The organism is Streptomyces sp. NPDC127098 (genome assembly GCF_042722465.1).
Classification (GTDB): Bacteria; Actinomycetota; Actinomycetes; order Streptomycetales; family Streptomycetaceae; genus Streptomyces; species Streptomyces millisiae.
Map to the genome: position 1 here is coordinate 170901 of NZ_JBHXFJ010000001.1, position 57671 is coordinate 228571.

At 72.0% G+C, this 57671-nt stretch carries 44 protein-coding genes and 1 pseudogene (1 of these 45 only partly in view); 22 read left to right on the top strand and 23 right to left on the bottom strand.

Going from position 1 to position 57671, the window contains the following annotated elements; genetic code table 11:
• Window positions 1-28 precede the first annotated feature (28 nt).
• On the top strand, window positions 29-1774 hold the full coding sequence (locus ACFWI8_RS00760; RefSeq protein ID WP_387084042.1) for an ABC transporter ATP-binding protein: 1746 nt from the start codon (window positions 29-31) through the stop codon (window positions 1772-1774).
• Window positions 1764-3269, top strand: a pseudogene (locus tag ACFWI8_RS00765) (ATP-binding cassette domain-containing protein); the annotation flags it as partial. The gene ACFWI8_RS00760 and the pseudogene ACFWI8_RS00765, both read left to right, overlap by 11 nt.
• A gap of 219 nt (window positions 3270-3488) precedes the next feature.
• Here the strand turns inward: ACFWI8_RS00765 and ACFWI8_RS00770 are convergent.
• The gene (locus tag ACFWI8_RS00770; protein ID WP_387084044.1) at window positions 3489-4124 is read right to left on the bottom strand and encodes a LuxR C-terminal-related transcriptional regulator; all 636 of its coding nucleotides are present in this window, start codon (window positions 4122-4124) and stop codon (window positions 3489-3491) included.
• A 385-nt stretch (window positions 4125-4509) separates the two neighbouring features.
• On the bottom strand, window positions 4510-6036 hold the full coding sequence (locus ACFWI8_RS00775; protein ID WP_387084046.1) for a N,N-dimethylformamidase beta subunit family domain-containing protein: 1527 nt from the start codon (window positions 6034-6036) through the stop codon (window positions 4510-4512).
• 171 nt (window positions 6037-6207) lie between these two features.
• On the opposite strand from ACFWI8_RS00775, the gene ACFWI8_RS00780 reads away from it, so the two are divergent.
• Complete coding sequence (locus tag ACFWI8_RS00780; RefSeq protein WP_387084048.1) at window positions 6208-7305, top strand: ferric reductase-like transmembrane domain-containing protein; 1098 nt, start codon at window positions 6208-6210, stop codon at window positions 7303-7305.
• A gap of 15 nt (window positions 7306-7320) precedes the next feature.
• On the opposite strand, the gene ACFWI8_RS00785 is transcribed toward ACFWI8_RS00780, so the two are convergent.
• The 3 genes from ACFWI8_RS00785 to ACFWI8_RS00795 form a co-directional block, all read right to left on the bottom strand.
• Complete coding sequence (locus ACFWI8_RS00785) at window positions 7321-8238, bottom strand: TolB family protein (protein WP_387084050.1); 918 nt, start codon at window positions 8236-8238, stop codon at window positions 7321-7323.
• Window positions 8239-8320: 82 nt separating this feature from the next.
• Window positions 8321-9289, bottom strand: coding sequence for an alpha/beta hydrolase (locus ACFWI8_RS00790; RefSeq protein WP_387084052.1), 969 nt, complete (start codon window positions 9287-9289; stop codon window positions 8321-8323).
• Window positions 9290-9347: 58 nt separating this feature from the next.
• Window positions 9348-9665 (bottom strand): putative quinol monooxygenase, encoded by a 318-nt coding sequence (locus ACFWI8_RS00795; protein WP_387084054.1) that lies wholly within the window; start codon window positions 9663-9665, stop codon window positions 9348-9350.
• Between the two features lie 148 nt (window positions 9666-9813).
• On the opposite strand from ACFWI8_RS00795, the gene ACFWI8_RS00800 reads away from it, so the two are divergent.
• From ACFWI8_RS00800 to ACFWI8_RS00815, 4 genes are all read left to right on the top strand, one after another.
• On the top strand, window positions 9814-10719 hold the full coding sequence (locus tag ACFWI8_RS00800; RefSeq protein WP_387084057.1) for an AraC family transcriptional regulator N-terminal domain-containing protein: 906 nt from the start codon (window positions 9814-9816) through the stop codon (window positions 10717-10719).
• Between the two features lie 158 nt (window positions 10720-10877).
• Complete coding sequence (locus ACFWI8_RS00805; RefSeq protein ID WP_387084059.1) at window positions 10878-11627, top strand: SDR family oxidoreductase; 750 nt, start codon at window positions 10878-10880, stop codon at window positions 11625-11627.
• 63 nt (window positions 11628-11690) lie between these two features.
• Complete coding sequence (locus ACFWI8_RS00810) at window positions 11691-12449, top strand: HAD family hydrolase (protein WP_387084061.1); 759 nt, start codon at window positions 11691-11693, stop codon at window positions 12447-12449.
• A 173-nt stretch (window positions 12450-12622) separates the two neighbouring features.
• Entirely contained in the window at window positions 12623-12979 is a 357-nt protein-coding gene (locus tag ACFWI8_RS00815; RefSeq protein WP_387084063.1) for a hypothetical protein, read from the top strand.
• Window positions 12980-13003: 24 nt separating this feature from the next.
• On the opposite strand, the gene ACFWI8_RS00820 is transcribed toward ACFWI8_RS00815, so the two are convergent.
• The 5 genes from ACFWI8_RS00820 to ACFWI8_RS00840 form a co-directional block, all read right to left on the bottom strand.
• Window positions 13004-13861, bottom strand: coding sequence for a polysaccharide deacetylase family protein (locus ACFWI8_RS00820; protein ID WP_387084065.1), 858 nt, complete (start codon window positions 13859-13861; stop codon window positions 13004-13006).
• A 99-nt stretch (window positions 13862-13960) separates the two neighbouring features.
• Window positions 13961-15121: a glycoside hydrolase family 68 protein gene (locus tag ACFWI8_RS00825; protein ID WP_387084067.1), complete on the bottom strand. Its 1161-nt coding sequence runs from the start codon at window positions 15119-15121 to the stop codon at window positions 13961-13963.
• A gap of 42 nt (window positions 15122-15163) precedes the next feature.
• Window positions 15164-15988 carry a carbohydrate ABC transporter permease gene (locus ACFWI8_RS00830; RefSeq protein ID WP_387084070.1) on the bottom strand — a complete coding sequence of 275 codons (825 nt, stop codon included), beginning with the start codon at window positions 15986-15988 and terminating at the stop codon, window positions 15164-15166.
• Window positions 15985-16926, bottom strand: coding sequence for a carbohydrate ABC transporter permease (locus tag ACFWI8_RS00835; protein ID WP_387084072.1), 942 nt, complete (start codon window positions 16924-16926; stop codon window positions 15985-15987). Before ACFWI8_RS00835 ends, ACFWI8_RS00830 begins: the two co-directional genes overlap by 4 nt.
• A 5-nt stretch (window positions 16927-16931) precedes the next feature.
• Window positions 16932-18287 (bottom strand): ABC transporter substrate-binding protein, encoded by a 1356-nt coding sequence (locus tag ACFWI8_RS00840; RefSeq protein WP_387084074.1) that lies wholly within the window; start codon window positions 18285-18287, stop codon window positions 16932-16934.
• A 147-nt stretch (window positions 18288-18434) separates the two neighbouring features.
• Here ACFWI8_RS00840 and ACFWI8_RS00845 point away from each other — a divergent pair, with 147 nt between their 5' ends.
• From ACFWI8_RS00845 to ACFWI8_RS00880, 8 genes are all read left to right on the top strand, one after another.
• A complete protein-coding gene (locus ACFWI8_RS00845) occupies window positions 18435-19493 on the top strand; it encodes a LacI family DNA-binding transcriptional regulator (RefSeq protein WP_387084076.1) in 1059 nt (352 codons plus the stop codon).
• A 152-nt stretch (window positions 19494-19645) separates the two neighbouring features.
• Complete coding sequence (locus ACFWI8_RS00850) at window positions 19646-20974, top strand: hypothetical protein (RefSeq protein ID WP_387084078.1); 1329 nt, start codon at window positions 19646-19648, stop codon at window positions 20972-20974.
• A gap of 528 nt (window positions 20975-21502) precedes the next feature.
• Window positions 21503-22399, top strand: coding sequence for an alpha/beta hydrolase family esterase (locus tag ACFWI8_RS00855; RefSeq protein ID WP_387084080.1), 897 nt, complete (start codon window positions 21503-21505; stop codon window positions 22397-22399).
• Between the two features lie 188 nt (window positions 22400-22587).
• Entirely contained in the window at window positions 22588-24204 is a 1617-nt protein-coding gene (locus tag ACFWI8_RS00860) for a glycoside hydrolase family 27 protein (protein ID WP_387084297.1), read from the top strand.
• A gap of 77 nt (window positions 24205-24281) precedes the next feature.
• On the top strand, window positions 24282-25676 hold the full coding sequence (locus ACFWI8_RS00865; RefSeq protein WP_387084082.1) for an AbfB domain-containing protein: 1395 nt from the start codon (window positions 24282-24284) through the stop codon (window positions 25674-25676).
• A 35-nt stretch (window positions 25677-25711) separates the two neighbouring features.
• The gene (locus ACFWI8_RS00870) at window positions 25712-29038 is read left to right on the top strand and encodes a glycoside hydrolase family 2 TIM barrel-domain containing protein (RefSeq protein ID WP_387084084.1); all 3327 of its coding nucleotides are present in this window, start codon (window positions 25712-25714) and stop codon (window positions 29036-29038) included.
• Between the two features lie 147 nt (window positions 29039-29185).
• Window positions 29186-30499: a glycoside hydrolase family 43 protein gene (locus ACFWI8_RS00875; protein ID WP_387084299.1), complete on the top strand. Its 1314-nt coding sequence runs from the start codon at window positions 29186-29188 to the stop codon at window positions 30497-30499.
• A 99-nt stretch (window positions 30500-30598) separates the two neighbouring features.
• Complete coding sequence (locus tag ACFWI8_RS00880) at window positions 30599-33412, top strand: glycoside hydrolase N-terminal domain-containing protein (RefSeq protein WP_387084086.1); 2814 nt, start codon at window positions 30599-30601, stop codon at window positions 33410-33412.
• A 72-nt stretch (window positions 33413-33484) separates the two neighbouring features.
• Here ACFWI8_RS00880 and ACFWI8_RS00885 read toward each other — a convergent pair whose 3' ends face one another.
• From ACFWI8_RS00885 to ACFWI8_RS00895, 3 genes are read right to left on the bottom strand one after another with little or no spacing between them, the layout of a single operon-like run.
• Window positions 33485-34273: an IclR family transcriptional regulator gene (locus ACFWI8_RS00885; protein WP_387084088.1), complete on the bottom strand. Its 789-nt coding sequence runs from the start codon at window positions 34271-34273 to the stop codon at window positions 33485-33487.
• Window positions 34274-34280: 7 nt separating this feature from the next.
• On the bottom strand, window positions 34281-35243 hold the full coding sequence (locus ACFWI8_RS00890; protein WP_387084090.1) for a hydroxymethylglutaryl-CoA lyase: 963 nt from the start codon (window positions 35241-35243) through the stop codon (window positions 34281-34283).
• On the bottom strand, window positions 35244-36452 hold the full coding sequence (locus tag ACFWI8_RS00895; RefSeq protein ID WP_387084092.1) for a CaiB/BaiF CoA transferase family protein: 1209 nt from the start codon (window positions 36450-36452) through the stop codon (window positions 35244-35246).
• A gap of 244 nt (window positions 36453-36696) precedes the next feature.
• Here ACFWI8_RS00895 and ACFWI8_RS00900 point away from each other — a divergent pair, with 244 nt between their 5' ends.
• Window positions 36697-38169 (top strand): GntP family permease, encoded by a 1473-nt coding sequence (locus tag ACFWI8_RS00900; RefSeq protein WP_387084094.1) that lies wholly within the window; start codon window positions 36697-36699, stop codon window positions 38167-38169.
• A 42-nt stretch (window positions 38170-38211) separates the two neighbouring features.
• On the opposite strand, the gene ACFWI8_RS00905 is transcribed toward ACFWI8_RS00900, so the two are convergent.
• Window positions 38212-38934, bottom strand: coding sequence for a FadR/GntR family transcriptional regulator (locus tag ACFWI8_RS00905; RefSeq protein ID WP_387084096.1), 723 nt, complete (start codon window positions 38932-38934; stop codon window positions 38212-38214).
• A gap of 169 nt (window positions 38935-39103) precedes the next feature.
• On the opposite strand from ACFWI8_RS00905, the gene ACFWI8_RS00910 reads away from it, so the two are divergent.
• Window positions 39104-40342, top strand: coding sequence for an arabinogalactan endo-beta-1,4-galactanase (locus ACFWI8_RS00910; protein ID WP_387084098.1), 1239 nt, complete (start codon window positions 39104-39106; stop codon window positions 40340-40342).
• Window positions 40343-40419: 77 nt separating this feature from the next.
• Here the strand turns inward: ACFWI8_RS00910 and ACFWI8_RS00915 are convergent, their stop codons facing one another.
• Window positions 40420-41331 (bottom strand): SMP-30/gluconolactonase/LRE family protein, encoded by a 912-nt coding sequence (locus tag ACFWI8_RS00915; RefSeq protein ID WP_387084100.1) that lies wholly within the window; start codon window positions 41329-41331, stop codon window positions 40420-40422.
• A gap of 111 nt (window positions 41332-41442) precedes the next feature.
• Window positions 41443-42219 (bottom strand): SDR family NAD(P)-dependent oxidoreductase, encoded by a 777-nt coding sequence (locus tag ACFWI8_RS00920; RefSeq protein WP_387084102.1) that lies wholly within the window; start codon window positions 42217-42219, stop codon window positions 41443-41445.
• 247 nt (window positions 42220-42466) lie between these two features.
• Between ACFWI8_RS00920 and ACFWI8_RS00925 the strand changes: the two genes are divergently transcribed.
• The 5 genes from ACFWI8_RS00925 to ACFWI8_RS00945 are packed head-to-tail and all read left to right on the top strand — an operon-like array spanning window position 42467 to window position 49302.
• Window positions 42467-44839 carry a beta-galactosidase gene (locus ACFWI8_RS00925; RefSeq protein WP_387084104.1) on the top strand — a complete coding sequence of 791 codons (2373 nt, stop codon included), beginning with the start codon at window positions 42467-42469 and terminating at the stop codon, window positions 44837-44839.
• The gene (locus ACFWI8_RS00930; RefSeq protein WP_387084106.1) at window positions 44836-46149 is read left to right on the top strand and encodes an ABC transporter substrate-binding protein; all 1314 of its coding nucleotides are present in this window, start codon (window positions 44836-44838) and stop codon (window positions 46147-46149) included. The genes ACFWI8_RS00925 and ACFWI8_RS00930 overlap by 4 nt, the downstream gene beginning before the upstream one ends.
• Complete coding sequence (locus ACFWI8_RS00935; RefSeq protein ID WP_387084108.1) at window positions 46149-47090, top strand: carbohydrate ABC transporter permease; 942 nt, start codon at window positions 46149-46151, stop codon at window positions 47088-47090. Before ACFWI8_RS00930 ends, ACFWI8_RS00935 begins: the two co-directional genes overlap by 1 nt.
• Window positions 47087-47977, top strand: a complete 891-nt coding sequence (locus ACFWI8_RS00940) for a carbohydrate ABC transporter permease (protein ID WP_387084110.1) — start codon at window positions 47087-47089, stop codon at window positions 47975-47977. Before ACFWI8_RS00935 ends, ACFWI8_RS00940 begins: the two co-directional genes overlap by 4 nt.
• A gap of 29 nt (window positions 47978-48006) precedes the next feature.
• The gene (locus tag ACFWI8_RS00945; RefSeq protein ID WP_387084112.1) at window positions 48007-49302 is read left to right on the top strand and encodes a cellulase-like family protein; all 1296 of its coding nucleotides are present in this window, start codon (window positions 48007-48009) and stop codon (window positions 49300-49302) included.
• Here ACFWI8_RS00945 and ACFWI8_RS00950 read toward each other — a convergent pair.
• From ACFWI8_RS00950 to ACFWI8_RS00980, 7 genes are all read right to left on the bottom strand, one after another.
• Window positions 49285-49710 carry a hypothetical protein gene (locus ACFWI8_RS00950; protein ID WP_387084114.1) on the bottom strand — a complete coding sequence of 142 codons (426 nt, stop codon included), beginning with the start codon at window positions 49708-49710 and terminating at the stop codon, window positions 49285-49287. The genes ACFWI8_RS00945 and ACFWI8_RS00950 overlap by 18 nt on opposite strands.
• A 68-nt stretch (window positions 49711-49778) precedes the next feature.
• Window positions 49779-51656 (bottom strand): DUF2264 domain-containing protein, encoded by a 1878-nt coding sequence (locus tag ACFWI8_RS00955; protein ID WP_387084116.1) that lies wholly within the window; start codon window positions 51654-51656, stop codon window positions 49779-49781.
• 106 nt (window positions 51657-51762) lie between these two features.
• Complete coding sequence (locus ACFWI8_RS00960) at window positions 51763-52545, bottom strand: sugar-binding domain-containing protein (protein ID WP_387084118.1); 783 nt, start codon at window positions 52543-52545, stop codon at window positions 51763-51765.
• A 24-nt stretch (window positions 52546-52569) separates the two neighbouring features.
• A complete protein-coding gene (locus ACFWI8_RS00965; RefSeq protein ID WP_387084120.1) occupies window positions 52570-53475 on the bottom strand; it encodes a carbohydrate ABC transporter permease in 906 nt (301 codons plus the stop codon).
• 32 nt (window positions 53476-53507) lie between these two features.
• Window positions 53508-54428, bottom strand: a complete 921-nt coding sequence (locus ACFWI8_RS00970) for a carbohydrate ABC transporter permease (protein WP_387084122.1) — start codon at window positions 54426-54428, stop codon at window positions 53508-53510.
• A complete protein-coding gene (locus ACFWI8_RS00975; protein WP_387084125.1) occupies window positions 54425-55657 on the bottom strand; it encodes an ABC transporter substrate-binding protein in 1233 nt (410 codons plus the stop codon). The genes ACFWI8_RS00970 and ACFWI8_RS00975 overlap by 4 nt, the downstream gene beginning before the upstream one ends.
• 219 nt (window positions 55658-55876) lie before the next feature.
• Window positions 55877-57671, bottom strand: partial view of a hypothetical protein gene (locus ACFWI8_RS00980; RefSeq protein WP_387084128.1) — the 3' portion only. It continues 392 nt past the right edge of the window; the window shows 1795 of its 2187 coding nt (coding positions 393-2187); its start codon lies off the right edge, out of view; its stop codon occupies window positions 55877-55879.

Sequence of the window (57671 nt, forward strand, 5' to 3'; positions counted from 1 at the left end):
ACCTCACCAAACGCTTCGTGCTCTTTCTGTGAGCGCCCCTTGGGCCGGGCGGCGCCCCCCCGCGCCCTGGGCGCGGGGCCGCCCCCCTCGACCGCTCGACCCGCTCGGCACCGCCGGGCACGGCGCGACCCGCGTCGCCGTGCTGCTCCCGCTGACCCTGGCCGGCTCGGCCGTCGCGCTGACGCTGCCCGCGGCCCTGGGCCACACCCTCGACCTGCTCCTCGACGACGCGCCGACGGCCGGCCGGTGGAGCGCGCTGTGCGCGCTGCTGCTGGTCGCCCAGGCCGCCCTGAACGCCGCCGGCAGCCTGCTCACCGCCACCACGGACGCCCGCGCCGCGGCGTGGCTGCGCGGCCGGCTGGTGCGGCAGGTGCTGGATCTCGGGCCGGGTGCCGCGGCCCGCTTCCCGGCCGGTGACCTGGTCGCCCGGGTCACCGTCAACGCCTCACACGCGGGCGCCACCCCGGCCGCCCTGGCCGCCGCCGGCGCCGCGCTGGTCACGCCGGTGGGCGGTGTGGTGGCGCTGGCGCTGCTCGACTGGCGGCTCGCCGTGGCGTTCACGGCCGGCGCCCCGCTCCTGGTGCTGCTGCTGCGCGTGTTCGCCCGCTCGTCCGCCGACTCGGTCGCCCGCTACCAGCGGGTCCAGGGGCAGTTGGCCGGCCGGCTGCTCGAGGCGCTGGGCGGCGCCAGGACCATCGCCGTCGCGGGCACCGGACGGCGGGAGCGCGAGCGGGTGTTGGCGCCGCTTCCCGAACTGGGCGCCGAGGGGCACCGGATGTGGCGGATCAACGCCAGGGCCGGTGCCCGCGCGGCGGCGCTGGTCCCGCTGCTCCAGCTGACGGTCGTCGCCGTCGCGGGACTGCTGCTCGCGGCGGGCGCCCTGTCCGTCGGCGGGCTGCTCGCGGCCACCCGCTACGTGGTGCTCGCCACCGGGATCGGCGGCTTCGTCGCCCATGTGCACCGGCTGGTGCGGGCCAGGGGCGCGGCCGAGCGGCTGGCCGAGGTGTTCGCCGTACCGCCGCCGCGGCACGGGGCGCGATCGTTGCCGGACGCCGGCCCGGGGGAGCTGGCGTTCGCCGGGGTGACCGCGCGGCGCGGCGGCCGGGCGGTGCTGCGCGATCTGGACCTGGTGGTGCCCGGGGGCAGCACGGTGGCGGTGGTGGGCCGCTCGGGCTCGGGCAAGTCGCTGCTGGCCGCGCTCGCCGGCCGGCTGGCCGAGCCGGACGCGGGCCGGGTACTGCTGGACGGGGTGCCCGTCGACGAACTGTCCCGGCGCGAGCTGCGCGACGCGGTCGGGTACGCCTTCGAGCGGCCGGTGCTGCTGGGCGGCTCCATCGCCGACGCCATCGGGCTCGGACCGGTGCCGGTCGAGCGGGAGCGGGTGGTCGCCGCGGCGCGGGCGGCCGACGCCGACGGCTTCGTCCGGAGGTTGCCGGACGGCTACGACACCCGGTGCGCGACGGCCCCGCTCTCCGGCGGGGAGCGGCAACGCCTCGGGCTGGCCCGGGCGTTCACCCACCGCGGGCGGCTGCTGGTGCTGGACGACGCCACCTCGGGGCTCGACACCGTCACCGAGCGGCGCGTCACCGCGGCGCTGCACCGGGCGGCGAGCGCCCGCACCCGGCTGGTGATCGCGCACCGCCCCGCGTCCGCCGCCCGGGCCGACCTGGTGGCCTGGCTCGACGACGGTCGGGTCAGGGCGCTCGGCACCCATCGGGAGCTGTGCGCGCGGGCCGACTACCGGGCGCTGTGGAGGGAGTCCGATGGCCGCTGAGGTCACCGCCGGGCGGCAGGTGGCCGCCGGGCTGCGCGCGTTGCGGCGCCGGCCCCGGGTGGTGGCCCGGCTGGCCGGCTGGTCGGCGGTGCAGGCGGGGCAGTCGTTCCTGCTCGGCTACGGCGTGGCCAGGGCCGTCGACGACGGCTTCCTGGCCGGCCGCACCGGCGCCGGGCTCGGCTGGCTGGCCCTGGCCGGGGTCGGGGTGCTGGCCGGCGCGGTGAGCACGGGCCGGGTGTACCGGGCGGTCGCCGAGCTGGTGGAGCCGCTGCGCGACACGCTGGTGCGCGCGGTGGTGGACCGCGCCCTCGACCGGGCCGTGCGCGGCGCGGAGCGGGACGACGCGGCGGCGGTCTCCCGGCTGACGACGCAGACGGAGATCGCCCGGGACAGCCTGGCGGGTCTCGTGCTGGTGGCGCAGACGTTCGTGTTCACCACCGCCGGCGCGCTGTTCGGCCTGCTGCTGCTGGCGCCGGTACTGCTGCTCGTGGTGCTGCCGCCGCTGCTGCTCGCGCTCGGTGTCTTCGCGGCCGGGCTGCGGCCGCTGGCCGGGCGGCAGCGTGCGGTGCTGGCGGCGGACGAGGCGCTGGCCGGCGAACTCGGCGGGATCTGCGAGGGCTTGCGGGACATCACCGCCTGCGGGGCGGAGGACGGGGTGGCGGCCGGGGCGGCGGCCCGGGTCGACGGCGAGCTGCGGGCCGCGCTGTCGCTGGCCCGCTGGGGGACCACGCGGGTGGTGGCGCTCGCGCTCGGCGGGCAGCTGCCGCTGGGACTGCTGGTGTGTCTGGCGCCCTGGCTGCTCGACCGCGGGGTGACGGCGGGTGAGCTGGTGGGCGCGGTGACCTTCGTGCTCCAGGGGCTGCTGCCCGCCCTGACCAGCCTGGTGCAGGGCGTCGGCGGCGCGGGCGCCCGGCTGGCCGTGGTCACCGGGCGGCTGCTCGCCGAGCCGCCCGCCGCCGCACCCACTGTCCCACCCGACGGACCGTCGGCCGGGCCGCCGGCGGGTGGGCCGGCGCTGGTGCTGCGCGGCGTCTCCTTCGCCTACGGCGGGCGGGCGGAGCCGGTGCTCGACCGGCTCGATCTGACGCTCCCGACCGGCGGGCACCTGGCCGTGGTGGGACCGAGCGGCACCGGCAAGTCGACGCTGGCGCTGCTGGTCTCCGGGCTGCTGCGGCCCGGCGCCGGCGAGATCGTGCTGTGTGGCGAGCCGCTGGCCGGCCGGGCCGCGGCGGAGCTGGCCGGGCTGCGGGTGCTGATCCCGCAGGAGGCGTACGTGTTCTCCGGCACCGTCGCCGAGAACCTGGGGTACCTGCGCCCCGGACCACCGGACGACGACGAGTTGCTCGTCGCCGCCGCGGCGGTCGGCGCGGACGCCCTGGTGAAGCGGCTCGGCGGCCCGGGCGGCCGGGTGACGCCCGCGGCCCTGTCCGCGGGCGAGCGGCAGTCGCTCGCGCTGGCCCGGGCCTACCTGTCCCTGGCGCCCGTGGCGGTGCTCGACGAGGCGACGTGCCATCTGGACCCGGCCGCCGAGGCGCGCGCCGAGCGGGCCTTCGCGGCCCGGACCGGTGGCACGCTGATCGTCGTCGCGCACCGGATCAGCTCCGCCCGCCGGGCGGGCCGGGTGCTCCTGCTGGACGGCGGCGGCCACGCCCTCGGCTCGCACGAGGAACTGCTCGAACGCTCCGCCGCTTACCGCGATCTGGCGGCCGACTGGTCAGACCCAGCCGGCGCTGCGGGATATGCGGATCGCGTCGACCCGGTTGCGGGCGCCGGTCTTCCGGATGATGGCGGCCAGGTAATTGCGCACCGTGCCCTCGGCGAGCCAGAGCCGCTCCGCGATCTCCGGCACCGGGGCGCCGTCGGCCGCGAGTGAGAGAACATTCAGCTCGCGTGGCGTGAGCGGCATATGCGTGGCGCTGAAGAAATCGAAGGCGAGGGCGTCATCCACATAACGGCTGCCGCGCACGACGCTTCTGATGGCGTCCAGCAGACATGCCGGCCGGGCGCCCTTGCTGACGAATCCCAGCGCGCCGGCGGTGAAGGCCCGGTGCAGCAGCCCCGGCCGACCCGTCGGCGCGAGCACCACCAGGCCCGGCGCCCGCCCCCCACCGCCCTCGCCCCGGTGGCCCACTCCCCCGCCGGCCACCACCGGGTCCTCCGCGGTCAGCGCGGCGAAACCCGCGCAGTCGGTGTCCACCAGCCACGCGTCCGCGGAGGGCGCCGACGCGCCCGGCGGCACGACCTCCCGCCAGGACGCGGCCGCCACCTCGATGTCCCGTTCGACGGCCAGCAGCGAAGCCAGCGCACAGCGCAGCAGATTGTCGTCGTGCACGAGCAGTAATCGGATCACGTCTGGTGCCTCCCCGGCAGTCGTTTCCCACCTCTGTCGAGTGCCCCCAACTCACACATCCTCACCCGTCACCGTCGCATTGCACACACGAATCCGCGCTCCGGGGAAGCACAAGGGCGCGCGGGGGGCGCACACCTTTATGAGCGCGCCCCCTGGGATCAACTCCGCGGAAAGTCGGGCGACTTCGCGGCCGGTTCCCCGCGTATTCGGCGAAGCGCCGCGGCCCTTTTATTCACCGGCCCCCCCTCGCCGGACATTTCGATTTCGGAGGGGCGCGCGGAATGCGTGGACATCACGCGCGTCCTCGGCTCGCGAGCCGTCTTCACCTCGTACGGCCCGGAGCTCATCGAGGCGGCGCGGGGTCTCACCTGACGGCGCGCCCCGGTCAGTCCTCGTCGTACACCCGGTCCACGTTGTTCTCCGGCTCGGGGCGGTGCCGCGCCGCCGGGCCCTCGGCGAAGGCGCGCAGCACGTTCTCCGTGGCGCGGGTGACGAACCGGCCGGTGCGGGCGTCCATGCCGTGGTTGCGGCCGTTCGCGTCGGTGCCGGCCATCAGCCCCTCGACCCAGCGCATGGTGCCGACCGAGAAGACGCCGGCGCCGCTGTCCACCGTGTAGTAGGCCGAGTCCTGGTGGCTGGCCTTCCCCTTGCACTCCAGGGGTGAGTGGGCGACGATCCGGATCCGCTCCGGGGTCGGCGCGTCCGGCGTCACCCGGTCGTACTCGACGCCCACCAGATGGTCGAAGGACTCGCCCTTCTCGACACCGGTGCCGTCGAAGACCCAGTGCCGGTGGTCGTGGACGACGTAGGGCGCGTCGGTCGGATAGCCCTCGTAGAGGACGCCGGTCAGGGACGACTCCGGATCGGCGCCGGGGTCGGCGCGGAAGTCGGTGGTGACCCGCTTCGGGTCGTCGGGGTAGCTGGGGTCCTGCGGGTACGAGTCCTTGTAGCAGGCGACGGCGCGGCCCGGCTCGTGCTCCGGCTCCAGGCGGCCGGTCTCCAGCCTGACCCGCCGGAAGCAGGTGTTGGCGCCCAGGATCGCGACATTGGTGCCGGCGTCGCGGGCCTCGGCGACGCGCTCGCGCTGGCGCGGCGTCCAGTACTCGTCGTGGCCCAGCACGAGCACGGCGGTGGCGTCCCTGAGCACGTCGGGGTCGCGGTCGACGTCGATGCCCGTGGTGTACGCCAGCGGTATGCCGAGGCGCTCGGCCAGCACGACGGCGGCGCGCTCGTACACCAGGAACTTCTCGGCGCCGTCCCGGTCGTAGGGCCGGTCGAAGGAGACCACCTTGGAGCGGCCCTGGTGGCTGCCGTCCTGCCCCTGGTAGAGGCTGTAGCCGCCCCACACGTTGTACGCCTGCCAGGTCGCGGGGGCGTGCATCAGCACGGTGCGGCCGGCGCCGCTCGCCGAGCGGACGATCAGCGGCACGTACCGCTGGTGGTCGTCGTCGGAGTCCAGCCGCAGCAGGTAGGCGCCCTCCGGCCAGTCGGTGGTGTCGACGGTGAGGCTCCTGCGCCAGTCGGCCAGCACGGCCTTGGTGATGTCGTGCACCCGCGGCTCGCGCTGCTCCCGGCCCGGCACGGACTCGGAACGCCAGACCAGCTCGGCCTCCGCGCCGTCGTACCAGCCGACGCGGAACGCCGAGACCCGGAACCGGCGGGCGGTGGTGGACACCCGCAGCCCCAGCTCCTCGCCGGGCCGCACGCTCACCCGGTCGGCGTAGCCGAGGACCGCGTCCTCCGGGCCCTGGTCCCTGATCCGCCAGTCCTCGTCCCGCGACGCGCCCGCCCGGCGGCGCACCGGCTCGGCCTTCGGCGCGGCGGTCTCACACCCGACGACCCCGCCGGCGACGACACCGGCGCATCCGCCGAGAAACCCCCGCCGCCCGATTCCCGTCGTGTGCGCTGCCACAGCCTCATGCTCGGCCGCCGCCCAGGGGCCGGCAAACGGCCCTGGGCCAGTGGGGTGTCACCGCCGCCCGCGCGCCCGCGCGAAGTCGATGGGAACCGGACGTCCTTCCGGTCCGACTGCCCAGGTGTCCCGCCGAAACGCCGAGAAGCCGCTCAGAGAAGGTGGACTCCGATGACAGACGCCGCGCGACCACCCGTCCCCTCCTCGGGAAGGCGAAGAGGCACGCGGCGTTTCGACTGGCCCGGGCTGCGGGCCGACGCCCGCGCCGCGATACCGGACGCCAGCCTGGCGCTGGTGGTCACCGGCCTCGTCTTCTGGTGGCTGTGGGCCAGGGTCGAGAACGGCAGCTCGCCCAGCATCCGGATGATGCCGCCCTTCGAGGACGCGTCCGAGTACTGGTGGTACTGGCTGTGCCAGGCCTTCGGCTGGTCGGCCCTGCTGTGGGCGTACATCACGGTCGTCCTCGGCCTGCTCAGGTCGGGAGCGCGCCCGCCCTGGCGCTGGCTGTCGGCGGCCCGGGTGGAGAAGTGGCACCGCACCACCAGCCTGACCACGATCGGGCTGATGTTCCTGCACATGGCCACGTTCTTCGGCGCCGAGCTCCAGACCAACTTCGAGAACCAGCCGATGGGCGAGCTGGTGCGCGAGACCCTGGTCAAGGTGTTCGTCCCCGGCGGCTACGCCACCGGAACGGGCCGGGTGGCCATCCTGATCGGCCTGCTCGCCTTCTACCTGGGGATCGTCCTGGGCCTCGCCTTCTACCTGCGCCAGACCACCGGCTCCCGGCTGTGGCGGGCGCTGCACCGCTTCGTCATCGTCGTCTACGTGCTCAGCGTCTGGCACACCCTGCTGTACGGCACCAACGTCTGGTTCGACGGCTCGTTCCGCACCCTGGTCTGGGCCCTCCAGATGCCGCTCGCCGGGCTGCTGCTGCTCCGGCTGCTGGCGCCGGCCCGCCCCAGCGAGCGGCTGCGGCTGCGCGGTCCCGGCCGGGAGTCGCGCCCGCTGCCGCTGACCGCGCGCGCCGCCGGCCGACTCGCGGTGGTGGCCACGATCGCCGGCCTGGCGGCCGTCATCGCCTCCGGGGCCGACGGCGGCCGACCCGACCACGGCCACTCCTCCGCCGGCGTGTGGCCCGAGCGGTGGGTGATCTGGGCCGGGCTCCTGGCGCTCACCCTCGTGCTGGTGGCCGTCGCCCACCGGCTCCGCCCGTCCCGGTCGGTCGGCCCGCCGCCCGAGGGCCGCCGGCGGGCCGACCGGCCACGGTGACGGGGCCTCAGCCGGTCACTCGGTCGCCGGCTCGTCCCGCTGGTCGAAGGGGTAGTCGACGAAGGCGAACGCGGATCCGTCCGGGGCCCAGCTCGGCACGTTGATCGTGCCCTGCCCACCGAGGAGGGCGACCAGCGTGGTGGGCTCCCGCCAGGCGCCGACCGTCACCAGCCGCAGTTCGACGGGCAGGTCCGCCGGGTGCCCGGTCGTGCCCGGCGGGTAGCTGAGGTAGACGGCGACGTCCCCGGTCGGCGCGACGTGCGGGAACCAGTTCACGCGCTCGTCGAAGGTGAGCTGTTCGAGTTCCGTCCCGTCCGGCCGGACCCGGGCGAGCTGCGCGTGGCCCGGTGTGTCGGAGAACTGCTCGGTGTTGAAGACGATCCACTCGCCGTCCGGTGTCCACGCGCAGCCGTCCGCCGGTCCTGGGTGCGTGGTGACGGCGACATCGTCCTCTCCGTCGAGGCCGACGGTGTGGATGGTGGCCGACGCCCACCAGTTGTCGCCCTCCGGATCGAGGCGGACATAGCCGAGACGCCGTCCGTCGGGGCTTATGCCGTGCAGGAAGTGCATCCCGCCGTCGTCGGCGGTGACGCGGCGGGCGGCGCCTCCGTCGAGCGGGACCTCCCAGATGTGCCAGTCGTTGGCCGACGCGAACACCGTCGCCCCGTCGGGGGCGAGGACATGGTCGTTGTTGACGGCGGGCAGACCCGCCGCGGGGATCTCCCGGGGCGGGCCGGAACCGTCGGCCGGGAGCAGCCAGAGCCTGCCGTCCCCGTTGACCAGCAACCGGCCGTCGGGGGTCCAGTTCGGCGCCTCGAAGAGGCGGTCACGCGACTCGAACACGGTGCGCACCGCCCCGGACGCGCGGTCCCAGATCCGGACGCGGGCCAGCTGACCGGCCGCCAGCCGCCGGAACGATCCCTGCTCGCTCATAAATTGTCTCCCTCGGTCAGGAAGGCGCGAACGCCCGCCACGATCAGGTCATGATCCCTCAGTGAGGTCATCCCCGAGGCCGCTACCCGGCGGGGTTCGCGGACAGCACGCGGGCGAGCCAGTCGGTGCGGGTTCGGCGGGCCGTGACCGAGATGGGTGCCTGCGGGTAGAGGGCGTCGAAGCCGTGGCAGCCGCCCGCCCAGACGTGGAGTTCGGCCTGGCCGCCGGCGGCCCAGACGCGGGTGGCGTAGTCGGTGTCCTCGTCGCGGAAGACCTCGGCGGAGCCGGTGTCGACATAGGTGGTCGGCAGTCCTGAGAGGTCGCTGGCGAGTGCGGGTGAGACGTAGGGGAGCACCTGGTCGTCGGCGAGGTCGCCGAGGACGCAGCGCCAGGCGAAGGCGTTCGTCTCGGCGGTCCACACGCCGGGCACGCCGGAGTACTGGCGGCTGGAGGTGGTGGCGTTGCGGTGGTCGAGCATGGGGCAGATCAGCAGCTGGGCGGCGATCGCCGGGCCGGCGAGGTCGCGGGCCAGCAGGGTGACGCCGGCGGCCAGGCCGCCGCCCGCGCTGGCACCGGCGACGACGATCCGGGTGGGGTCGACGCCGAGTTCGGCGGCGTGCGCGGCGATCCAGCGCAGGCCCCGGTAGCAGTCGTCGACGAGGGTGGTGCCGGTGGCCTCGGGCGCGAGCCGGTAGTCGACGGAGACCACGACCGCGCCGAACTCGTCGAGCCACTCCAGGGGGATGTCGAGCTGCGAGAAGCGGTCGCCCATGACCATCCCGCCGCCGTGCATCCAGTAGACGCACGGCGCGAGGCTGGTGCGGTCGGTGTCCTTGAGCGAGAAGACCGACAACGGTATCGGGGTGCCGTCCGGGGCGGGCACGGTGACTTCGCGCCGGTCGACCCGCCGGTGGGCGAGAAGTGGTTCGACGGGCGTCGCGGGGAGCTGTCGCAGCTGGGCGAGGATCTCCGGGGTGAGCTGGGCCGTCAGCGGCAGGTCGGCCAGCAGGGCGCGCAGTTCGGGGTCCAGGTCGGGTCGTGCCGTGGTCATGGTCGTCGCCTCTCGCGGGGGGTGGCGGGGTGGTGGGCCGTGCGGTGGTCGGAGGGCTTCAGAGGGTGGCCTTGCCGCGGATCGGGACGTGGTCCGTGTATGCCGACTCCTTGGCCAGCAGCGCGTCGACCCGCGCCACGATGGCCTGGGCGACCTCGCCGGCGAAGAGCCGATGGTGGTCCTCCTCGCTGGTCCAGCCCTCGGTGACGTGGACGACATCGGGCTCTGACGCGGAGCGGGAGACGAGGTAGACCAGGCAGTGCTCGCTCGCGCCGGGGCTGCCCTCGTCCAGGCCGGTGAGCAGCAGGTCGACCAGCTGGTCGCCCATGCCGGGCCTGGCGGTCAGGGTGGCGGCGAAGCCGTAGGTGGCACGCATCGATGGACTCCTTCTTTCCAGGACACTGGAGTGACGCGCTTCGATTCAACCGCCCTGACCTGCGTAAACGATAGAACGATGCTCTCCGGCACCTGCACGATCCTCCCCACCTCGGGAGCCAGGCCGCGCAGGGTGCTGCAATGGGGGCATGCACCTCGACGAGCTTCGCGCCCTGCTGGCCCGGCACGCGCGCCCCGACTGGACGACCGCCATCGACGACGTCCTCATCTCCCGGGTCGACCGGCCCGATCCGCCGGCGTTCTCGATGTCCGGCACGGTCCTCGCGGTCATCGCGCAGGGCACCAAACGCCTCGCGCTGGGCGAGCGGGTCTTCGAGTACGGCCCCGGGCAGTACCTGGTCGCCTCCGTCGACCTGCCCGTCACCGGCCAGTTCACCCAGGCAGAGCCCGAGCGACCGGCCCTCGGCTTCGGCCTGGTGCTGGATCCCTCCGCCGTCGCCGAACTCCTCCTCCAGGCCGGCCCCGGCGACATCCCCCGCGCCGGCGGGGGCACGCCCTCGGGGATCGCCGTCAGCGACGCGCCACCCGCGCTGCTGGACGCCGCGATCCGGCTGCTGCGCCTGCTCGACGAGCCACGCGACCGGGCGGTGCTGGCCCCGCTGGTCAAACGCGAGATCCTGTGGCGCCTGATCACCGGCGAGCAGGGCGCGACCGTCCGCCAACTCGGCCTCGCCGACAGCGGCCTCAGCCACATCTCACGGGCCGTGCGCTGGATCCGCGAGCACTACGCGCAGCCCTTCCGCGTCGAGGACGTGGCCCGCATGTCCGGCATGAGCGTCTCCGCGTTCTACCGCAACTTCCAGGCCGTGACCGCGATGAGCCCCATCCAGTTCCAGAAGCAGATCCGGCTCCAGGAGGCCCGGCTGCTGCTGGCCACCCACCCCGGCGACGTCACCGGCGTCGGCCAGCGCGTCGGCTACGACAACCCCTCCCAGTTCAGCCGCGAGTACCGCCGCCAGTTCGGCGCGCCACCCAGCCGGGACGCCGCCCACCTCCGGCACACCGTACGCACCCCCGCAGGCGCCCTCACCTGAACTGACAGAGGCGCGATAGAGAATCGTGCAAGCATGAGCGAGGATAGTTCTACAGTCCAAGCAGGTCAGAGCGATCCAATGGGATCACAGGTTCTCCCGCCAAGCAGGAAAATGCCTGTCCATCTTCCGCATCCCACCACGTCGCAAGGGACCACCCCATGAAGACCGTCCTCATCACCGGCACCTCCTCCGGATACGGCCGGGCGACCGCCCTCCACTTCCACGCCCAGGGCTGGAACGTCATCGCCACCATGCGCACCCCCCGTCCGGACCTCCTCCCCGAGTCCGACCGCCTGCGCGTCGTCGAACTCGACGTGACCAAGCCCGACAGCATCACCGCCGCCCTCCACGCGGCCGGCCCCGTCGACGCCCTGGTCAACAACGCCGGCGTCCCCTCCATCAGCGTCTTCGAGGGCACCCCCATGGCCCACGTTCGCGAGGTCTTCGAGACCAACACCTTCGGCGTCATGGCCACCACCCAGGCCGTCCTCCCCCAGTTCCGCGAACGCGGCTCCGGCGTCGTGGTCAACGTGACGTCCAGCGTGGTCCTGGGACACATGCCGCTCTCCGCCGTCTACAAGGCCAGCAAGATGGCCGTCGAGGGATTCACCGCCTCCCTCGCCCTCGAACTCGCCCCCTTCGGCGTCCAGGCCAAGACCGTCGAGCCCGGTGCCTGTCTCACCACCGGCTTCGCCGCCAAGGCGACCAACGGCGCCTCCCCCGACCAGCTCGTCCCGGCGCCCTACGCGGCGTTCGCGAAGAAGACCATGGAGGGCTTCATGGCGCAGGACGTGTTCACCAAGGAGAGCGACGTCGCCGAGACGGTCTGGCGAGCCGTCCACGACACCACCGGCCAACTCCGCTTCCCGGCCGGCCCCGACGCGATGTGGCTCGCCCAGGCGAAGTGAACCGCGAGCGGCCACCCGACACGGCTCGTGCCTGTGGGCTCGACGGCCGTGGGACCATCGCCCGTGGCTGATGTGGTTTTCTTCGATCTGGACGGCACCCTGGTCGACCACCGGAGCGCGGTCCTGGAAGCGATCGGCCAGATCGTCAGGACCGCGCCGAACGCGACGGCTCCGCCGGAGGAGCTGGTGACGCTGTGGTGGACGCTGGAGGCCCGCCACATGCGGGAGTACCTGGCCGGCCAGTGCTCCTTCGCCGAGCACCACCGACGCAGGCTCCGTGCCTTCCTGCCGGCGCTCGGCGAGCCGGTTCCGGAAAGTCCCGGCCTGCTTGACGCCTGGATCGCCGAGCGCTACCTCACCGTGTTCGAGGAGTCCTGGCGGTGCTACCCCGATGCGCGGCCCTGCCTGGAGACCCTGAAAGGGCTTCCCCGAGGACCGCGGCTGGCGGTTCTCACCAACGGGGACCCGGAGCAGCAGCGCGCCAAGCTCGCCCGCTTCGGCCTCCTCGAATACTTCGAAGCCGTCCTGACCCCGACCGAACTCGGCGCGGCCAAGCCCGCCGCCTACGCCAGCGCCTGCCGGTGGATGCGGACGGACCCGGCGCAGGCGGTCAATGTCGGCGACATGCTGGAAGGCGATGTGCACGCGGCCACCCTCGCCGGGCTCACCGGCATCTGGCTGGACCGCGGCATCGACTTCGTCACCGGCGGACCGTCGCCGACGGCGGACGAGACGGTCCGCCGCATCGAGCGACTCACCGCCCTCCCCGCCCACCTGCGGCTCCTGGCCGCCGGCGGCGGCGCGGTCGCGACCGGGTCCTGACCCGGGCCCGCCTGGGCCCCCGTCTTCCTGCTGCTCACCCGGCAGTTCGCGGCCTGTCGCGAGGCCGATCCGAACCGATGGGTCCTGCAACTGGCGTGCTCCGTCGACGGGTCGAGGATCGAGGAAGACGTCATCATCGACCGGCCCCTGGCAATCTTGGACACGGTTGGGGCATGCGAAGGGCCGTCCTGGCCCGCGCGGTCAAGCTCCGGCCGGAGGCGGTCGCGGCCGTGGTGGACGCGGGCTACCTGCCCGACGAGGACCAGGAGCTGCTCCCGCTGCTCTTCCTCACCGAGCAGTTCGAACGGTACGACCGCGAAGACCCGAACGGCACAAGGCTGCGCGCCGTCCTCGCCGAGAAGCGTCACCGGTACGAGCACGAGCACTTCCTGACCGTCGCGGAGCGGGCGGGACGCCCGGATCCCTGGCCGCCCGAGGAGCCGTCGCCGTCCCGTGACCGGACGTCGACCCGGCACGTCACCACGTGGCCGACCGGCTTCGGCGGCGACAGCTTCGGCGGCCACTTCTGAGCCGGAGGTCCCGGCATCGGCACATCACACCGATCGTCCCGCTGGCCTCGTCGCGCTGGTCGGCGCCTGCCGGGCCGCGGGCGTGAGGAGGGTGCGGAGGTCGATGACGCGGTAGCCGTGGGCGGTGGTCGCGTCGAGGATCCGTGGCAGGGCCTGGGCGTCGATCACGTCGGTGCCGCCCCCGGGATCGCCGATGTGCATCTGCAGGATCATCCCGGGGCACAGGGCGTCCAGGGCCCTGCGCACCGCGTGGTCCACGGTCATGCCACCCTCGGTGCCCTGCCAGCCGTTGGTGTCGGCGGTGTACTCGATGTCCGCGTACCCCAGCGCGTTGACCTCGCCGATCTGCTCGGGCGTGGTCTCGCCGTAGGGGAACCGGAAGAACGGGGTCAGGGCCGCTCCCGCTCCGGCCGCGCGCAGGGCGCGGTCCGCGGCCCGGACCTCCTCGCGTCTGCCGGCCGCGGTCAGGTCGCTGAAGTGGGGGTGGCTGTAGGAGTGGTTGCCAAGACCGTGTCCCGCGGCCGCGATCCGCTCCACCACCTCGGGACACCGGTCGGCGAAGTCGCCGGTCAGGAAGAACGTGGCTGGCGCGCCCCGGTGTGCGAGTTCGCCGAGGACGCTGTCCAGGCCGGAGTCGTTCCAGGCCGCGTTGAACGTCACCGCGAGCACGGGCTCGTGCGTGGCGATCACCCGGTTCTCCGATCCGAACAGCGCCTCAAGACCCTCGGCGTCCGCGGCCGCCGCCGGGCGCGGCCGAAGGGCGTCGACCGGCCCGGCCAGGGCTCCCGGCACCACGAACCGACAGCCGCCGACCAGCCCGGCCGCCCCGAGGAGACGGCGGAGCAGCGGACGGCGTGCGAGATCGCGAGAAGACGTTTCCATGCCACCGCCATCGGCCGGGCGGGGCGTCCCCTTGAGTCGAACCCCGGCACCACGTCCCCGGCCCACCTCACCCGGAACCTCAGGGCCGGCGGCGTCGGCTCATTCCGCGGGCGTGGGCGCGAGGTCGGACACGCCACGCGGCACAGCGTGGGCGGTGGCGTGGTCGAGGGTGAGGTCGAGGACCGGTGCGACGGTTCCGCCGAAGGCGGCTCTCGCCTCGGCGGCCGGCAGCTGTCGGGGGTCGCTGCCGTCCGGGAGGAGGTAGTTGACGAAGCTCACCACGCTGAGGTCCCCGAGCACCCACCAGGCATAGGCCTGGTCGGGGCGCGACGGTGGGTTGCGCACGACGAGCCCCGAGCCGTTGAGGGGTTCGTAGGGGCCGGTCAGGCTGGGCGCGACGAAGCCGTAGAGACCCGTGGGCGCGCCCGGCGGATGGAACGACTGGCGGCTGGTGCAGAAGAAGAGGTGGTAGCGGGCCCGGTGGACGACGACGTGCGGGCGTTCGATCTCGTGGTTGACGCCGTCGGCCACCAGCAGTGGCGGGAGCAGGCTCCAGCCGCCGGCGGTCTCCCGGGCGAGGGCGACGGCGCCCATGAAGCGGTCGCCCCACGGCACGCTGGCCGCGACGAGCAGGTACGCGACGCCGTCGGCCGGGTCGCGGAACCAGGCGGGGTCGCGGAAGGCCCTGATCCGGCCGGGGCCGCCGTCGATCTCGTCGGCCGGCAGATAGGAGCGGCCGTCGGAGCGCAGCACCACGCGGTGTTCCACGTCCCGCGCCAGCCGGGTCGCACCGCCGTCCGTGATCAGCTCGGGGCGTGCCTCGACGACGCGTTGGTGGAACGTGGGGCGGGCCTCGCCGCGTTCGCCGGTGGCGGTGTAGAAGACGGACACCGTGCCGTCGGGTCGCAGGAGGGCGGACCCGGACCACTCACGGCTGCCAGGGGACGCGCCGTCGGGGAAGGCGTGCCCGAGGTCCGTCCAGCGGTCGCCGGCCCTGGCCAGCAGATGGAGGCGCGCGATGTCGTGGCGGTGCTCGGGATGGCCGACGGCGGGCGCGGAGAGCGTCATCCAGAGCTCGCCCTCCCGGACCGTGGCGGTGGTGCCGTCCTCCCGCTGCACCGGCCACAGGTCCCAGATGTCGTGCTCGGGGAGGACGCGGGGCGTGGTGGCGGGGTCGATGACGGGCGCGGTGGTCGCCGGTTCCCCGGCGAGTCGATCGAGGTCATGCCGGGTCCACCGGGTGGGGCGGGTGTCTGTCACGCCTGTCCTGTCGTCGGGCCGTTGTCGTTCGGCATCGCTCGGTCAGCCCTTCACTGAGCCCTGCAACAGGGCGGAGACGAAGCGGCGTTGGAAGATGAGGAACACGATGAGCGTGGGCGCGAGGATCAGCAGGGATCCCGCGCACAGCAGGGGGATGTCCGTGCCCCACTGGCCCTGGAAGGCGCCCAGCGCGCCGGCCATGGTGCGCCGCGCCGGATCGTCGACCAGGACGATGGCGAGCAGGAACTGGTTCCAGGTCCACAGGAACAGCAGGATGGCGAGGGATGAGATCGCGGGCGCGGCCAGCGGGACGTGGACGCGCCAGAAGAGCTGCCACACGTTGGCGCCGTCGAGTTGGGCGGCCTCGGACAGGTCGTCGGGCAGGTTGATGAAGTGCGCGCGCATCCAGTAGACCGCGAAGGGCATGAACAGGCCGATCAGCGGCAGGATGATGGCCCATCTGGTGTTGAGGAGGCCCATGTCGCGCACCACGTAGTACAGCGGCGTGATGATGCCCTCGAAGGGCAGGGTCAGGCCGAGCACGAACATCAGGAAGACCAGGTGGCGCCCCGCCATCCGGAGGTGACCGAGGGCGAAGCCGGCCATCGTGGCCAGCACCAGCGAGACCGGCACCACGCCGAGCACGATCAGGGTGCTCGACCACAGCAGGTCGCCCATGTGGGCCGCCCGGAACGCGTCGGCGAAGTTCCCCCACCGCGGTTCGCTCGGCCACTCGAGTCCGGAGGGGTAGCTGCCCGAGGGGTGGAGCGCGGTGACGAAGAGGCTGACGAACGGCACGATGGTGAAGGCCATCAGCAGGACGAGGAACACCCGCCCCGTCCACGCCTCGCGCTTGCCGACGATCATGGCCGCTCCCTGGTGAGCCGCTGGATGGGAAGGACGCACAGGAGCACGAGGGCCATGAGGACCACGGCGAGCGCGGAGGCCACGCCGATCTCCCGGTCCGAGAACGCCTGGTAGTAGATCTCCAGGCCGGGGACCATCGTCGAGTTACCCGGTCCTCCCTGGGTGGAGATGTAGATGATGTCGAAGCTGGCCAGGGCCGAGATGACGGTGACGGTGACGCACACGCCGATCTCCTGGCGCAGGCTGGGCACGGTGACGGAGAGGAACTCGCGCAGCGGACCCGCCCCGTCGAGCCGCGCCGCCTCGTAGAGCGCGGGGTCGATCTTGCTCATGCCGGCGAGCAACAGCAGCGTGCACAGGCCGAGTTGCACCCAGGCGCCGATCACGCCGACGGCCGGAAGCGCGGTGGAGAGGTCGCCGAGCCAGGCCCGGGTCACCCCGCCGAGCCCGATGGCCGACAGCAGCTGGTTGACCAGGCCGTTCGACGACAGCAGCCAGCTCCAGGTGATGCCGGCGGCCACCAGCGGGATGACCTGGGGTATGAACACCACCGTCCGGGCGACGACGGCCAGCCGGCTGGTGGCGATCCGCCGGATCGTGGCGGCGATCGCCAGACCGAGCAGCACGGGTATCACGCTGAAGAACACGATCAGCCGGAAGGCGTTGAGGATCGTGTCGAACAGCTCGGAATCGGTGAAGACCCGCCCGTAGTTGTCGAGGCCGACCCAGGTCGAGGGTCCGATGCCGTTCCACTCGTAGAGCGAGTACTGCGCGGTGAGGACCATCGGCCACAGCACGAACACGGCGTAGGCCGCCAGCGCCGGGGCGACGAAGAACCATCCGACCCACCACCTGGTGCGGAGTCCGGGCCGACGGCCCAGGACAGGCCGGAGTGTCGGGCCGGGGCCGCGCTGCGGGTCCGTGGTCGGCGATGTCATGCCGCTCAGCTCCCGGCCTCGATCTCGTACTCGCGCTGCACCGCCGCCAGCAGCCCCTCCGGGTTCTGGTCACCCGCGAACAGCCGCTGCAACTGGGGGGTCCAACCCTTGGCGTAGACGGATCCCGTGGCGTTGGCGATGAAGTCCATCGCGCCGTCGTCCTCGGCTATCCGGGCGCCGGCGGCGAGGGTCTGCCCGGTGACGCTGTCCTCGGCCACCTCCGGCATGTGCGCGTCCGGGGGGCCCATCGGGTGGGAACCGCCGACCTCGACGACGATCTCACGGGCGCGCTCGTCGGTGGACGCCCAGTGGAGGAAGAACGCGGCCTCGTCGGGGTGCGCGGCGTTCGCGCTGATCCCGTACGTCAGGGGCGCGGACATGGTCGCGACGGGCCCGCCCTCCTCTGCCGGCGGCATCAGGAAGAAGCCCACCTCGCCCGGCATCTCGCCGTCGAGGTTTCCCGACTCCCAGTCGCCGTTGAACATGAGCAGGGCGTCGCCGGCCATGAACGTGCTCATCATCTGGGCGTACTCCATGGCGTTGGCGTCCGGGTCGAAGTAGCCCGCCTCGATCCACTCCTGGAGGTGCCGCACCGCCGAGAGGTTCGACGGCGTGTCGATCGTGACGTCGGGCTTCTGGAAGATCCAGTCGTTGATCGGGCCCGGTTCTCCGTACGCCGCCATCAGGTTCTGCAGCGGGAAGGCGAATCCGCCGGTCGCGCCGCCGTTGAACTGGACGATCGGCACGATGCCGGCGTCCTTGGCGCTCGCGAGCAGTTCGTCGAACTCGGCGAGCGTGGCCGGCGGGGACGCCATGCCTATGCGCTCGGCGAGCGTCCGGTTGTAGAAGACGCCGGTCATGCTGAAGTTCAGGCCCATCGCGTACAGCGAGCCCTCGCCGCGGGGCCGGCCCCCGTCTCCGACACGCAGTTGTTCGAGCTGCGACGGCGGCCAGCCGTCCCAGCCGAAGACCTCCGCGTAGCCGTCGAGGTTCAGCAACAGGCCGTCGCCCACCAGCTCGGACACCTGGGGAAGCCGCATGAGGTCCGGCGGGTCGTCGGCCAGCACGCGCGGTGCGTTCTGGGTGATCACCGCGAACTGGTCCTCGCGGATGTCCCAGGTGACGTTGGGGAACTGCCGGGTGAACTCGTCGGTCAGAGCCCGCGCCATGGGGAACCCGGTCTCGAAGTAGGCCTTCAGCGTGACCGGTTCGCTACCGATGGTGGGCGCCGCCGAGGGCGACGGGCCGGTGTCGGACCGCCGTGACCCGCTGCCGCCCGGCCCGCCGCAGCCGACTGCCAGTGTCCCCGCGACGGCCAGGAACCCGAGCGCGGCCTCCCGACGGCTGATGGAACGCGTCATTGCGCACACTCCGTTGGATTCGTGGCTGACCGGCGAGGGCCAGACGTCCCGAGCCGGTTGCTAAATCGTGTTAGCGGCGGTTAGTGTTACCGCCGCGCTGTCGACTGTCAAGATGTTGGTCGGATGTGATGCCTTGGAGGTCCGCCGGTGAGCCCACGACGGGTGACCATGACCGATGTCGCCAAGCGCGCGGGCGTCTCCCGCACCACGGCCTCCCTGGTGCTCTCCGGGCGAGGCCGTGAGCTGCGGATATCGCGGAGCGTCGAGGAGCGCGTGCTGCGGGCCGCCGAGGAGTTGGAGTACCGGCCCGACATCGTCTCGCAGAGCCTGCGCACCGGCACGACCCGGACCATCGCCTTCGTCTCGGACACCGTCGCCACCTCGCGGCTGGCCGGCGACATGATCAAGGGAGCGCTGGAGGCCGCGCGGGAGCGGGGCGTGATGCTGTTCATCGGCGAGACCGAGGGAGAACCCGACCTGGAGCGCGGCCTGCTGGAGGCCATGCAGGACCGCAGGGTCGACGGCATCGTCTTCGCCTCGATGTTCACCAGGACCATCCCCGTCCCCGCCGCCCTTACCACCGCCCCGGCGGTGCTGCTCAACGCGCTGCCGGCGGAGCCCTCCCCGCTGCCCTCGGTCCTCCCCGACGAGGTCGAGGCCGGTCGCGCCGCCGCCCGACTGCTGCTCGACGCCGGCCACCGGGCCGGCATCCACCTCGTCGGCGCCGGCCCCGGCGTCCACGACGTGCCCCCCGGAACCGTCGCCGGCGTCGAACGACTCACCGGCATCCGCGACGTCCTCGGTCAGGCGGGGGTGGAGATCGCCAGCGGCCGGGTGTGTCCCGACTGGCAACCGGAGCACGGGTACGCCGCGACCTCCGAACTCCTGACGGCCGAGCGGCCCCGCGCACTGGTCTGCCTCAACGACCGGCTCGCCCTCGGCGCCTACCAGGCGCTCGACGGCGCCGGCCTGAGGGTGCCCGACGACGTCTCCGTCGTCTCGTTCGACGACCACCCCATCGCGACCTGGATCCGACCGAAGCTCACCACCGTCGCCCTCCCCCACTACGAGTTGGGCCGCAAGGCCGTCGACGTCCTCTTCGCCGAAATCGACCGGCACCGCGAGGGGCTCGAACCCGACGGCGGCTCGCACCGGGTTCCCATGCCGGTCCGTCTGCGCGGCTCGGTGGCCGCACCGGCCCACTGACGGCTTCGTCACGTCGACGGTCTTGACACCCGTCGGGCGCGCCAAGAGACTCCTCCGCGTCGCTAACACGATTTAGCGCCTTGCGGGCAGCCTCGCCCCGGGCGGTCACCGCCCCTTTTCGCCGAGGCAGCCGGACCGACCGGAGGTCACCCATGCCCATTCGCCGTCTCGCCGTACCCCTCACCACCCTGGCCCTGCTCGGCACGCTGTTCGCGCCCGTGTCGACCGCGGCGCCCACCGCGGCTTCGACCTCGGGAAGGCCGGAGAGCGGGGTCCGCGGCGTCACCGCCATCACGCGGGTGCACACCTACGGCCAGAAGGTCGAGGCCGTGGCCGTCGAGTACGCCGCCACCGTCAACCCACGGACGCTCGACGCGGACACCTTCACCGTCACCGACAGCGTCTACAACTTCCGCTACAACCCGATCGAGGACCTCGACCGGTTCGCGGACCGGACCGTCACCCGGATCTACACCAACAGCGCGCCGGAGCTGCGGGAGGACGGCAGGTCGAGGGCCGGCCGCTACGTCGTCGTCGAACTGGCGCCGACCGACCCCGGCGGCAACACCGTCATCGTCTCCCGGTGCCCGACGGTCCGCTGCTCGGTGAAGGTCAACGAGGACCTGCCGACCCGGGTCACCCAGAACGAGGACGTCTACGCCCAGCCCGGCCACGGCGACGGCCGGGGCAGGCTGCTGTCCCCCGGCTCGTCGACCGCGCACCCGCTGACGGGCCGTCCGGTCGACCTGCTGGTCGACGAGTTCGCGCAGGACACGTATCTCAGGAACGGCATGGTCCTGCCGTACGCCTACCACCTGCCGAGCGACTACGACCCCCGGCGGCGCTACCCGTTGATGGTGATCCTGCCCGGCCACGGCATGGGCTGGGACGGCGACAACCTGGGCGTCCAGCTCGCCGCCGACATCCCGGCCACCGCCTGGCTGGGCTCGGAGTGGACGGGGACCGACGAGGACGTCATCGTGCTCGCGCCGCAGAACCAGCGGGTCGGCGCCCCGGCCGAGGCGGAGATCATGGCCGCGCTGGTCGCGGACTTCACGGGCTCCCACGCCGTGGATCCCGACCGCGTGTACGCGTCGACCGTGTCCTACGGCTCCACCCTCGCCTGGGAGGCACTGGCCGAGCAGCCGGGTCTGTTCAGCGCCGCGCTGGTCACCGGCGGCTTCCGCGTCAGCGCCGACCAGGCGGAGCGGATCGCCGCCTCCGAGACGCCCGTCTGGATCACCCACGGCCTCAACGACCACCTGTTGCCCGTGAGTTACGGACGCGACTCGGCACAGCTGCTGCGCGACGCGTATCGGGCCGCCGGCGCCGCCCCGGAGGAGATCGAGGACCTCGTCCGGTACACCGAGTACGGCAACGAAGCCTTCTCCGAGCCGGACTACCACGCCGCGTACGGGCCGACGTACGAGGACCCGTCGATCCTGCGATGGCTGCTGTGGCAGGAGCGCCAGGGCGGGTGAGCCTTCCGGCTCTTCCCGAGTGAATTCCAGCGAAGGCATCGATCATTTCGCTGATATCCCCTGACACCGAGTCGAATGCATGGGCGCCTTATCCCCATTCGCCGCCCCCGTGCGATCACATTCGCTCGATTTCCCGAAACAACCAGCCGACGGAGAGGTTGACACTCCACGCGAGGCTCCTATGCTCCATGTCTGACGCCCCGACTGCCGTTCGTGGTCTCGAACGACACTCGGGGTTGCTCCGCCGGCCAGCAGGCCATCGCACGAGAGCACGCGCACCAACCACCTTCCGTACCGGTGGCCCCCACCACACGTGCGTCACGATGCTGAACGCCTGAGGACGACAGGCGCTCTCGTGTGTCGGGAGCCTCCGGCAGAGCCGCCCCGGAACCGTCCGTGCCTCCCCCTGCCATGCCGTCGCGGTCACCCGCGGCACCGCCTCGGACACGTTCCCGGCACCAAGGAGAGCCATGTCAGGCATGTCGACAATCAAGGAGTCACGCGATGTCGCTGCGTAGGTTGTTATCCGTGCCCCTCGTGGCCGCGGCGCTCCTCGCCATGGTCACCGGCGGCCAGGCGGCGGCCGGCACCCCCGGGGCCAACTCCCCGTCCAGCGAGGCCGACAGCACCGCCGTGACGTCCGCCGCCTGCGGCCAGGCACCCACGCTGGGCGACGGCACCCACACGATCCAGAGCGGCGGCACCAACCGCAGCTTCATCCTGGACGTCCCCGACGGCTACGACCGCAACCGCCCCTACCGACTGGTCCTCGGCTTCCACTGGTGGGGCGGCACCGCCACCGACGTCGCCACCGGCCAGACCGTGGAGCGGGACGTCTGGGCCTACTACGGCCTCAAGCGACTGGCGAACAACAGCACCATCTTCGTCGCCCCCCAGGGCATCAGCAACGCCTGGCCCAACACAGGCGGCCAGGACGTCACCTTCGTCGACGACCTGCTGCGCCGCATCGAGGCCGACCTGTGCGTCGACACCTCACGGCGTTTCGCCCTCGGCTTCAGCTACGGCGGCGCCATGAGCTACTCCCTGGCCTGCTCCCGCCCCAACACCTTCCGCGCCGTCGCGGTCTACGGCGCGCCAGGCCAGATCAGCGGATGCAGCGGCGGCACCGGGTCCGTCGCCTACTTCGCCGCCCACGGCGTCAGCGACAACATCGCGAACGGCCGCTCCATGCGCGACCGGTTCGTCAGGAACAACGGCTGCACCGCCCAGAGCCCGCCAGAACCGCCCCAGGGCAGCCTGCGGCACATCACCACCACCTACTCCGGCTGTGCCTCAGGACGCCCGGTCACCTGGGCCGCGTTCGACGGGGGCCACATCGCCGCCCCCCAGGACGGCGCCCCCGGCGACAGCGGCTCCCGCACCTGGCTCCCCGGCGAGACCTGGCGGTTCTTCACCCAGTTCTGACCCGTTTTCCCCCCACGCCGCTCCACCCTCCCGCCTTTGGACGGGCCAGCGGGCGCCGTCCACGGCGCCCGCACCGGGAGGGTGGGGCCCATCGGCGTCCCGTCCGTCGAGAAGTCGAGAAAGGGCCACACATGCGCACCCTGATCCGCGGACGGCTGCCCCACCTGCTGGCGGCAGCGGCGGTCGCGATGACGATGCTCTTCACCACGCCGGCCCAGGCACCGGCCCAGGCACCGGCCGAGCCGTCGGCCCAGGCCGCGCCAGGAAGCCCGGCGCTCACCCCGCCGCTGGGGTGGAACAGCTGGAACAGCTTCGGTTGCGCTGGCGTCAACGAGACGGTGATCCGCCAGGCCGCCGACGCCATGGTGAGCTCGGGCATGCGGGACGCCGGCTACCAGTACGTGGTGGTCGACGACTGCTGGTTCGACCCCCAGCGCGACGCCCAGGGCAACCTGCGCGCCCATCCGACCCGGTTCCCCAGCGGCATGCGGGCCCTGGGCGACTACATCCACAGCCGTGGGCTCAAGTTCGGCATCTACCAGGTACCCACCGAACGCACCTGCGCCCAACGCGTCGGCACGCACCCCGGCTCCACCGGGAGCATGGGGCACGAGGTACAGGACGCCAACACCTTCGCCTCCTGGGGCGTGGACTACCTCAAGTACGACTGGTGTTCCCCGGACGGCACCCGTGAGGAGCAGATCGCCCGGTTCACGCTGATGCGGGACGCCCTGCGCGCCACGGGACGCCCGATCGTCTACAGCATCAACCCCAACAGCTTCCACGCGATCACGGGCTCCACCTACGACTGGGGTCAGGTCGCCGACCTGTGGCGCACCACCGAGGACCTGCTGGACATCTGGCAGAACGGCAACACCAACAGCTACCCGATGGGCGTGGGCAACGTCGTCGACATCAACGCCCCGCTGGCCGCCCAGGCCGGGCCAGGGCACTGGAACGACCCGGACATGCTGGTCGTCGGCCGGCCGGGCCTCACCCTGACCGAGGCGCGGTCACACTTCGCGCTGTGGTCCCTGATGGCCGCGCCGCTGATGGCGGGCAACGACATCCGCACCATGTCCGCCGACGTCAGCGCCATCCTGCGCAACCCGCGCCTGCTCTCCGTGAACCAGGACCCGCTCGGCGCGGGCGGCCGACGGGTGCGCGACGACGGCAACGTCGAGGTGTTCGCCAAGCCGCTCGCCGACGGCTCGGTGGCGGTCGGCCTGTTCAACCGGGGCTCCGCCACCACCACCATCACCACCACGGCGGCCCAGATCGGCCTGTCCGGCGGCAGCTTCACCCTCACCGACCTGTGGACCGGCGGCACTTCCTCCAGCGGCGGCCAGATCTCCGCGAGCGTGGCGGCGCACGGCGTCGCGGTCTACCGGGTGTCCGGCGGCACCCCGCTGGAGAACACCACCTCCCGGCTGCGCGGCGCCGGCTCGGGACGCTGCCTCGACGTCGACAACGCCTCGACCGCCGCCGGCGCGACCACGCTGATCTGGGACTGCCACACGGCCGCCAACCAGGCATGGACCACCTGGGCCGGCGGCGAGATCCGCGTCTTCGGCGACAAGTGCCTGGACGCCTACAACCAGGGCACCACCAACGGCACCCGGGTGATCACCTGGACCTGCAACGGCCAAGCCAACCAACGCTGGACCCTGGCGGCCGACGGATCCATCCGCAACGCCCAGTCCGGCCTGTGCCTGGACGTCAACCAGGCCGGCACCGCCAACGGGACCCCCGTGATCCTGTGGACCTGCAACGGCCAGCCCAACCAGCGATGGGCCCGCTCCTGAGAAGTCGCCACGCGGCCCGGGGGCGCGACGGCGCGCCCCCGGGCCCGGGCCCCGACCGCACCGAGAAACGGAACGCCATGCGCACTCGACGCACCTTCCTGACCTGGGGCGCCGCATCGCTCACGCTGGCCACCGCCGGAATTCCGACACTGGCCGGGCGGGCAGCCGCGGCACAGACGTACGGCGCGTTCGTGATGGGCTACTTCACCGAGTCACCCGACATGCTGGGCGCGCGGTACGCCCTCCACCTCGCCATCAGCCGCGACGGCCTGAACTGGATCCCGCTGAACGAGAACCAGCCCGTCGCCACGCCCACGGCCGGCACGGGCGGCCTGCGGGACCCGTTCATCCTGCGCAGGCAGGACGGCACCTTCGTCGTCCTCGCCACCGACCTGTACGGGCTCGACTTCGGCCGGAACAACCAGTACATCCACGCCTGGGACTCGGTCGACCTGCGCTCCTTCACCGGCTACCGGCGGCTGCGGATGCACGACCGGGTCGCCCACACCTGGGCCCCCGAGGCGTTCTGGGACGCCTCCCGCGGCCAGTACGGCATCCTCTACTCGGCCAACATCAACGGCCGCGATGCGTTCTGGGTGAACTACACCAGCGACTTCGTCACCGTCAGCGCCACCCAGGAGTTCTTCTACCCGGGCTTCGGCGTACTCGACGCCACGATGCACACCACCCCGAACGGCAACTACCTCTACTACAAGAACCTCGCGAACGGCCGGCTGTACGGCGCCCGCTCCGCGTCTCTCCAGCCGCGCAGCTTCGACAACGGCACCTACACCGCCGGCGTGATCAGCGGCGCCATCGAGGCCCCCATCGTCCACAAGGACAACACCCGCGACCAGTGGTACCTGTGGGGCGACTCCTTCAGCCCCGCCAACGCCGAGCTGCAACTCTGGACCAGCAACGACATCACCAGGGACAACTGGACCCCCGTCGGCAAGTTCGACTACACCCAGCCGCTCAACGCCAAGCACGCCACGATCTGCCCCATCACCACCACCGAGTACGACAACCTGCTGGCCCGCTGGAGGGCACCCTCCTGGCACCGCATCAGGTCGTACAACGAGCCCGACCGCGTGATCCGGCACCTCGACTCGGCGGCCCGCGTCGACGCCTACCCGTTCGACCCCTACCCCGAATCACAGTGGCGCCTGGTGGCCGGGCTGGCGAACCCGGCCGGCGTCTCCTTCGAGTCGGTCAACCTCCCCGGCCGCTACCTGCGGCACTCCGGCTACGTGATGCGCCTGGACGCCAACGACGGGTCCGCCGGCTTCGCCGCGGACGCCACCTTCCACCGCGTCGCCGGCCTCGCCGACGCCTCGTGGACGTCGTTCCGCTCGCACAACTACCCGGACCGCTACCTGCGGCACGCGAACTACGTGCTGCGGATCGACCCCCTGGGCCCGGGCTCCCCCGCCGGGGACCGAGCCGACGCCACCTTCCAGGTCGTCTACTGAGTGCGCGGCGACCAGCACAGAAAGAAGCAACCCAGATGACTGGTACACCGGAGCGGCGCCCGCTGGTCCACCGTCGCACGCTCCTCGGCGGCGGTCTCGTCGCCCTGGGCACTGCGGCCGTACCCCCGGTGGCGGGGACCACGGTCGCCGCCACCGGTGCCCCGTCGGCCGGTGCCCCGTCGGCCGACGCGCTGGCCGACGAGTGGCCCTCCCCACCCAACGGGCACCCGGAGTGGCGGAACAACATCGGGATCTTCGAGGTCAACTCCGAGCCGCCGCACGCCACGTTCATGCCCTACGCCGACCGCCAGCAGGCGCTGGCTGGGGACCGCACCGACTCGCCCTACCGGCTCGGCCTCGACGGCACCTGGCGGTTCCAGCACGTCGACCGGCCGCACGACCGGGACCCCGACTTCCACCGGACCGACGTCGACGACAGCTCCTGGGACACCATCCCGGTGCCGTCCAACTGGCAGTTGCACGGCTACGACTTCCCCATCTACGTGAACATCGCCTACCCGTGGTGGGGCGCCAGCGGGCAGAGCGAGGCCCCGCTGCCGCCCGAGGTGCCGACGCGGTTCAACCCGGTCGGGCAGTACCGCCGTACGTTCCAACTGCCGGCCGGGTGGCAGGGCCGGCGCGTCCACATCCACTTCGAAGGCGTCAAGGCCGGCTTCTACGTCTGGGTCAACGGGACGCGGGTCGGCTACCGGGAGGGCTCCTACACCCCGGCGGAGTTCGACATCACCGACCACGTCCGCGCGGGGACCAACCTGGTCGCCGTCGAGGTCTTCCGGTTCCCGGACGGGGACTGGATGGAGAACCAGGACATGATCCGGCTCTCCGGCATCTTCCGGTCGGTCTACCTCTACTCGCTGCCCACGGTGCACCTGCGGGACTTCACCCTCGGCACCAGGCTGCGGGACAACCACACCAACGCCGACCTGGCGGTCACCGCCCAGATCCGCAACAGCGGCGCCCAGCGATCAGGCACCTACACCGTGGAGACCCAGCTCCACGACGCCGAGCGGCGGCCGGTCTGGTCCGGCACGCTGCGCCTCACCGCCGACATCGGCTCCGCCCCACCGGGACAGGACGTCACCGCCCGCGCCTCCAGGAGCGTGCCGAGTCCGAGGCTCTGGTCGGCCGAACACCCCGAGCTGTACACCGCCGTGCTCCAGTTGCGGGACCCATCGGGCGCCGTCGTCCAGACCGTGTCGGCCCGGGTCGGCTTCCGCGAGTTCGCGCTCCGGGGCGGCCTGATCCGGATCAACGGCCGACCGGTGTCGCTGCGCGGCGTCAACCGGCACGAGATCGACGCCGACCGCGGGGCGGCCCTGACCCGGGAGGACATGGTCCGCGATATCAGGGCGATGAAGCGGCTCAACATCAACGCCGTCCGCACCGCGCACTACCCCAACAACCCCGTGTGGTACGAACTCGCCGACGAGTACGGCCTCTACGTGATGGACGAGGCCAACCTGGAGACGCACGGTGTCATGCGCGACTACCCGGCCTCCAGGACGGACTGGACCGCGCCGGTGATCGACCGGGCCGCCGCGATGGTGCACCGCGACAAGAACCATCCGTCGGTCGTCATCTGGTCCCTCGGCAACGAGGCGGGCGCGGGCGACAACTTCGTCACCATGCGGAACTGGATCCGCGCGACCGACCCCACCCGGATCATCCAGTACCAGGGCGACAACCGCCCTGAGGTCAGCGATCTCCGCGTCGAGGGCTACGAGTCGCCCGCCCAGGTGGAGGCACGCGCCCGCGCCAGCGACCGCCGGCCGTACGTGATGCACGAGTACGCCCACTCCATGGGCAACTCCACCGGCAACCTCAAGGAGTACTGGGACATCATCCGGAGTCACCCGGTCCTCCAGGGCGGGTTCATCTGGGACTTCGCCGACGAGGCGCTGCGCTGGCCGATCCCGTCGGGCGGCGGGCGGACGTACCTCTCCTACGGCGGTGACTGGGGCGACCGGCCCGACTTCGCCGGCAACTTCTGCGGAAACGGCATCCTCGACGCCGAGCGGCGACCGGCCGGCAAGGCCGTCGAGGTCAAGCAGATCTACCAGGCCGTCAACGTGTCCGCCGGCGCCGACGTCACCGCCGGGGTCATCCGGATCACCAACGAGTACCTGTTCACCAACGTCAACGAGTTCACCGGCGCCTGGGCCCTGGTCGCCGACGGGCGGGTCGTCCAGCGCGGCACCCTCACCGCCGCGCAGCTCGACGTCCCACCGCTGTCCACCAGGACCGTGGCCCTCCCGATCCGACGGCCGGCCAACCCGTCGCCGGGCGCCGAGCACTTCCTCCAGCTCTCCTTCGCCCTCCGCTCCGCCACCCCCTGGGCCGAGGCCGGGTTCGAGGTGGGCAAGCAGCAGCTGCCCGTCGACTTCGACAGCCCGCCGATCGTGCCGACCCCCGTCACGCGGGTGCCGACGCTGACCGTCTCGGACAGCGGCGGCACCATCACCGTGCGCGGTTCCGACTTCACCGTCACCATCGCCAGGTCGACGGGCCTCATGACCTCGTACGAGGCGCTGGGCACGCGCCTGGTGAGCTCAGGTCCGGTGCCCAACTTCTGGCGGGCGCCCAACGACAACGACCGGGGCAACGGCCATCCGACCCGCAACGCCACCTGGCGACGCGCCGGGGCCAACCGCACCGTGACCGGCGTCGACGTCCAGCGGCTGTCCGACCGCGCGGTCCGGGTCGCCGTCCAGGGCACCCTGCCGACCGGCACCACCTCCCAGTACACCACCACGTACACGGTCTACGGCAACGGCGAGATCAGGGTCGCCAACACGCTGAGCCCCGGCTCGTCGAGCCTGCCCTACATACCGGAGGTCGGGACGATCCTGTTCCTGCCGGGCGCCCTGGAGGGGATGCACTACTACGGCCGGGGGCCCGAGGAGAACCACTGGGACCGCCACACCGGCTCCGACGTCGGCGTGTACTCCTCGACGGTCGGCGACCAGTGGACCAGGTACCTCCGCCCCCAAGAGAACGGCAACAAGACCGACGTCCGGTGGGTCGCGCTGGTCGACGCCCAGGGCAGGGGCCTGCTCGCCTACGGCGAGGGCCTTTTGGAGGTGAACGCCTCACACTTCACGCCCGAGGACCTGTCCGCCGAGACCCGTCACGAGTACCAGCTGTCGCCCCGGCCGGAGGTCGTCCTGCGGCTGAACCACCGGCAGATGGGCGTCGGCGGCAACGACACCTGGGGAGCCCACACCCTCGACGCCTACAAGCTGTTCCCCGACCGGGAGTACACGTACGCCTACCGGTTGCGGCCCCTGCCCGCCGTCCAGGACGCGATGGCCCTGTCCCGGCGCCCCGTGGGCGACGCCTAGGGGTCGGGGCGGCCCCGGCGCGGACACCGTCCCCCGGCACGACCGGAACCCCACACCTGAGGAGTGATCGTGACACCGAGAACACCGCTCCTGGCTCGTCGGACCGCCAGGCGCGCCGTCGCCTGGCTGGTGAGCCTGCTCTGCGTCATGACCCTGTTCCAGGGCGGCACAGCGAGGGCCGACAACCCCATCGTCCAGACCATCTACACCGCCGACCCGGCGCCCATCGTCCACAACGACCGGGTCTACCTCTACACCGGCCACGACGAGGACGGCTCGACCTGGTTCACCATGCGGGACTGGCGGGTGTTCTCCTCCTCCGACATGGTGAACTGGACCGATCACGGCTCACCGCTGAGTCTGGCCACGTTCAGCTGGGCGAGTTCCGACGCCTGGGCGGGCCATGTCGTGGCCAGGAACAACCAGTTCTACTGGTACGTGCCGGTGACCAACCGGGCCACCGGGCGGATGGCCATCGGCGTGGCCGTCTCGGACAGCCCCACCGGGCCGTTCCGGGACGCCCTGGGACGCCCGCTCGTCGAGAACGGCGAGATCGACCCCGCCGTGTTCATCGACGACGACGGGCAGGCCTACCTCTACTGGGGCAACCCCAACCTCTGGTACGTGCGGCTCAACCCCGACATGGTCTCCTTCACGGGCGGCCCCACCCAGATCCCCCTCACCACCGCGGGCTTCGGCCGACGCGACGGGAACCCGTCCCGCCCGACCCTCTACGAGGAGGGGCCGTGGGTCTACAAACGCAACGGCCTCTACTACATGGTCTTCGCGGCGAACTGCTGCTCGGAATCCATCGCCTACTCCACGGCCCCAGGACCCACCGGGCCCTGGACCTTCCGCGGAACGATCATGCCCACGCAGGGCAGCAGCTTCACCAACCACCCCGGAGTCATCGACTTCCGCGGCAACTCGTACTTCTTCTACCACAACGGCGCCCTGCCGGGAGGCGGCGGCTTCACCCGCTCCGTCGCCGTCGAGAGGTTCCAGTACAACGCCGACGGCACCATCCCGACGATCAACATGACCACCGCCGGCGTGCCACAACTGGGCACGCTCAACCCGTTCGTCCGCCAGGAGGCCGAGACCAGCGCCTGGGCCTCCGGCGTCGAGACGGAACCGTCCAGTGAGGGCGGGATGAACGTCGGTTACATCGACAACGGCGACTGGCTCAGGATCAGGGGCACCGCCTTCGGCACCGGAGCGAGCACCTTCACCGCCAGGGTGGCCTCGGCAGCCGGCGGCGGCACCATCGAAGTGCGCCTGGACAGCACCACCGGCCCACGGGCGGCGACGTGCACGGTGCCCGGCACCGGAGGCTGGCAGACCTGGACCACCGTCTCCTGCCCGGTCACCGGCGCCACCGGAACCCGCGACCTCTACCTCCGGTTCACCGGCGGCAGCGGTTTCCTCTTCAACGTCAACTGGTGGCAGTTCGCCCGCTGAGCCCGCCGCGCCGCCCCGCTCCCTCCACCGCCCCGGCGCGGCACCACCCGTGGGCCGCGCCGGAGGCGATCCGTCGTGCCCCCTCACCCAGGAGCCGCCATGCTTCCCCGCCCGAACCGCCGGCACTTCCTCGCCCTCTCCGCGGCCGCCGGCGTGGCCGCCGGCGCCGCCGCCACGACCGCACGGGCCGCCACCACTGCTTCCACCGCGACCGACCTGCCACTCGCCGAAGAACCGCTGCGCCTGCGGTACACCGGCCCTGCCACCGAATGGCTGCGGGCGCTGCCCATCGGCAACGGACGGCTCGGCGCCATGGTGTTCGGCGGCGTGGAGAGCGAACGGCTCCAGCTGAACGAGGACACCGTCTGGGGCGGCGGCCCCTACGACCCGGCCGACCCGGACGGCCTGGCCAACCTGCCGGAGATCCGACGTCGGGTCTTCAACAACGAGTGGTCCGCCGCCCAGTCGCTGATCGACAGTCAGTTCATGGGGACCCCCCGGGGCCAGATGCCCTACCAGACGGTGGGGAACCTGCGGCTGACGTTCCCCTCCGGCGGCACCGCCAGCGGCTACCACCGCGAGCTCGACCTCGCCACCGCCATCGCCCTGACCCGCTACACACGCGACGGCGTCACCCACACCAGGGAGGTTTTCGCCAGCGCGGCGGACCAGGTGATCGTGGTCCGGCTGACCGCGTCGACCGCCGGCCGGATCTCGTTCTCGGCCGCCTTCGACAGCCTGCAGCCCAACACCTCCCGACACTCCCCCGACCCGCTGACCATCGGGCTCGACGGCTCGGGCGAGACCGTGGACAACCTCTCCGGCCGGGTCAGGTTCCGCGCGCTGGCCAGCGTGCGCACCAGCGGCGGCACGGTCACCAGCCAGAACGGCACGCTCACCGTGGCCAACGCGGACGCGGTGACCCTGCTGATCTCGATGGGCACGAACTACACCAGTTACCGCGACCTGACCGGGGACCAGAACGGCCGCGCGCTCACCCCCCTCCAGGCGGCCGGCAACCAGTCCTACGACCAGCTCAGGTCCCGCCACCTCGCCGAGTACCAGCGGTACTTCGGCCGGACCACCCTCGACCTTGGCACCTCGTCGGCGGCCGAGCTGCCGACCGACCAGCGGGTGGCCGGCTTCGCCGCCGGCGACGACCCGCAACTGGTCGCTCTGTTCTTCCAGTTCGGCCGGTACCTGCTGATCTCCAGCTCCCGGCCCGGCACCCAGCCGGCCAACCTCCAGGGCGTCTGGAACGAGGCGCTGCGCCCGTCGTGGAGCTCCAAGTACACCGTCAACATCAACACCGAGATGAACTACTGGCCCGCCGGCCCCACCAACCTCGTCGAGATGATGGAACCGGCGCTCCGGCTGGTCGACGACCTGTCGGTCGCCGGCACGACGACGGCCCGGCTGCAGTACGGCGCCGGCGGGTGGGTGTGCCACCACAACACCGACGGCTGGCGCGGCACCGCGCCCGTCGACGGGGCCCTGTGGGGCATGTGGCAGACCGGCGGCGCCTGGATGGCGCTGCACATCTGGGAGCACTACCGCTTCACCGGCGACCTGTCGGCGCTGCGGGCCCGCTACCCCGCGCTCAGGGGCGCCGCGCAGTTCTTCGTCGACACTCTCGTGCAGGACCCGGGCACCGGGTTCATGGTGACCAACCCGTCCAACTCGCCGGAGAACCCCCACCACTCGGGCGTCTCCGTATGCGCCGGGCCCACCATGGACATGCAGATCCTCCGGGACCTCTTCCAGGCCGTGGCCGACGCCGCCGCACTGCTGGGCACCGACGCCGACTTCCGCACCCGGGTCCTGTCGCTGCGCGACCGGCTCGCGCCGACCAGGGTGGGCGCCCAGGGCCAGATCCAGGAGTGGCAGGCCGACTGGGACGCCGGCGCCCCCGAACAGACCCACCGGCACGTCTCCCACCTCTACGGACTCCACCCGAGCAACCAGATCACCGTCCGCGGCACCCCGTCGCTGGCCCAGGCGGCGCGTGTCACGCTGCAACGGCGGGGGGACGCCGGCACCGGCTGGTCCCTGGCCTGGAAGATCAACTTCTGGGCCCGGCTTGAGGACGGCGCCCGCTCCTACCAGTTGCTGCGCGCCCAGCTCACCCCGGAGCGCACCGCCCCCAACCTCTTCTGTCTGCACCCGCCGTTCCAGATCGACGGCAACTTCGGCGCCACCGCCGGCATCGCCGAATGGCTCCTGCACTCCCACGCCGGTGAGACGCACCTGCTGCCCGCGCTGCCGCCCGAACTGCCCGCCGGCCAGGTCACCGGACTGCTCGCCAGGGGCGGCCACACCGTCGACCTCGCCTGGGCGGGCGGCGTGCTCACCCGGGCCACCCTGCGCCCCCGCGCCGCCGGCACGGTCCGCGTCCGCACCGCCGTCCCGGTGGACGTGACCACCGGCGGCCAGCCGGTCACCGTGCAACGACCGGAGGCCGGCGTGGTGACCTTCACCGCCACCGCCGGCACCACCTACCAGTTCGCTCCCCGCGCCACCAGGGTGATCAGCCTGCGGGCCCGCGCCAACAACCAGTACGTGTGCGCCGACGACGCCGGCGCCTCGGCGCTCATCGCCAACCGAACCGCCGTCGGGCCCTGGGAGCGGTTCGACCTGGTCGACCTGGGCGGCGGCGACGTCGCGCTGCGCTCCCACGCCAACAACCAGTACGTGTGCGCGGAGAACGGCGGCGCCGCCGCGCTCATCGCCAACCGCACCGCCATCGGCGTCTGGGAGACGTTCCGGCGGATCGACAACGCCGACGGCACCGTCAGCCTCCGCGCCCAGGCCAACAACCAGTACGTGTGCGCCGACAACGGTGGCGCCGCCGCGCTCATCGCCAGCAGGACCACGATCGGCACCGCCGAGTCCTTCGACCTGACCGCCGCCTGACCGGAGCGGTCCACCCGACGCCGAGAAGTGTCGTCGCCACCCCGGTCGGTCTCGTCGTCCCACTCACCCCGGCTACGGCGCCGGGCGGATGCCCGGGCGGTAGCCGAGGGCACGGGAGGCCTCCTCGGAGGCGTCGGTGACGGCCGGGACGATGCGGGGGACGTCGGCGGGGGTGAGGCGCTGGGTGGGGGCGCCGATGCCGAGGGCGGCCACGATGTCGCCGGTGTTCCCGAAGACGGGGGCGCTGACGGAGGCCGCGCCGACGTCGCGTTCCTCGAAGGTCGCCGAGTAGCCGGTGCGCCGGATCTCCGCGAGCTGCCGGTCGAGGAGGTCGATGTCCACGATCGTGCGCGCGGTGTGCTGGGTCAGGCCGTGGCTGACGGCGGCGCGGCGGGCCGTGGGGTCGAAGGCCATGAAGACCTTGCCGGCGGAGCCGGCGTGGAGGGACATCACCATGCCGACCATGAAGAGTCGCATCACCACGTGGTGGGTCTCGGCGAGCGCGACGACGGTGCGGTAGGCGCCGTCGCGCACATACAGGCAGGCGGTCTCGCCGGTGCGGTCCCGTAGGTGCTCGAGCGCCGGCCTGGTCAGCTGCACCAGGTCCAGGCCGAAGGTGCCGGGGGCGGCCCACCGCACCAGGCCGAGGCCGATGCGGTAGGTGTCGCCGTTGCGGTCGAGGAAGCCCTCGCGCAGCAGGTTGTGCACGAGGCGCTGGCAGGTGCTGGTCGGAAGGCCGGTGGCGCGCGTGATCTGCTGGAGGGTGAGCTCCGGCGCCTCGATGGTGAAGCACTCCAGGATCTGGCGGATCTTCTGGAGGACCAGCAGTGGCGTCGTGCCCGCCTTGTCGCTCGTCGTCATCTTGAGGTCATACCGTACGCCCTTCCCGGACGCGCGGCGGAACGGGCGCCGCGGGCACCGCGGACAGCGCGGAGTCGAGCCGGCGGCCGAGCAGGGTGCGGACCTCGTCGCGGACGGCGACCAGCCGGCCGGGGTCGACGCCGGTGGCGAAGCCGGCGTGGTGGCAGAGGTTGACGAGGTCGTCGGTGGCGATGTTGCCGGCCGCGCCCGGAGCGAAGGGGCAGCCGCCGATGCCGCCGACCGCGGCGTCGAAGCGGCGGATCCCGAGCCGCAACGCCTCCCAGGCGTTGGCCGAGGCCATGCCGTAGGTGTTGTGCAGGTGCAGGCCGAGCGGCAGCTCCGGCAGCGCGTCGCGCACGGCGGAGACGGTGCGGTGGACGTGCCAGGGGCTGGCCGCGCCGATGGTGTCGGCGAGGTGCAGCACGCGGATGCCGAACGCGGCCAGCCGGCGGGCCAGTTCCACCACCCGGTCGGGGCTCGTCTCCCCGTCGAAGGGGCACAGGAACGCCGTGGCGATGGTGGCTTCGACCGGCACCCCGGCGCCGCCGAGCACGTCGACGGCGGCGGCGAGCCGATCCACCGCGGCGTGGGTGGGGGCCCCGGCGTTGGCCCGGCTGTGGCCGTCGCTCGCGGAGACCACGAGGCGGACGGCGCGGGCCCCGGCGGCCACGGCGCGGCGGGCGCCGCGCTCGTTGAGGACCAGGGTGTGGAGGGTGGCGGACTCGCCGGGGCGCAGCTCGGCGACGAGCCGGTCGGTGTCGGCCATCTGCGGGACCTTGTCCGGGTGGACGAAGGAGCCGATCTCCAGGGAGGTGAGGCCGGCGTCCAGCAGCCCGTGCGCGAGGCGGACCTTGTCGGCGGTCGGGACGACGGCGGGTTCGATCTGGAAGCCGTCGCGCAGCAGCACGTCCGTGATGAGGACGCGGTCGGCACGGTCGGCCGGTTCGACGGCGGGTTCCGGGGCACGCATTCAGACCACTCCCAGCTGTCGCAGTTCCTCGATACGGTCGGCGTCGACGCCGAGTTCCCCCAGCACGGCGTCGGTGTGCTCGCCGAGGTCGGGGCCGAGCCAGCGGGTGCGGCCCGGGTCTTCGCGGAAGCGGGGAACGATTCCGGGGAACGCCACCTCCCGGCGGTCGCCGGGGGCGATGGTCACCGGGTGGCGTTCCAGCATGCCGCGGGCCGCGTAGTGCGGGTCCTTGGAGATCTCGGCGGCGGTGTAGATCGGGCCCGAGGGGATCTGCCCCTCGTCGAGGCGCCGCAGCACCTCCTCGTGTGGCAGGCCGGCGGTCCAGGCGGCGATGGCGGCGTCGAGTTCGTCGACGTGCGCCACCCGGCCGGCGTTGTCGGCGAGACGCGGGTCCTCGCCGAGCTCGGGCCGGTCGATGACCGCGGTCAGACGCCGGAAGATGGAGTCGCCGTTGCCGGCGATCACCACGTAACGGCCGTCCGCGCAGCGGTAGGTGTTGGACGGCGCCACGCCCGGCAGGGAGCTGCCGGTGCGCTCGCGCTCGACGCGGAAGGCGTCGTAGTCGGGGGTGAGCGACTCCATCAACGAGTAGACGGCCTCGTAGAGGGCGACGTCCACCTCGTCGCCCCTGCCGGTGGTGCGGCGGCGGTGCAGGGCGGCGAGGGCTCCGATGACCGCGTACAGGCCGGCGACCGAGTCGGCGAGGCTGATGCCGACGCGGGTGGGCGGCCGGTCGGGGAAGCCGGTGAGGTGCCGCAGGCCGCCGACGGCCTCGGCGACGCCGCCGAATCCGGGCCGGTCGCGGTAGGGGCCGGTCTGCCCGTATCCAGAGATGCGCACGAGGATCAGGCCGGAGTTGGCCGCGCGCAGCCGGTCGGCGCCCAGGCCCCAGCGCTCCAGGGTGCCGGGGCGGAAGTTCTCCAGCACGATGTCGCAGTCCTCGACGAGGTCCAGGGCGAGCGCGCGGCCCCGCGGGTGTCGCAGGTCCAGGGTCAGGGACCGCTTGTTGCGGTTCATCGCCCGGAAGAGCAGCGAGGTGTCGCCCTCGTGGAGCCGCCAGCGCCGCAACTCGTCGCCGCCCCGGGGGCGTTCGACCTTGATCACCTCGGCGCCGAAGTCGGCCATCAGGCGGCCGGCCGAGGGGGCGGCGATGAAGTTGCCCAGTTCGACCACCCGTATCCCGGCCAGGGGTCCCGTCGTGTCACCCATCCGCGTCCTCCTGCTCCATTCGCACGCTCCTCACATCGTGAGCCGAGGACTCAGAATGCGGGATGACGCCGGAAGGGTCAAGGCGGCAGCCGATCGGGCTCGGCTACTCAACGTCATCGCCAGGCCGCCTATCCGGCGAAGCGATCGCGAAACGTGTTCTGTTCGACCTATTGACCACCCAGGGAGCCGTCCTGATGATGGGTGGCCATCTCAGGAAATTGGTTACCAGTAGATTGCAGGCCGCATGTCAGACATCGCGATCCTCGCCAACACGGCCGTGGCGGTCCTCGCCATCGTCGTGCTGATCGTCCGCTTCCGCGTCAACCCGGTGATCTCCCTGGTCCTCGGCTCCCTGTACCTCGGTCTGGTCACCCGGCTCGGGCTTGACGAGACCGTCTCGACGATCACCGGCGGCTTCGGCGACATCATGGCCGAGGTGGGGCTGCTGATCGCCTTCGGCGTGCTGATGGGCGCGATCCTGAAGGAGATGGGCGCCATCGAGCAGCTCGTCAACCATCTGCTGCGGCTGTTCGGGCCCAAGCGGCTGCCGTACTCGATGTCGTTGACCATCGGCACCCTGCTGCAGTCCATCTACCTGGACGTGCTGCTGGTGATCTCGGCTCCGCTGGCCCGCACCGCCGCGCGCCGGATCGAGCCGCTCGGCACCCCGCGGATGGCGGCCGCGCTGGCGATCGGCCTGGAGTGCGGCATCGTCCTCATGGTGCCGGGCGTCGGCACGCTCGCGCTGGCGGCGCTGCTCGGCGTCCCGTTGGGCACGATGCTGCTCTGGGGGTTCGTCCTGATCGTCCCGACGATCCTCGTCTCGGTCGCGATCATGACCCTCCTCTTCCGGCTCGGCTTCTGGAACCCCGCCCGGGACGAGGTGGCCGACGCCGAGCCGGCCGACGTGGCCGGGGAGCCGACGGCGGAGCAGGTGCCCCAGGCCGTCGCCGCGGTGGCGGCGGAGGCGGGCGGCCCGGCCGGCGCGGGTTCCGGCCCGGCGGCACCCGGGGCGGTCCGGACGGCCGGTGGCCCCTCGACGCCCGCCGAGGTCCCGGCCGGCGCGGCGGGCGGCCCGCCGCTGGTGGTGCGCTTCGCGCCGCTCATCGTGGCGCTGCTGATGATCGCCTCCGGCGCCATCGCCGAGGCCGCGGGCTGGGAGAACGCCACGCTGGGGTTCGTCTCCGACCCCGTGGTCGCCCTGCTGACCGGCCTTGTCGGCACCGTGCTCGTGGGCCGCTTCGCCGTGGGCCGCGAGCGGGTGGAGGCCGCGATCGCCCACGGCTTCCGGGAGAGCGGCCAGATCCTCATCCTGACCGCGGTGGGCGGCTCGCTGGCCGCCGTGGTGTCGGCCGGCGGCCTGGGCGACATCCTCAGCGACTACTTCACCGCCGACACCTTCGCGCCGCTGCTGCTGGTGTGGGTCATCGCCGCGGTGCTGCACATCGCCGTCGGCTCGGTCACCATCTCGGCCATCACGGCCGCCGGCATCCTGGCGCCCGTGGCCCCCTCCCTCGGCATCGACCCGGTGCTGATCGCGCTGGCCGCCGGAACCGGCTCGCTCTTCGCCGTGCACGTCACCAGCAACACCTTCTGGCTGCTGCAGTCGCTGCTCGGCCAGACCACCCGCGGCACGCTCAAGACCTGCACCGTCGGCGTCTCCATCGCCTCGGTGGTCGGCATCCTGCTGCTGATGCCGCTGAGCCTGCTGTTCTGACCTCGTCCGCCCGCGGCGTCGTGGAGAGGTTCCGGGGGGCGGTCAGGGCTGGCGGGGTGTGGACGCGCTGCCGGTGACCCGGTCCAGGTCGTGAGTGGCCTTGGCGAGGAGGTCGAGCATGGCGAGCTCCGCGCGGGCCGGGTCCTGGTCGCGGATCGCGTCGAGGACGGCCCGGTGGCTGGGGACGGGGTCGACGGCCTGGCCATGGGAGTGGACGACCCGGTCGCGTTCGCGTAGCCCGGGCTCGAGGAGGAGGTCCATGCGCGCGAGCATCTCGTTGCCGGTGGCGGAGAGCAGGGCACGGTGGAACGCCGCGTCGGCCTCGGCGGCGTCCGTGGAGGAGCGGGCGTGGGCCTGGGCCATCGCGTCGAGCGCGGTCTCCAGGGCCCGCAGGTCGTCCGCCGTCCGGTTGAGGGCCGCGCGGTGGGCCGCGGCCGGCTCGACGATCGCGCGGACGTCGGCGAGATCCCGCATGAGGCGCTGTCCTGCGCCGCTCTCGACCTGCCAGCGGATGATGTCAGCGTCGAGCAGGTTCCAGTCGCCGCGCTCCCTGACGAAGGTGCCACGCTTCTGGCGCGCGTCTATCAGGCCCTTGCCGGCGAGCACCTTCATGGACTCGCGCATCACGGTGAGGCTCACGTCGAGCTCCTCCCCGAGGGCACGCATGTCGAGGGTGGCCCCCTCGGGCACGTCACCGCCGACGATGCGCCGGCCGAGGACGTGGACGACCTGCCCGTGGACGCCTCTGCCGGTGTACGACGCCATGGCCGGTCTCTCCTCGGGGTCTGCGCGGGCTCCGAATGCGGAGGCTCGGTGCACCCAGCCTAGCAGTAGACATTAATTATGAATACATCTTGACAGTGTTCGGGGCTCCCTCGACGATGAACGCACCTCGCCGCCACGACGGTGGGCGCGAGAAAAGACGGAGGTCCGTATGTCATATGCACGACAAAGGCGTCGTCTGCGGGCACGCCTCACGGCGTTCGTGCTGGCCGTCGCGTGTCTGGCCGGACTCGCCGGCCAGGCCGGCGCGGCCGGTCCGGACGGCCGGGACCACGACCGGCCCGGACGCCCCGTGGCCGACGACGGTTTCGCCGCCGGTGGTGACCTGACCATGCTCAACTGGGTCGAGGACAGCGGCGGCAGGTACTACGACGAGCGCGGGCGACGGGCCGACCCCGTCCGGCTCCTGGCCGCCAACGGCATGGACCTGGCCCGGCTGCGGGTCTACACGGCCACCGGGCCCGACCACCCACGCATCGGCTACCCGGACTCCTACCTGCCCGAGGGGTACCAGGACACCGCCGACATGCTCGACCTCGCGCGCCGCGTGACAGGCAACGGCATGAAGATCCAACTGACGCTGCACTACAGCGACTACTGGAGCAACGGCCTCATCCAGGACATCCCGAGCGAGTGGCGGGACGTCACCGACCTCCCCGAAGACCAGGCGGTCGCCGCGCTGGAAGAGCACGTGCGCGACTACACCCGCGAGATCATGCTCGACATGCGGGACCAGGGCACCCTCCCGGCGTACGTCTCCCTCGGCAACGAGATGCAGGGCGGCCTCCTCTTCCCCTACGGGAGGACGGACTCGGAGCAGGGCTGGGAGAACCTGGCCCGGTTCCTGCGCGCCGGATACGAAGCCGTCAAGGAGGTCTCCCCCTCGACGCAGGTGATCCTCCATCTCGACGACGCGGGCAACATGGACAAGTACGAGTGGTTCTTCTCCACCGCCGACGCCCATGGCATCCCCTACGACGTCATCGGCTCGTCGTACTACCCGTTCTGGACGCGGAAGGACATCCCGACCGTCACCCCGTTCTTCGAGCGGCTCCACGAGCGCTTCGGCAGGAAGATCATGGTGATGGAGACGGGCATCAACTGGAACCCGGTCACCCACGACGGTGTCGAGGGGCAGCTCACCGACAACGGTCCGGTGCCGTACCCCGAGACCCCGCAGGGGCAGGCGGACTTCCTCACCGACCTGTTCAGGCAGCTCAGGGAGGTGGACGACGGGGCGGTGATCGGTGACATCTACTGGGACCCGGTCATGATCCCCGCGCCCGGCGTGGGCTGGGAGGTCGGGCAGCCCAACGTCGTGAGCAACACGACGCTGTTCGACTTCCAGGGCCGGGCCCTGCCCGCGCTGCGCGCCTTCCGCACGGCGTGACCCGCGGCGCCGGCCCCGCCCCTGCCCCAGGGGCGGGGCCGGCGCACGTGTGGGCCCTCGGAGCCAGCCCCGCTCGGTCAGGCGTGCGGACCGGCGAGTGCGGCGGAGGCGTGGGCGGCGGGCGGGGCGACGGCGGAGCACGGGGCGACGAGCACCGCCCCGTCGTACGGGCCAGGGTCCGCGAGACCGAACGAGGCGGTCGTCACGACGAGGCCGCCCCCGGTCAGGCAGACACTGGAGGGCTGCGCGGCCGGCACCTCCACGATCTCCAGCAGACGCCCGTCGGGGGCGTACCTCCTGACCTGTCCGGCTCCCCAGATCGCCGACCAGACGCAGCCCTGGGTGTCGACGGCCATGCCGTCGGGGCTGCCCTCGTCGGGATCGATCCGGAACAGCGGCCGGCGCGCGGAGAGTCGGGCGGTGTCGGGGTCGACGGTGAACGCCTCGACCGTGCCGAGGGCGCTGTCGGCCAGGTACATGGTGCGGCCGTCCGGACTGAGGACCGGGCCGTTGGGGATCGTCAGGCCGTCAAGCACCGTGGTCACCGTCCCGTCGACGTCCAGCAGGTGCAGGGCGCCCGCCCCCGGCGTGGCGTCGTACGCCATGGTGCCGGCCCACATCCGCCCGGCCGCGTCGCACGCCGCGTCGTTCATGCGCTGTGCGCCACCCTCCCGGTGCGGCAGCGGAAACTCCCGAAGGACCCGGCCGGTCGGGTCCAGCACGGCGAAGGCCAGGCCGGTCGCCGCGAGCCACCCCGCCCGGTCGCCGGTCAGTGCCAGGGGAGCGACCGCGCCCAGCGGTTGTGACAACCTGGCCAGCTGGACCAGTTCACCGCCCGGAGCACTCGGCAGTCGCAGCAGCCGGCCGCTGAGTATGTCCACCAGGACGACGGTACCGTCGGGCAACAGCCGGGCCCCTTCACCGAGTTGGAGTCGCTCCGGGGTGACGGGCCGGAACGGGCCGATGTTCGAAGGTCCGTACGCGGTCATGAGAAACCTTTCGCGGAAGTCGGGGCAGGGGGAGCCCTCTGGCGTGCCACCCGACCGATGACCTCGGCGGCCCAGGTGCGGTGAGCGAGCCGGGCCGCGCTCGGACCCGGCTCAGGCGGAGTTCTTCAGCACGCTCCAGCCGCCGTCCACCACGAGCGAGGCGCCGGTCACGAAGGAGGCGTCGTCACTGAGGAGAAAGGCGATGGCCGCGGCGACCTCCTCGGGCGCGCCGAGGCGCCCCACGGCGGTCTCCCGGGCCGCCGCCCGCCGGTCCTCCTCGGCGATGCCGTCCCAGGCCCGGGTGAGGACCGGACCCGGCAACACGCTGTTCACCCTGATGCGGTCGCCGTACTCGACGGCCAACTGCCGGGCCAGTCCCGTGAGTCCGGCCTTGGCCGCGGCGTAGGCGGGCCGTCCGGGCAGGCCCACCAGGGCGTGCACCGAGGAGACCAGCACCACGCTGCCGCCCGTCGAGACCAGGTCGTCGAGGCAGGCGCGCGCGCCGAGGAAGGAGCCGGTGAGGCTCACGGCTAGCTGCCGGTTCCATTCCTCCGCGCTGGTGAGGTGGGCCGGGGCGACGCGGACGGTGTAGGCGTTGCCGACCAGGGCGTGGACGGGCCCGAAGGCCGATCTGGCGGCGCGCACCGCCGTGGCCCAGGAACCCTCGTCGGAGACGTCGCAGTGCTGGAACCGCGCGCTGCCGCCGGCTTCCCGGATGGCGGTGACGACGTCCGCGCCCGACTCCTCGTCGATGTCGGCGACAAGGACACCGGCTCCCTCGGCGGCGAGCCGGCGGGCCGTGGCGGCACCGATGCCGGAGGCGCCGCCGGTGACGAGCGCGCAGCGGCCGGACAGCCGGGGGGTGAGGGGTGGCGGTGCGGGAGGCACGGGCTGACTCCTGTGGGGCTGGCGACGACGACTGACGAGATTAAATATTAATTATTGGTGGATGCCAAGGGATGCCGGCCGGCGCGGGGGAACCAGCCGGCGCCGATCCGCGCACGCTCTCCGACCCGCGTCGCCGGTTGCCGCAAGGGGGTTCACTATTCAGAAATTATGATTTAACTTGCGTCCATCGATGACGCCGGCCTGCCGGACAGCCCGCCCCGGGCCCGGCGCCGAAGCAAGGAGACCGATGGTGTACACGTTGACCCTGCGCCCACCCAGGGAGCCGCTCGCCGGCCATCTCAGGATGGGCGAGCCCGAAGGGCAACCGGATCAGATCGTCGCCACCAGCACCCATCTGCTGCGCGGTGGGCGCCCCTGGCTTCCGGTCATGGGCGAGATGCACTTCGCCCGCTACCCCCGAGCCGACTGGCGCGAGCGGCTGCTCAGCATGCGGGCCGGGGGGATCGACACCGTCGCGACCTACCTGTTCTGGCACCACCACGAGGAGCGTCGGGGCGAGTTCCGGTTCGACGGCGACCGCGACGTCCGGGCCTTCGTCGAGTCGGCCGCCGCGTGCGGCCTGGACGCCGTGGTGCGGATCGGCCCCTGGTCGCACGGCGAGGCCCGCTACGGCGGCTTCCCGGAGTGGGTTCAGCACTCGGGGACCCGGACCCGCACCGACGACCCCGCCTACCTCGACCTCGTCCGGCCCTACTACGCGCGGATCGGCGCCGAGCTCGACGGGCTGTACCACGCGCAGGGCGGGCCGATCGTCGCCGTCCAGATCGAGAACGAGCTGTACGACCAGCCCGAGCACCTGCGCACGCTCAAGCGGATGGCCCAGGAGGCCGGCATCACCCCGGCGCTGTGGACCGCGACGGCCTGGGGCCGCGCGGAACTGCCCGCCGACGAGTTCCTGCCGCTCTACGCGGGCTACGCCGAGTCGCCCTGGGACGACGCCCACCCGGGATGGGCCCGGCACAACAGGCGGCACTTCTTCTTCACCCCGCTGCGCGACGACCACACCGTGGGCGCCGACCTGCGCCCCCTGCCCAGCGCGGGCAAGGGTCCGGAACTCGACCGCTACCCGTACGCGACCTGCGAGCTCGGCGGCGGCGTCCAGGTGACGTACCACCGCCGCCCCCTCGTCCCGCCGGACGACGTGGCCGCGTTGGCGCTCACCAAGATCGGTTCCGGATCGACCTGGCAGGGCTACTACATGTACCAGGGCGGCTCCCACGTCACCGACGCCGCGACCACCATGCAGGAGTCGATCGACACCGGCTACCCCAACGACCTGCCGGTGGTCAGCTACGACTTCCAGGCGCCCCTCGGGGAGTACGGCCAGGTCCGCCCCAGCTACGAGCTGCTCCGGCTGCAGCACCACCTGCTCGCGGCGGCGGGCCAGCGCCTCGCCCCGATGGGACTCGTCGAACCCGCCGAGGGGCCGAGGGACCTCGACGACCGGGAGACGCTGCGCTGGGCCGTGCGCACCGACGGCACCTCCGGGATGCTGTTCGTCAACACCCATCAGCCCGCCGGGGAGACCCTGGCGGCGCACGGCGCCGTCCGGTTCCGGCTCGACGGCCCCGACGGACCGCTCGAACTGCCCGTCGATCCCGTCGACATACCCTCCGGCGCCTACTTCGCCTGGCCCTTCCGCTGGCCGCTGCCCGGCGCGGCGACCCTGAAGTCGGCCACGGCCCAACTCGTCACGGTCCTGGACGACGAGCTGGTCGTGCTGACCCGCACCGCCGGCATCCCGGTCGAGCTGGTCCTCACCGGCGTCGACCCGGCATCGGTCGAGGGGCCCGGCGTCCTCGTGGACGACCTCGGGGCCGGCCGCACCCGGATCCGGGTGCCGCACCCGGGACCGGACGCGCTGATCCGCCTGGACGCGCTGCGGCTGCTGGTCCTCGACGAGCACACCGCCCGCCACACCACGGTCGGCGAGCTGTGGGGAGCCCGCCGCCTGCTCGTCGGCGACGGCGTCCACCTCGCCCCCGACGGGCAGGTGCTGCACATCGAGAGCGGCCCCGCCGGCGGCACTCTGCTCGTCCATCCCGCGCCGACCGGCACCCTCGCCCCTCGGGCGACCGCACGGCTCGGCCTGCGCGCCACCGGCGAGAGCGGGATCTTCGCCCGCTTCGAGGTGGACGCGCCCAGGGACGTGCCCGAGGTCCGGCTCGTCGAACTCACCCCTGCCAAGGGGCCGGCGCCGCGGCGCGTCGGGGGCCCGCTGAAGCGTGCCGCCGCGCCCACCGCCGACGACTACGCCCTGGCCGCCGCCCACCGCGTCGAGTTCGACCCCGAAGCCCTCAACGGCGCCCACCGACTGCTGCTGCGGCTCGACTGGGTCGGTGACGCGGCCCGCGCCGAGCTCGACGGCGTCCTGATAGCCGACCAGTACTGGCACGGATCCCCCTGGGAGATCGACCTCACCCGACACCGAAAGGCCCTGGCGGAAGGCGCCGAACTGGTCCTGCGGCTGCTCCCGTTCGACCCCAGCGCGAAGATCCATGTGCCCGACCACCTGCGCCCCGACGAGGTCACCCTGCGTCTTGACGAAGCCCGGCTGGTCCCCGTCCACCGCGCCGCCGTCGGGATCGGTGCGTCGTGAGCGGGCTGAGCCGACGCCGCTTCCTCGCCGTGCTGGGCGGGATGGGGGCACTGGCCACCGGGTGCGCGACCGCGACCCCCGCCGAGCCGGTGACGGACGGCTCGGTCGGTCTCAGGCTGTGGACCCACGACCCGAGCTACACCGCGACGTTCCAGGCCGCCCTGAGCGACCGGACCATCATGCGCGGTTCGGCGTACGCGCCCTCCCTTGAGGTGACCGCCGCCTCGGGTTCCGACCTGCTGACCCGCACCATCACCCAGTTCATGGCCGACGGCTCCCCGCCCGACCTGCTCGGCATCATCATCTCCGAGTTCCCCCGGGTGATGAAGGGCGACCTCGCCGAGTCCCTGTTCCTCGACCTCTCGGAGATCGCCGAGCCGTTCGGCGACGACCTGCTGCGCCGCGGGCCCTACAGCCTGAACGGACGTCTGTACGGCCTGGACTCCGACACCTCGATCTCCGTCCTCTACTACCGTCCCGACGAGTTCGCCCGGGCCGGGCTGCCGACGGACGCGGCCACCTGGGACGAGATGCTCGACATCGGAGGCCGGCTCAACCAGGCCACCGGCAAGTCGATCGGCATGGTCGCAGGCGGCGACAACACCTCGCTGTACAACACCTACCTGCAGTTGCTGGTACAGCGCGGCGGCAGCCCGTTCGACGCCGAAGGCAACCTCACCATCGACACCGACGAGTCCGTCGAGGCACTGGACCTCATCCAACGCGGCGTCGCCAACGGCTCGTTCATGGTCGTCGGGGACCCCTACGGCGCGGCGGCGGCGGCCGCCATCAAGTCAGGACTGCTCGTCGCCCTGACCATGCCGTCGTGGTACCGGGTCTACGGCCTCGAGGCCAACGCCCCCGAACAGGCCGGGCAGTGGCGGCTGCGGACCTTGCCGCGCTTCAGCGGCGGCGGCCACATCGCGTCCGCCCTCGGCGGCACGGGCTTCACCGTGTCCGCCGTCAACCCCGGACGCGAGGCCGCGCTCGACCTGCTGCGCCGGGTCTACCTCACCCCCGAGGGCCAACTGCTCCGCTTCAGGACCGGCGGGTTCCTGCCCACCCTGCGTTCGCTGTACACCGAGCCCGACTTCACCTCCCACCGCGACGAGTTCCTCGGCGGCCAGCGGTCCTTCCGGGAGTACGCCCGAGCGGCCGAGGACCTGCCCGAGTTCTTCCTGTCGGAGAACAACGAGGCGCTGGTGGTGGCCATGGGCGCCCAGCTGCTGGGCCTCTACGACGGCGACCTGACCCCTGCTCAGGTGATCAGAGAGGCCACGGATTCCTACCGCCGACAGGTGAGGTCCTGATGAGCGTGATCGACACCCCAGAGACGAGAGTCGCCCCGGCGGCGGTCCCACCCCCCGCCGGACAACGCGCCTCGCGCGCAAGGAGGTGGGCGCCCTACCTGTTCATCTCCCCGTTCTACGTCCTGTTCCTGCTCTTCATGGTCGTCCCGATCACCATCGGCGCCTTCCTGTCCATGACCAGCTGGGCGGGCGTCGGGTCTCCGGAGTGGGTGGGGTTCGAGAACTACGCCCGACTGTTCGACGACTCGAGCTTCTACACCGCCGTCTCCAACACGGCGGTGTTCACCGCCGGCACGATGTGCGTCGTCCTGCCGCTGTCGCTGGTGATCGCCCTGGCGCTCGACGCCCGCGGGCTCAGGTTCCGGGACTTCTTCCGCACCGTCTTCTTCCTGCCGGTGGTGGTGTCCCCGATCGTCGTGGCGCTGGTCTTCGGCCTGTTCTTCGACCAGCAGTTCGGCCTCGTCAACGGCCTCACCCGGGCCACCCTCGGCAGTCCCGGCATCGAATGGCTGACCTCACCGTTCTGGGCGAGGGTCGTGGTGATCATCCTGGTGCTGTGGCGCTGGACCGGCTACCTGACCATGTTCTTCCTCGCCGGCCTGCAGAACGTGTCCCACGAGCTGCACGAGGCCGCCCAGATCGACGGGGCTGGCCCGATCCGCGGCTTCTGGAGCGTCACCCTCCCGCAGCTGCGCCCGGTGACGGCGTTCATCGGCGTCACCGTCCTGGTGTCCACCGCGCAGATCTTCGAGGAGCCCTTCCTGCTGACCCAGGGCGGTCCTGGCGAGTCCACCATGTCGGTGGCCCAGTTCATCTACCGCGCCGCCTTCCAGCGTCAGGAGCTCGGCTACGCCTCGGCCGCCGGCGTGGTCATGTTCGTCGTGGTCTTCCTCCTGGGGCGGATCGCGATCCGAGTGTTCGGAGCGGGAGAGAACCGATGACCACGACCGCCGCCGCCCCGCCCACCACGCCGGTACGGAACCGGCGCGGGACCAGCCGGTCGCGCACGCCCCGCCCCGGCCGCGTCGCCCTCTACGCCGGACTCGTCCTCGCCTCGGCGTGCTGGCTGTTCCCCCTGGTGTGGGCCCTGTTCTCGTCCTTCAAGCAGCGCAGCGACATCTTCGCCTACCCACCGAGCCTGCTCCCGCCCGACCCGACCCTCGACAACTACACCTCGCTGTTCGACGCGCACCCGTTCTGGCAGTGGTTCCTGATCTCCACGCTCATCGCGCTCGTCTCCACGACCATCACCGTGGTGGTGTGCTCGATGGCCGGGTACGGCTTCGCCAAGTACCGGTTCCGGTTCCAGAGCGCGCTGTTCAACGTCATGTTCAGCTCGCTCGCGATCCCCTTCGCGGTGATCGTGGTGCCGCTGTTCGTGTTCCTGGCGCGCACCGGCACGGCGGACCCGTGGTTCGCGTTGGTCGTGCCCTGGGTGGCGCCCGCCTTCGGAATCTTCATGATGCGGCAGTTCGTGGCGCAGTCGGTGCCCGACGAGATCCTCGACGCCGGCCGGATCGACGGCGTGGGCGAGGCGGGCCTCTTCTGGCGGCTCGTCATGCCGCTGCTGCGCCCCGCGATCGCCGCACTCGCGGTGTGGAGCTTCCTGAACTCCTACAACAACTTCCTGTGGCCACTCATCGTCATCGGCGACCCGGACCTCTACACCCTGCCCCTCGGGCTGCAGGCGATCTTCGGCGCCGAGGGCCGCCAGTACGACATCGTCCTCGCCGGATCGATGCTGGCCGCGATCCCCTCGATCCTCGTCTTCGTCGCCCTGCGCAAACAGCTCATCGACGGCCTCAGCGCCGGCGCGCTCAAGGGCTGAGACCCCTCCACCACCCGGAGCAAGGAAAGATGACCTACACCCCCGTACCCCTCCCGCGACACCTGCCGGATCGCCTCACCATCACCCTGTGGGACTTCAGCTGGTACACCCGCACCGGCCCGGGCGAGCCCTTCGAGGACCTCGACCGCGCCTTCACCGAGGCCGTCGAGCGCGGCTACAACACCATCCGGATCTGCGCCATGCCGTACCTGGTCTTCGGCTCGGGGCTCTCGGGAGAAACGGAGTTCGGCCCACTCGGCGGCGAGTACGGCCAGGGCACCCGCTGGTACGACATACGCCACCGGGTCCGGCTCGACCCCAGGGCCCAGCTGCTCGCGCTGCTGCGCGCCGCCAAGCGCCACGGGGTCGTGGTGATCCTCTCCAGCTGGGAGTACCAGCAGAGCAGCTCCTTCGCCGGCGACCGGCGTTGGTTCGACGCGCTCATGGCCGTCGCCCCTGAGGACCGCCCGGTCCGACTGGCCGACGCCCTCGCCGACGCCTGCGAACTCGCCGCGGCCGAGGGGCTCGCCGAGGTGATCGCGTTCGTCGAACTGCACAACGAGGTCCAGGGCGGATACCTCACCGAGGGCCTGCCGGGACGCGAACCGGCCGTCGTGGAGCTGCGGGAGCGCCTCGAACGCGGCCTGGCCCGCTTCCACGAGCGCCAACCCGACGTTCCCGTCACCGTCAACTACGCCCGCGTCCCGTTGGACGCGTTCCGTGGCATCCCCGAGAACATCGACGTCGGCGTCTTCCACCCCTATGTCTACGGAGTCCTCGACGAACTCGTGCTCGGGTACGGGCTGCGCTCGACCGACGGCGGCTTCGACGAGGAGCGCGCCCGCGCCGACCTGATGCGCCCCGGCGCCCCGACATTCGACCAGTGGCGCCCGCCGGCCGGCGAGGAATGGCGACTGGAGGCCACGATCGTCGGCAAGCCCGAGATCTACGTGCACGACTGGTGTGACGCCGAGGCCTGGGACCGGTTCCTGTACGAGCGCTACGGCGAACACCGCGCGTCCATGCTCCGCACCCTGGAGACCTGGATCTCCGCGGCGGCCGATCTCTGCGCCGGACGCGGGATCCCCCTGGTCTTCGGCGAGGGATGGATCGGCTACACCCCGCTGAGCGGCAACTTCGAGGAAGGGCCCGTCGGCGCGGAGTTCTGCCGGCAGGCCGTCCGCCTCAGCGCGCGGGTCGGGGCATGGGGCACGATCGTGTGCTCCAACGCCGCTCCGCACCATCCGATGTGGAGCGACATCGCCCTCCAGCGTGAGTGCAACGGCGTGTTCTCCGCGGCCGAGGCGTCACCAGGGCGATCGTGAGCGCACGTCGACACCGAACGGTGGGAGGGCGAACCGCCGGTTCAACCTCCCACCGTCCTGTGCCGGGAGTCGCAGCGCGGGCCTCCCCGCGGGAAGCGTCCGCGTGCTTCCGTCGGGGTGGACGCGCCCGCCTGCGAGGCCGATCAGAACATCGCCGTCACCCTCGCCCGGACGTCTGTTCCTGGGCAGCGCCTGCCGCGGGCTCGCGTAGGGCATGAGCGTCGTGTGCGCCGGCTCGCTGCCGGCCCGGTACTCGTCCGGGTTGTTGTTCCATTCCGGACAGGTCGCGTCCGCGCCGCCGGCCGGAGCACCGTCCTGCGCCGGGGTCGGCCGTCCGAGTGCCGATACGGCGGCCGCGGTGACACCGGCGAGCGCGGTTCGTCGAGTGGGGTGGACGTTCTGGTCCATGGCTGTCCCCTCGCCGTCGGGGTGGTCACTTCGTCGGTCGGATCACGAACTCGCCCGCCGGGTCGCGCCTACCCCTCCGGGGAGACCGTCACCGGTCCGAACCCGATCACCGATCGGGCGCCGTCGGCCCAGGTCACGCGCACGCGCCCGTCCTCGACCACGACATCGGTGACCGCCTCCCCGAGGGGGATCGGCTCGGCGGTCAGGGCAGCCAGGCTGACGTGGACCGTGGTGCCCGCCGCCGGCCCGCTCAGCCGGGGCACCTGCGCCCAGCGGGTGTAGGCCGTGCCCTGTGGCGCACGGAGCGGCTCGGCCGCGTCGTCCCAGCCGAACAGGCCGTGCAGTGCCGAGACGACGGGGGCGTCGGGGCCGGTCGCCCAACCCGTGTGCGTGACCCGGGCGTCGGCCGGTGCCCCGATCACCCGGTGGACGCGCAGCTCATGGACGCCTCGGGCCACCGTGACGCTCTCCACCCGAAGGCCCGGTTCCATGGGCTGGCCCGTGGCGAAGACCGGCCGGTGCCATGAGGCGGCCCAGCCCCAGCCGACGCCGTGCCCCGCCCCCAGTGGATGGATGCGACGCCGTACGCTGCCGCGCCCGTTCACCTCGACGGACAGGTGGTTGTCCGCGATGTTCCCGCGCGCGGTCGGTCCGGTGTGCGTGGAGTAGGCCAGCCGCCCGTAGTGCGGATCGTCCTCGGCCGCCGTTTCGCCTCCGTGCGGACGGACGCGGTCGCTGCCGTGGTTGTGCAGTCGCACGATCCCGTCGGCGCGAGTGGCCTGGACGAGCAGGCCAGGAGCCGGCAGGGCGAGGACCCGGTCGTTCTCCTCGACCGGCGAGGTCTCCTCGCGGGCTGTCCACAGCGGGTGGTCGGGCGGGGCCAGCAGGGCGACGAACGCCTTGGAAGCCCAGTACGGCGAGGACGGTCCCGAGTAGGTCTGCAGGGTCGCCTCGTGCGGGCCGTACCAGCCGCGGGTGAGAAGGCCGTCCTCGGTCACAGCTCCACGGTCGAGGAAGTGACGCAGGCTGCCGCTGATCAGCCGACGGGACGCGCCAGGGGTGAGCGGGGTGTGGCCGGTGACGGCACCCAGGCCGACGGCGGCCGAGGCGGCGAAGCGGTACGTCAGGGAACGACCGTAGTGCAGGGGCGCACCGTCGGCGGCGAACATCAGCGCGAAACTGTCCAGATGCTCGCGCAGCCGCGCGCCGTAGGGTCCCGCCTCGGATCCGCCGAGGTGGGCGTCGAGCACCGGGTACAGGTGCAGGGCCCAGCCGTTGTAGTGGTCGAAGGCGCGTCCGTCGCCGTCGGAGTACCAGCCGTCGCCGACGTACCAGCCCTCCAGCAGTTCCCTGGCGCGTCCCCGGGCGGCGGCCGTCTCGGCGTCGCCGCGGCCCACCGATTCCAGGAATCCGGCAACGGTGTAGGGGAAGAGGTACCAGTTGTTCGGTGCGGGGGTGTGGCGCAGGGCCCCGCGCAGCCATTCCTCGGTGCGGTCCTGTACGTCCTCGTCGAGGTTCTTCCACAGCCACGGCGCGGTCATGCGGAGGCCGAGCGCCACGGACGCCGACTCGACCATGGGTTGGCCCTTGGCCAGGTGGTCGAGTATCGGCGGCCAGGACTCGGTGTCCTCGCGGCCTGGGGTGCGGGTGCCGGCTGCCAGGCCGCTCGCGTAGCGGTCGAGCCAGCCGTGCGGGTCCTCGCCGCCGGCACCGGCCACCCGGAACGCGGCGGCGAGGAAGGTCCGGGCGAAGCCCTCCAGGCCGTCGGAGCGCACGCCCGCGCCCGAGGGGCGGCCGGGAAGGTCGAGCAGGGCGCCGCCCGGGGTGCTCCAGCGCCACGCGGCGGTCAGCAGCCCGTCGGCGACGGCTTCCCAGTGGGTGCGGGTCCAGCCGGTATGAGGGCTCGGCTCTCGGTCTCCCGGGGGAAGCGGGAAGGGGATGGTCATGCCGAGTACGCCAGCCTTTCGCGTCGTACGGGGTGCGGGAAGCCGGCGCCCGAGGTCCAACGGGCGGTCTCGGCGACGGCGTGCTCTGCCAGCCGGTCCCGCGTCATCAGAACACCGCAGGCGCCGAGCTGGCGACGGCGAGCCGCCTTGCGGGTACGCGGGTGTACAGCGTGGGCGACGCCGGGCTCCACGGCGACGGGTCGCGCACGTAGAGCCGTCGGCGAACGGTGGCCGGCTCGCTGGGCCGGAGCGTGACCAGCGCGGTGTCGGACGCGACGACCGCCCCGGTGGCGTCGCGGTTCTCGGTGACCAGCTGGTGCGTGCGGAGCTGGATCGAGTCGTTCTCGACCGTGGTCGCGACCTCCACCACCGCGCGTTCTGCGTCGATGTCCGGGGTGGTGACGCGGACGCCGTCCGGCCCGACGCGCACCACGTCGCCGACGTGCAGCCAGGTGTCGCGATGGATACCCGCGCCGCTGTGCCAGCGGGAGTCCTGGTGCGTCCGGCACTCCACGCGGATCTCGTTGTCCTCGCCGTACCGCGGATACGGATCGACGTCGATGAGGAACCGCGCGTACCCGTAAGGGCGTTGCCCGGCGTAATCGCCGTTGAGGAACACGGTGGCGTCCCGGTGGACGCCCTCGAACTCCAGCAGGATCCGCCTGCCCCGGTGCTCCTCGGCCACGAAGAACGTCTTGCGGTACTCGTACGCCCCGCCGGGAAAGCAGCCGGTCCCCGCGCCGCCCGCCGTGGCCTCGCGCTCGCGGCCGATCATCGCGTCGTGCGGCGGCGTCACCGGCTCGAACGGAGCTGTGGGGCCGGCCAGTTCGGCGAAGGGACTGACCTTCGGGCGGAACTGCCAGTCGTCGTTGAACGAGGTGCGGATCACGCTGTCTCCCTGGCGTGAGGCGGGCTACTTGATGGCACCTGCGCCGACCCCCCTGACGATGTGCCGTTGGGCGAGGAGGTAGAAGACGACAACCGGCACGATCGAGATCACGGTCGCCGCGAGCAGGATCTGCTGTTGTGGCGTCTCGGCGGAGACGAAGCTCGTCAGACCGCGTTGGATCGGCATGAGGGAGTTGTCGTGGAAGATGACGAGGGCCATCAGGTACTCGTTCCAGGCCGCGAACCCCTGGATCACCGCCACGGCGGCCAGTCCCGGCCGGGCCAGCGGGAGGATGACGCTCACGAAGATCCTCAGCCGCGACGCCCCGTCGATGGCGGCGGCCTCTTCCAGGGCCTTCGGCTGGCTCACGAAGAAGCTCCGCATGATGAGCGTCGCCATGGGGATCCCCGAGGTGATGAGGATGAGCACGTAGCCGACACGGCTGTTGGTCAGGCCGAACTCGATGAGCAGCTTGTACTGGGAGAGGAACATCGCCGGCGCCGGAATGATCATCACGGCGAGGATGACGACGGTGAAGACGCTCTTGCCCCAGAACTCCAGCCGTGCCAGCGCGTAGCCGGCCAGGCTGGAGACCGTGAGGATGCCGAGGACCGCGGTTCCCGTGTAGAGAATGCTGTTGAGCAGGTAGGTTCCCAGCTCACCGTCCACCCACGCCGTGACGTAGTTGCCCCACTGTGGCTCGCTCGGTATGAAGTTCTCGCCGCCCAGCAGTTCGTCGAGGCTCTGCAGCGAGCCCGACAGCATCCACAGCAACGGGAAGATCGAGAAGATCGCCGCGACGCCGAGCAGACCGTACAGGCCGACGCGGTCGGCACGGACGCGAGGACGACGGGGTGGTTCCTCGCGGGGAGAGACGTCTCCGGGGACGCGCGCCATGCGCCCGCCCGGTCCGGCCTCCTCGGCAGACATCACCATGTCCTTCTCAGCTTTCTTGGTGGCCCTCATGCCCGTGACCGCCGCGCGGAGACGGCCAGCTGGATGAGGGAGAGGATGACGAGCGTCCCGCCGAAGATCACCGACATCGCCGCGGCGGTGCCGTAGCGGAAGTTGGTGAACGCCTCCCCGTAGATGAGGAGCGTGGGCACCATCGTGTGGTCGCCGGGGCCACCGTTGGTGAGCACCTGCACGGTGCCGAAGATCTGCAGAGCGGCCAGCAGGGTCAGCAGGCTGACGATCGCGGTGACCGGCGCCAGCTGGGGCCAGGTGATGTACCGGAACTTGGCCCAGCCGCCCGCGCCGTCGAGGTCGGCGGCCTCGTACAGCTCCCTGGGGATGTCCTGCAGTCCCGCGAGGAAGAGGAGGAAGCCGAAGCCCCAGTGGAACCAGATGAAGACGGCGGCGACGGACGGCAGGGCGACGGAGGGGTCGCCGAGCCAGTTCTGCTGGAGGGATTCGAGCCCGACCAGTTCCAGCACGTGGTTCAGCGCGCCCGAGCCCGGATTGAACAGGGAGGAGAAGATCAGCCCGACGACGACGACCGACAGCACGCCGGGCAGGTAGAACACGGTGCGGAAGAAGACACGTCCGCGGGTGATCCGGTTGACGGCCGTGGCCATCGCCAGGGCGACGCCGTTGCCGATGAGGAAGCCTGCCGCGGCGAAGACCGCCACGTTCCGCATCGAGTCCCAGAACGCGTCGTAGTGGAGGACGAACTCGTAGTTGTCCAGGCCGACGAACGGGGCGTCCGCGCTGAGGCCGTCCCAGCTCTGGAAGCTGAGCAGGATGGACTGACCGAACGGCACGATCGTGAAGACGCCGATGAAGGCGACGGCGGGGGCGAGGAACAACCACCCCAGTAGGTGTCGACGAACTGCGTGCCCCCGGTGGGAACGCCGCGCGAGGCGCGTGGTGGTGGACGTCATGAGACGCGCTCCTGTGTCGCCTGGAGGTCGGCCAGGACCTCGTCCACCGTGAGCTCGCCGAGCACGAGGCTCTGCGCGTCACGGATGATCGCGGTGTTGACGTCCGTGCTGGGGGTGGTCGGCGACACCTGCATGGTGTCGACGGCCGAGGCGTAGCCGGCGAGCTGCCTTGGCAGCTCGCCGGCCAGGAGTTCCGGGTTGGTCGGCAGGATGCGGGCGTCCTCGGCGAACACCCGCTGTTGCTCGGGCTCCGTCAGCCACCGCACGAAGGCCAGGGCCTCGTCGACATGGTCACCCCTCGGGTTGATGACCGCGCCCTTCCCACCGAGGCCCAGCGCCCGTGGTTCGAGGGTGCCGTTCGCGGCCGCCGGGACCGGCAGCGAGATGTAGTCGTCGTAGTCCGGCGCGGAGCGCAGGCCCACGGAGACTCCCGGCGAGGCGTCGAAGATCGCGCCCACCTCGTGCGTGTTGAAGAACGCGGTCTCGACCGTCGGATTGTCGCCCAGACCGCCGGGGAGCGAGCCGTTGGATATGACGCCGGCGTCGCTCAGGTCGACCAGCAACTGGAAGGCGTTGCGCCACCCTTCCGACTCCCAGCTCGCCTCGCCCTCGAAGGTCGCGGCGATCTCCTCGTCGGTCAGCCAGTTGGAGGCGTAGCTCTGGATCAGTTGCGGCGTCAGCGAGGACGCGACCGAGAAGTTGCCGCCGCCCGAGGCGGCGAGCGCGTCGATGAGGGCAGCTGTCGTCGCGGGCGGCGCCGCCGGGTCGATGCCCGCTGTCGCGGGGTCGACGAGGAACCCGTAGGACTGGATCTCCCAGTGCGCGGTGTAGACGCCCGCCGGCACGTCGAGGTTGTTGCCCTCGGGGAAGGTCGACATCTCGATGACCGCCGGTGCGAAGTTCTCACCCCATCCCCCTTCGAGCTCCGAGCTGAGGTCCAGTGCCCATCCGGCCCGGTAGAACGGGGCCATGTTGGTCGCGTTGAACGCCGAGTAGACGTCGGGCATCGAGTCGGACTGCGCCATGGCCATCAGCTTCGTCAGATAGTCGGACGGCCCTGGAGTCTCGACCGTGACCCGGATGCCCGTCTCCGCCGAGTACTGCTCGGCGAGCTGGGTGAGCACCGCCTCCTGGCCCCGCGACTGGTTCAGGAAGGTCAGCTCGGTCCGACCGCCGGCGCCGGAGTCTCCCCCACCCGCGCACCCCTGGAGCACAAGCGACGACGCCATCGCGAGGGCCCCGACGATCACCACCGAGTGGGGCCGACCGGCGCGGCTGGGGGGACGTGAACGCCGTCTTCTACGCATGGGACCTCACCTTTGAAAGCCACCGGGGGTTGATCGGCCTGACGGTAGGTGGCACGCGTGACACTGTCAATGGCAATCGAATGCCAAGGGCCAAATACCTGGCTCGGCGGAGGTGTAGACCGCCTTGACGATCACGATTGGTCAATCGGTTGCGGCGCTGCGCGAGCCGCGCGGGAACGCACTGAACCCCTCCGCCGTCATCCGCCATCCGGGGGGCAGTTGGGCGCCGGCGGCCACCGCGTCGGCCAGGTGCGCCACGGCGGCCAGCAGTCCGCCGTTCGCCGGGAGGTACAGCGTGAGGAAGCCGGGCATCTGGGGGTTGTGCCCGTTCGGCAGGAAGACGTTCTTGGGCGACGGCAGCAGCAGCGCGTCCAGGGCGCGACCGAGGTCTCCCAGCCGGGCCGCGGTCATGGCCATGACCGGGTAGTCCCAGCCCCAGCTGGACTGCAGGTCCCAGCCGCGCCAGACCTCGTCGAGGGTGGCGGCCATCACGTCGGCGTCGATGACCTCCGTATCGGGCAACCATCCGAGCGCCATCAGCATCGACGGGTGGTCCTTGCGAATGAGGAAGGGCGGCGTCGCCAGGGCCGCGTACGTCCCGTCGGGCATGAGGGCGGGGCGTCGCATCCGCCGCCCCACCCGGTCCCAGTCCTCGCGGACGGGCAGCCCGAGTCGCCGTCGCCACTCGTTCGCGATCCGCAACGCCCACGCCCAGTACGCGAGTTCGAAGGTCGGGTCGGCGTTGGTCACCCGGTCGACGAGGTAGCTCTCCTGCGCCGGTATGAGCGGCGGCGGCAGGACGAACTCACCGTCCCGCTCCTCCGCGAAGTCGGCCATGAAATCGGCGGTGGCCTCCACGAGCGGGTAGTGCTCCGCGAGGAACGCGTCCGGCCGGCCCTCGCGGCGCAGCAGTTCGAGCAGGTGGATCAGGTGCGGCTGCTGCCAGAGCAGGAACACGCCGATGAGGCTCGGCGACTCCCGGGCCGAGGGATCGGTCTGCTTGGGCCAACGCGCTCCGCGGTACCCCTGCCGGCGCGCCGTCTCCCGGGCCGCCCCCAGGGCGCCGTGGTACCAGGCGAGACTGCGTGCGAGCAGGTGGCCGCGGCCCCACATCGGGAAGTGCGCCGCGTGCCACCAGTGCATCTCCAGGTGGAACTTGCCGGTCCAGGTGTTGTAGGTGAGGCCGGTCTCGGCGGGCGGCGTCGCGCCGGCGCAGTTGACCGCCGTCAGGTACTGCGACAGCACCACACGACGCTCCAACTCCGCCGCCGCCTCGTCGACGCTGCCCTCGAAGCTCACCACGGCGCCCGTCATCCAGTAGTGCCGCCACCACTCCTCGGACGCGCGCAGCACGGCCGGGAAGGCTGCCGCCCCCTCGCCGCCCGCCGGTTCGGGAACCGACGGCGCGAGGGTGAGGACGAGTTCGAGCGCGCCCGCGTCCGTCGAGGCCGTGACGCGCGCCCCGCCGTCCCGCGCCGAGAGCACGCCGGTGGACACGACGTCCACGACGTACTCCGACGACTCGACCACGCGGTGCGCACGCCCACGCCCCGGCCCCAACTCGTGCCACCGCACGCGCTCGTCGAGCGGCAGCTCGAACCAGGCGAGATCGTCCGGTTGGGGGTCGAAGACCCAGGAGACCGCGAGCCCCCGCGCGAGCAGCGGTGACACCACCCGCACGGCGAAGCGGTGAGCGGTGGGATCGGCCACGGTGGTCACCTCGACCGGCTCACCGTCGATCCGGTAGTCGGAACGCACCACCCCCGACCACAGGTCGAGCTCGGTGCGCGGCCGTTCCAGCCGCTCGGGATGCCCGAGCGCCGGACCTCCCGGCAGCGCGTCCAGCGCGAGTCGCCCCAGGTGCGCCCGCCGCGGGTTGTAGGTGAACCACGCACTGGGCTCGAACTCCTCGGGGATGGGATCGGCGGCGCGCAGG

What these genes read in the sequence shown, in the direction of transcription:
- ACFWI8_RS00780 (WP_387084048.1), top strand. Translation starts at nt 6,208, where the DNA reads ATGACAGACGCCGCGCGACCACCCGTCCCCTCCTCGGGAAGGCGAAGA.
- ACFWI8_RS00785 (WP_387084050.1), bottom strand. Translation starts at nt 8,238, where the DNA reads ATGAGCGAGCAGGGATCGTTCCGGCGGCTGGCGGCCGGTCAGCTGGCC.
- ACFWI8_RS00790 (WP_387084052.1), bottom strand. Translation starts at nt 9,289, where the DNA reads ATGACCACGGCACGACCCGACCTGGACCCCGAACTGCGCGCCCTGCTG.
- ACFWI8_RS00795 (WP_387084054.1), bottom strand. Translation starts at nt 9,665, where the DNA reads ATGCGTGCCACCTACGGCTTCGCCGCCACCCTGACCGCCAGGCCCGGC.
- ACFWI8_RS00800 (WP_387084057.1), top strand. Translation starts at nt 9,814, where the DNA reads ATGCACCTCGACGAGCTTCGCGCCCTGCTGGCCCGGCACGCGCGCCCC.
- ACFWI8_RS00805 (WP_387084059.1), top strand. Translation starts at nt 10,878, where the DNA reads ATGAAGACCGTCCTCATCACCGGCACCTCCTCCGGATACGGCCGGGCG.
- ACFWI8_RS00815 (WP_387084063.1), top strand. Translation starts at nt 12,623, where the DNA reads ATGCGAAGGGCCGTCCTGGCCCGCGCGGTCAAGCTCCGGCCGGAGGCG.
- ACFWI8_RS00820 (WP_387084065.1), bottom strand. Translation starts at nt 13,861, where the DNA reads ATGGAAACGTCTTCTCGCGATCTCGCACGCCGTCCGCTGCTCCGCCGT.
- ACFWI8_RS00830 (WP_387084070.1), bottom strand. Translation starts at nt 15,988, where the DNA reads ATGATCGTCGGCAAGCGCGAGGCGTGGACGGGGCGGGTGTTCCTCGTC.
- ACFWI8_RS00835 (WP_387084072.1), bottom strand. Translation starts at nt 16,926, where the DNA reads ATGACATCGCCGACCACGGACCCGCAGCGCGGCCCCGGCCCGACACTC.
- ACFWI8_RS00840 (WP_387084074.1), bottom strand. Translation starts at nt 18,287, where the DNA reads ATGACGCGTTCCATCAGCCGTCGGGAGGCCGCGCTCGGGTTCCTGGCC.
- ACFWI8_RS00850 (WP_387084078.1), top strand. Translation starts at nt 19,646, where the DNA reads ATGCCCATTCGCCGTCTCGCCGTACCCCTCACCACCCTGGCCCTGCTC.
- ACFWI8_RS00860 (WP_387084297.1), top strand. Translation starts at nt 22,588, where the DNA reads ATGACGATGCTCTTCACCACGCCGGCCCAGGCACCGGCCCAGGCACCG.
- ACFWI8_RS00865 (WP_387084082.1), top strand. Translation starts at nt 24,282, where the DNA reads ATGCGCACTCGACGCACCTTCCTGACCTGGGGCGCCGCATCGCTCACG.
- ACFWI8_RS00870 (WP_387084084.1), top strand. Translation starts at nt 25,712, where the DNA reads ATGACTGGTACACCGGAGCGGCGCCCGCTGGTCCACCGTCGCACGCTC.
- ACFWI8_RS00875 (WP_387084299.1), top strand. Translation starts at nt 29,186, where the DNA reads ATGACCCTGTTCCAGGGCGGCACAGCGAGGGCCGACAACCCCATCGTC.
- ACFWI8_RS00880 (WP_387084086.1), top strand. Translation starts at nt 30,599, where the DNA reads ATGCTTCCCCGCCCGAACCGCCGGCACTTCCTCGCCCTCTCCGCGGCC.
- ACFWI8_RS00885 (WP_387084088.1), bottom strand. Translation starts at nt 34,273, where the DNA reads ATGACGACGAGCGACAAGGCGGGCACGACGCCACTGCTGGTCCTCCAG.
- ACFWI8_RS00890 (WP_387084090.1), bottom strand. Translation starts at nt 35,243, where the DNA reads ATGCGTGCCCCGGAACCCGCCGTCGAACCGGCCGACCGTGCCGACCGC.
- ACFWI8_RS00895 (WP_387084092.1), bottom strand. Translation starts at nt 36,452, where the DNA reads ATGGGTGACACGACGGGACCCCTGGCCGGGATACGGGTGGTCGAACTG.
- ACFWI8_RS00900 (WP_387084094.1), top strand. Translation starts at nt 36,697, where the DNA reads ATGTCAGACATCGCGATCCTCGCCAACACGGCCGTGGCGGTCCTCGCC.
- ACFWI8_RS00905 (WP_387084096.1), bottom strand. Translation starts at nt 38,934, where the DNA reads ATGGCGTCGTACACCGGCAGAGGCGTCCACGGGCAGGTCGTCCACGTC.
- ACFWI8_RS00910 (WP_387084098.1), top strand. Translation starts at nt 39,104, where the DNA reads ATGTCATATGCACGACAAAGGCGTCGTCTGCGGGCACGCCTCACGGCG.
- ACFWI8_RS00915 (WP_387084100.1), bottom strand. Translation starts at nt 41,331, where the DNA reads ATGACCGCGTACGGACCTTCGAACATCGGCCCGTTCCGGCCCGTCACC.
- ACFWI8_RS00925 (WP_387084104.1), top strand. Translation starts at nt 42,467, where the DNA reads ATGGTGTACACGTTGACCCTGCGCCCACCCAGGGAGCCGCTCGCCGGC.
- ACFWI8_RS00935 (WP_387084108.1), top strand. Translation starts at nt 46,149, where the DNA reads ATGAGCGTGATCGACACCCCAGAGACGAGAGTCGCCCCGGCGGCGGTC.
- ACFWI8_RS00940 (WP_387084110.1), top strand. Translation starts at nt 47,087, where the DNA reads ATGACCACGACCGCCGCCGCCCCGCCCACCACGCCGGTACGGAACCGG.
- ACFWI8_RS00945 (WP_387084112.1), top strand. Translation starts at nt 48,007, where the DNA reads ATGACCTACACCCCCGTACCCCTCCCGCGACACCTGCCGGATCGCCTC.
- ACFWI8_RS00950 (WP_387084114.1), bottom strand. Translation starts at nt 49,710, where the DNA reads ATGGACCAGAACGTCCACCCCACTCGACGAACCGCGCTCGCCGGTGTC.
- ACFWI8_RS00955 (WP_387084116.1), bottom strand. Translation starts at nt 51,656, where the DNA reads ATGACCATCCCCTTCCCGCTTCCCCCGGGAGACCGAGAGCCGAGCCCT.
- ACFWI8_RS00965 (WP_387084120.1), bottom strand. Translation starts at nt 53,475, where the DNA reads ATGTCTGCCGAGGAGGCCGGACCGGGCGGGCGCATGGCGCGCGTCCCC.
- ACFWI8_RS00970 (WP_387084122.1), bottom strand. Translation starts at nt 54,428, where the DNA reads ATGACGTCCACCACCACGCGCCTCGCGCGGCGTTCCCACCGGGGGCAC.
- ACFWI8_RS00975 (WP_387084125.1), bottom strand. Translation starts at nt 55,657, where the DNA reads ATGGCGTCGTCGCTTGTGCTCCAGGGGTGCGCGGGTGGGGGAGACTCC.